Origin of the sequence: Klebsiella sp. 141161 (assembly GCF_050600815.1) — a bacterium.
GTDB lineage: Bacteria > Pseudomonadota > Gammaproteobacteria > Enterobacterales > Enterobacteriaceae > Klebsiella > Klebsiella aerogenes.
In genome coordinates, this window is record NZ_JAQIRN010000001.1 from 56124 (window position 1) to 110673 (window position 54550).

60 protein-coding genes and 2 pseudogenes (2 of these 62 only partly in view) are annotated in these 54550 nt (G+C 53.2%); 24 read left to right on the plus strand and 38 right to left on the minus strand.

The window, feature by feature from the left end; translation table 11 throughout:
* The 4 genes from PGR79_RS00290 to otnK form a co-directional block, all read right to left on the minus strand.
* On the minus strand, nt 1-989 hold the 5' portion of the coding sequence (locus tag PGR79_RS00290) for an MFS transporter (protein WP_113373429.1). The gene continues 328 nt to the left of window position 1, outside the view; the window shows 989 of its 1317 coding nt (coding positions 1-989); the start codon lies at nt 987-989; the stop codon falls past the left edge of the window.
* A gap of 63 nt (nt 990-1052) precedes the next feature.
* Nucleotides 1053-1832: a 2-oxo-tetronate isomerase gene (gene otnI / locus PGR79_RS00295; protein ID WP_113373428.1), complete on the minus strand. Its 780-nt coding sequence runs from the start codon at nt 1830-1832 to the stop codon at nt 1053-1055.
* Nucleotides 1832-2461 (minus strand): aldolase, encoded by a 630-nt coding sequence (locus PGR79_RS00300; protein WP_113373427.1) that lies wholly within the window; start codon nt 2459-2461, stop codon nt 1832-1834. The genes otnI and PGR79_RS00300 overlap by 1 nt, the downstream gene beginning before the upstream one ends.
* Nucleotides 2458-3726 carry a 3-oxo-tetronate kinase gene (gene otnK, locus PGR79_RS00305; RefSeq protein WP_113373426.1) on the minus strand — a complete coding sequence of 423 codons (1269 nt, stop codon included), beginning with the start codon at nt 3724-3726 and terminating at the stop codon, nt 2458-2460. Before otnK ends, PGR79_RS00300 begins: the two co-directional genes overlap by 4 nt.
* A 221-nt stretch (nt 3727-3947) precedes the next feature.
* On the opposite strand from otnK, the gene PGR79_RS00310 reads away from it, so the two are divergent.
* Complete coding sequence (locus PGR79_RS00310) at nt 3948-4721, plus strand: DeoR/GlpR family DNA-binding transcription regulator (RefSeq protein WP_015705335.1); 774 nt, start codon at nt 3948-3950, stop codon at nt 4719-4721.
* On the opposite strand, the gene tam is transcribed toward PGR79_RS00310, so the two are convergent.
* Entirely contained in the window at nt 4711-5475 is a 765-nt protein-coding gene (tam, locus tag PGR79_RS00315) for a trans-aconitate 2-methyltransferase (RefSeq protein WP_430917676.1), read from the minus strand. The genes PGR79_RS00310 and tam overlap by 11 nt on opposite strands.
* Before the next feature lie 177 nt (nt 5476-5652).
* On the opposite strand from tam, the gene PGR79_RS00320 reads away from it, so the two are divergent.
* Nucleotides 5653-6453 (plus strand): MBL fold metallo-hydrolase, encoded by an 801-nt coding sequence (locus PGR79_RS00320; protein ID WP_113373423.1) that lies wholly within the window; start codon nt 5653-5655, stop codon nt 6451-6453.
* Nucleotides 6454-6459: 6 nt separating this feature from the next.
* Here the strand turns inward: PGR79_RS00320 and PGR79_RS00325 are convergent, their stop codons facing one another.
* The 4 genes from PGR79_RS00325 to PGR79_RS00340 all read right to left on the minus strand — a co-directional run bounded on the left by PGR79_RS00325 (nt 6460) and on the right by PGR79_RS00340 (nt 11301).
* The gene (locus tag PGR79_RS00325) at nt 6460-6750 is read right to left on the minus strand and encodes a hypothetical protein (protein WP_015366702.1); all 291 of its coding nucleotides are present in this window, start codon (nt 6748-6750) and stop codon (nt 6460-6462) included.
* A gap of 247 nt (nt 6751-6997) precedes the next feature.
* A complete protein-coding gene (locus PGR79_RS00330; RefSeq protein ID WP_430920743.1) occupies nt 6998-9448 on the minus strand; it encodes a T6SS phospholipase effector Tle1-like catalytic domain-containing protein in 2451 nt (816 codons plus the stop codon).
* Nucleotides 9436-10008, minus strand: a complete 573-nt coding sequence (locus tag PGR79_RS00335; protein WP_430920745.1) for a DUF3304 domain-containing protein — start codon at nt 10006-10008, stop codon at nt 9436-9438. Before PGR79_RS00335 ends, PGR79_RS00330 begins: the two co-directional genes overlap by 13 nt.
* Before the next feature lie 123 nt (nt 10009-10131).
* Nucleotides 10132-11301, minus strand: coding sequence for an MFS transporter (locus PGR79_RS00340; protein WP_113373421.1), 1170 nt, complete (start codon nt 11299-11301; stop codon nt 10132-10134).
* A 190-nt stretch (nt 11302-11491) separates the two neighbouring features.
* Between PGR79_RS00340 and PGR79_RS00345 the strand changes: the two genes are divergently transcribed.
* On the plus strand, nt 11492-11725 hold the full coding sequence (locus PGR79_RS00345) for a hypothetical protein (RefSeq protein ID WP_162750131.1): 234 nt from the start codon (nt 11492-11494) through the stop codon (nt 11723-11725).
* 51 nt (nt 11726-11776) lie between these two features.
* Here PGR79_RS00345 and PGR79_RS00350 read toward each other — a convergent pair whose 3' ends face one another.
* Nucleotides 11777-12655, minus strand: a complete 879-nt coding sequence (locus tag PGR79_RS00350) for a DMT family transporter (RefSeq protein ID WP_113373420.1) — start codon at nt 12653-12655, stop codon at nt 11777-11779.
* A gap of 98 nt (nt 12656-12753) precedes the next feature.
* Between PGR79_RS00350 and PGR79_RS00355 the strand changes: the two genes are divergently transcribed.
* Together PGR79_RS00355 and PGR79_RS00360 are read left to right on the plus strand one after the other, a co-directional pair.
* Nucleotides 12754-14082 carry a PLP-dependent aminotransferase family protein gene (locus PGR79_RS00355; RefSeq protein ID WP_430921138.1) on the plus strand — a complete coding sequence of 443 codons (1329 nt, stop codon included), beginning with the start codon at nt 12754-12756 and terminating at the stop codon, nt 14080-14082.
* A gap of 174 nt (nt 14083-14256) precedes the next feature.
* Nucleotides 14257-15429, plus strand: coding sequence for a YbfB/YjiJ family MFS transporter (locus PGR79_RS00360; protein ID WP_430920748.1), 1173 nt, complete (start codon nt 14257-14259; stop codon nt 15427-15429).
* Here PGR79_RS00360 and PGR79_RS00365 read toward each other — a convergent pair.
* Entirely contained in the window at nt 15364-16248 is an 885-nt protein-coding gene (locus PGR79_RS00365; protein WP_271032491.1) for a LysR family transcriptional regulator, read from the minus strand. The genes PGR79_RS00360 and PGR79_RS00365 overlap by 66 nt on opposite strands.
* Nucleotides 16249-16339: 91 nt before the next feature.
* On the opposite strand from PGR79_RS00365, the gene PGR79_RS00370 reads away from it, so the two are divergent.
* A complete protein-coding gene (locus tag PGR79_RS00370; RefSeq protein WP_430920750.1) occupies nt 16340-17398 on the plus strand; it encodes an NAD(P)H-dependent flavin oxidoreductase in 1059 nt (352 codons plus the stop codon).
* Between the two features lie 18 nt (nt 17399-17416).
* On the opposite strand, the gene PGR79_RS00375 is transcribed toward PGR79_RS00370, so the two are convergent.
* The 4 genes from PGR79_RS00375 to PGR79_RS00390 are packed head-to-tail and all read right to left on the minus strand — an operon-like array spanning nt 17417 to nt 20714.
* Nucleotides 17417-18076 carry a methionine ABC transporter permease gene (locus PGR79_RS00375; RefSeq protein WP_161798788.1) on the minus strand — a complete coding sequence of 220 codons (660 nt, stop codon included), beginning with the start codon at nt 18074-18076 and terminating at the stop codon, nt 17417-17419.
* Nucleotides 18073-18864, minus strand: coding sequence for a methionine ABC transporter ATP-binding protein (locus PGR79_RS00380; RefSeq protein ID WP_020079911.1), 792 nt, complete (start codon nt 18862-18864; stop codon nt 18073-18075). The genes PGR79_RS00375 and PGR79_RS00380 overlap by 4 nt, the downstream gene beginning before the upstream one ends.
* Entirely contained in the window at nt 18861-19667 is an 807-nt protein-coding gene (locus PGR79_RS00385) for a MetQ/NlpA family ABC transporter substrate-binding protein (RefSeq protein WP_213794075.1), read from the minus strand. The genes PGR79_RS00380 and PGR79_RS00385 overlap by 4 nt, the downstream gene beginning before the upstream one ends.
* Before the next feature lie 18 nt (nt 19668-19685).
* Nucleotides 19686-20714, minus strand: a complete 1029-nt coding sequence (locus PGR79_RS00390; protein ID WP_430920753.1) for an isopenicillin N synthase family dioxygenase — start codon at nt 20712-20714, stop codon at nt 19686-19688.
* 296 nt (nt 20715-21010) lie between these two features.
* On the opposite strand from PGR79_RS00390, the gene PGR79_RS00395 reads away from it, so the two are divergent.
* Nucleotides 21011-21286, plus strand: a complete 276-nt coding sequence (locus tag PGR79_RS00395; RefSeq protein ID WP_047048980.1) for a VF530 family DNA-binding protein — start codon at nt 21011-21013, stop codon at nt 21284-21286.
* 6 nt (nt 21287-21292) lie between these two features.
* On the opposite strand, the gene PGR79_RS00400 is transcribed toward PGR79_RS00395, so the two are convergent.
* Nucleotides 21293-22252, minus strand: coding sequence for an AraC family transcriptional regulator (locus tag PGR79_RS00400; protein ID WP_411324880.1), 960 nt, complete (start codon nt 22250-22252; stop codon nt 21293-21295).
* A 104-nt stretch (nt 22253-22356) separates the two neighbouring features.
* Here PGR79_RS00400 and PGR79_RS00405 point away from each other — a divergent pair, with 104 nt between their 5' ends.
* The gene (locus PGR79_RS00405) at nt 22357-23556 is read left to right on the plus strand and encodes an MFS transporter (protein WP_430920756.1); all 1200 of its coding nucleotides are present in this window, start codon (nt 22357-22359) and stop codon (nt 23554-23556) included.
* A 193-nt stretch (nt 23557-23749) separates the two neighbouring features.
* Here PGR79_RS00405 and PGR79_RS00410 read toward each other — a convergent pair whose 3' ends face one another.
* Both PGR79_RS00410 and PGR79_RS00415 read right to left on the minus strand, forming a co-directional pair.
* Nucleotides 23750-23998, minus strand: a complete 249-nt coding sequence (locus tag PGR79_RS00410; RefSeq protein ID WP_015366686.1) for a hypothetical protein — start codon at nt 23996-23998, stop codon at nt 23750-23752.
* Nucleotides 23999-24273: 275 nt separating this feature from the next.
* Nucleotides 24274-25257: a zinc-binding dehydrogenase gene (locus tag PGR79_RS00415; RefSeq protein WP_052765797.1), complete on the minus strand. Its 984-nt coding sequence runs from the start codon at nt 25255-25257 to the stop codon at nt 24274-24276.
* 174 nt (nt 25258-25431) lie between these two features.
* Between PGR79_RS00415 and PGR79_RS00420 the strand changes: the two genes are divergently transcribed.
* A complete protein-coding gene (locus PGR79_RS00420; protein ID WP_430920758.1) occupies nt 25432-26346 on the plus strand; it encodes a TIGR03571 family LLM class oxidoreductase in 915 nt (304 codons plus the stop codon).
* Here the strand turns inward: PGR79_RS00420 and PGR79_RS00425 are convergent.
* Nucleotides 26343-27227 (minus strand): SDR family oxidoreductase, encoded by an 885-nt coding sequence (locus tag PGR79_RS00425; protein ID WP_015366683.1) that lies wholly within the window; start codon nt 27225-27227, stop codon nt 26343-26345. The genes PGR79_RS00420 and PGR79_RS00425 overlap by 4 nt on opposite strands.
* Before the next feature lie 458 nt (nt 27228-27685).
* On the opposite strand from PGR79_RS00425, the gene PGR79_RS00430 reads away from it, so the two are divergent.
* From PGR79_RS00430 to PGR79_RS00450, 5 genes and pseudogenes are all read left to right on the plus strand, one after another.
* Nucleotides 27686-27871 (plus strand): general stress protein, encoded by a 186-nt coding sequence (locus tag PGR79_RS00430; protein WP_004143718.1) that lies wholly within the window; start codon nt 27686-27688, stop codon nt 27869-27871.
* 89 nt (nt 27872-27960) lie between these two features.
* Nucleotides 27961-28461, plus strand: a complete 501-nt coding sequence (locus PGR79_RS00435; RefSeq protein WP_316423874.1) for a ferritin-like domain-containing protein — start codon at nt 27961-27963, stop codon at nt 28459-28461.
* A gap of 26 nt (nt 28462-28487) precedes the next feature.
* On the plus strand, nt 28488-28703 hold the full coding sequence (locus tag PGR79_RS00440) for a hypothetical protein (protein ID WP_430920761.1): 216 nt from the start codon (nt 28488-28490) through the stop codon (nt 28701-28703).
* 24 nt (nt 28704-28727) lie between these two features.
* Nucleotides 28728-29234 (plus strand): ferritin-like domain-containing protein, encoded by a 507-nt coding sequence (locus tag PGR79_RS00445; protein WP_015366679.1) that lies wholly within the window; start codon nt 28728-28730, stop codon nt 29232-29234.
* Nucleotides 29235-29340: 106 nt separating this feature from the next.
* A pseudogene (locus tag PGR79_RS00450) lies at nt 29341-29955 on the plus strand (alpha-amylase family protein); the annotation flags it as partial.
* Here the strand turns inward: PGR79_RS00450 and PGR79_RS00455 are convergent.
* Nucleotides 29952-30998, minus strand: coding sequence for an SDR family oxidoreductase (locus PGR79_RS00455; RefSeq protein WP_430920763.1), 1047 nt, complete (start codon nt 30996-30998; stop codon nt 29952-29954). The pseudogene PGR79_RS00450 and the gene PGR79_RS00455 overlap by 4 nt on opposite strands.
* A gap of 6 nt (nt 30999-31004) precedes the next feature.
* Between PGR79_RS00455 and PGR79_RS00460 the strand changes: the two genes are divergently transcribed.
* Nucleotides 31005-31244 (plus strand): hypothetical protein, encoded by a 240-nt coding sequence (locus PGR79_RS00460; protein WP_316423875.1) that lies wholly within the window; start codon nt 31005-31007, stop codon nt 31242-31244.
* Between the two features lie 5 nt (nt 31245-31249).
* Here the strand turns inward: PGR79_RS00460 and PGR79_RS00465 are convergent, their stop codons facing one another.
* Together PGR79_RS00465 and PGR79_RS00470 are read right to left on the minus strand one after the other, a co-directional pair.
* Nucleotides 31250-31696 (minus strand): DUF421 domain-containing protein, encoded by a 447-nt coding sequence (locus tag PGR79_RS00465; protein WP_411324885.1) that lies wholly within the window; start codon nt 31694-31696, stop codon nt 31250-31252.
* Nucleotides 31697-31707: 11 nt separating this feature from the next.
* Entirely contained in the window at nt 31708-32211 is a 504-nt protein-coding gene (locus PGR79_RS00470) for a hypothetical protein (protein ID WP_308957976.1), read from the minus strand.
* Nucleotides 32212-32354: 143 nt separating this feature from the next.
* Here PGR79_RS00470 and PGR79_RS00475 point away from each other — a divergent pair, with 143 nt between their 5' ends.
* Nucleotides 32355-32759, plus strand: a complete 405-nt coding sequence (locus tag PGR79_RS00475) for a YdeI family stress tolerance OB fold protein (RefSeq protein WP_087860740.1) — start codon at nt 32355-32357, stop codon at nt 32757-32759.
* Nucleotides 32760-32774: 15 nt separating this feature from the next.
* Nucleotides 32775-32939, plus strand: a complete 165-nt coding sequence (locus PGR79_RS00480; RefSeq protein WP_015705356.1) for a hypothetical protein — start codon at nt 32775-32777, stop codon at nt 32937-32939.
* 37 nt (nt 32940-32976) lie between these two features.
* Here PGR79_RS00480 and PGR79_RS00485 read toward each other — a convergent pair whose 3' ends face one another.
* Both PGR79_RS00485 and PGR79_RS00490 read right to left on the minus strand, forming a co-directional pair.
* Entirely contained in the window at nt 32977-34122 is a 1146-nt protein-coding gene (locus tag PGR79_RS00485) for a trans-sulfuration enzyme family protein (RefSeq protein WP_430920766.1), read from the minus strand.
* 9 nt (nt 34123-34131) lie between these two features.
* Entirely contained in the window at nt 34132-35508 is a 1377-nt protein-coding gene (locus PGR79_RS00490; RefSeq protein WP_430920768.1) for a pyridoxal-phosphate dependent enzyme, read from the minus strand.
* A 352-nt stretch (nt 35509-35860) separates the two neighbouring features.
* Here PGR79_RS00490 and PGR79_RS00495 point away from each other — a divergent pair, with 352 nt between their 5' ends.
* A complete protein-coding gene (locus PGR79_RS00495) occupies nt 35861-36346 on the plus strand; it encodes an E3 ubiquitin--protein ligase (RefSeq protein WP_213316046.1) in 486 nt (161 codons plus the stop codon).
* A gap of 50 nt (nt 36347-36396) precedes the next feature.
* On the opposite strand, the gene PGR79_RS00500 is transcribed toward PGR79_RS00495, so the two are convergent.
* Both PGR79_RS00500 and uxuA read right to left on the minus strand, forming a co-directional pair.
* Nucleotides 36397-37731, minus strand: a complete 1335-nt coding sequence (locus PGR79_RS00500; protein ID WP_045360827.1) for a gluconate:H+ symporter — start codon at nt 37729-37731, stop codon at nt 36397-36399.
* A gap of 69 nt (nt 37732-37800) precedes the next feature.
* Nucleotides 37801-38871, minus strand: coding sequence for a mannonate dehydratase (gene uxuA, locus PGR79_RS00505; RefSeq protein ID WP_430920770.1), 1071 nt, complete (start codon nt 38869-38871; stop codon nt 37801-37803).
* 262 nt (nt 38872-39133) lie between these two features.
* On the opposite strand from uxuA, the gene PGR79_RS00510 reads away from it, so the two are divergent.
* Complete coding sequence (locus tag PGR79_RS00510) at nt 39134-39292, plus strand: YqaE/Pmp3 family membrane protein (protein WP_002903230.1); 159 nt, start codon at nt 39134-39136, stop codon at nt 39290-39292.
* A gap of 54 nt (nt 39293-39346) precedes the next feature.
* Here the strand turns inward: PGR79_RS00510 and PGR79_RS00515 are convergent, their stop codons facing one another.
* The 4 genes from PGR79_RS00515 to PGR79_RS00530 all read right to left on the minus strand — a co-directional run bounded on the left by PGR79_RS00515 (nt 39347) and on the right by PGR79_RS00530 (nt 42990).
* Entirely contained in the window at nt 39347-40447 is a 1101-nt protein-coding gene (locus PGR79_RS00515) for an NADH:flavin oxidoreductase/NADH oxidase (protein ID WP_430920772.1), read from the minus strand.
* 118 nt (nt 40448-40565) lie between these two features.
* Entirely contained in the window at nt 40566-42179 is a 1614-nt protein-coding gene (locus PGR79_RS00520) for an FAD-NAD(P)-binding protein (protein WP_430920774.1), read from the minus strand.
* A gap of 71 nt (nt 42180-42250) precedes the next feature.
* Nucleotides 42251-42736, minus strand: coding sequence for a GNAT family N-acetyltransferase (locus tag PGR79_RS00525; protein WP_430920776.1), 486 nt, complete (start codon nt 42734-42736; stop codon nt 42251-42253).
* Nucleotides 42724-42990, minus strand: a complete 267-nt coding sequence (locus PGR79_RS00530) for a DUF1778 domain-containing protein (protein ID WP_015705366.1) — start codon at nt 42988-42990, stop codon at nt 42724-42726. Before PGR79_RS00530 ends, PGR79_RS00525 begins: the two co-directional genes overlap by 13 nt.
* A 272-nt stretch (nt 42991-43262) precedes the next feature.
* On the opposite strand from PGR79_RS00530, the gene PGR79_RS00535 reads away from it, so the two are divergent.
* Nucleotides 43263-44498 carry an MFS transporter gene (locus PGR79_RS00535; RefSeq protein WP_047067471.1) on the plus strand — a complete coding sequence of 412 codons (1236 nt, stop codon included), beginning with the start codon at nt 43263-43265 and terminating at the stop codon, nt 44496-44498.
* Between the two features lie 43 nt (nt 44499-44541).
* Here the strand turns inward: PGR79_RS00535 and PGR79_RS00540 are convergent, their stop codons facing one another.
* The 6 genes from PGR79_RS00540 to surE form a co-directional block, all read right to left on the minus strand.
* Nucleotides 44542-45039, minus strand: coding sequence for a GlcG/HbpS family heme-binding protein (locus tag PGR79_RS00540; RefSeq protein ID WP_087860748.1), 498 nt, complete (start codon nt 45037-45039; stop codon nt 44542-44544).
* A 95-nt stretch (nt 45040-45134) separates the two neighbouring features.
* Nucleotides 45135-45752 (minus strand): response regulator transcription factor, encoded by a 618-nt coding sequence (locus tag PGR79_RS00545; RefSeq protein ID WP_316423883.1) that lies wholly within the window; start codon nt 45750-45752, stop codon nt 45135-45137.
* Entirely contained in the window at nt 45752-47071 is a 1320-nt protein-coding gene (locus PGR79_RS00550; protein WP_430920779.1) for a sensor histidine kinase, read from the minus strand. Before PGR79_RS00550 ends, PGR79_RS00545 begins: the two co-directional genes overlap by 1 nt.
* Complete coding sequence (locus PGR79_RS00555) at nt 47068-47655, minus strand: hypothetical protein (protein ID WP_213316051.1); 588 nt, start codon at nt 47653-47655, stop codon at nt 47068-47070. Before PGR79_RS00555 ends, PGR79_RS00550 begins: the two co-directional genes overlap by 4 nt.
* Nucleotides 47656-47676: 21 nt before the next feature.
* Nucleotides 47677-48633, minus strand: a complete 957-nt coding sequence (locus PGR79_RS00560; protein ID WP_430920781.1) for a hypothetical protein — start codon at nt 48631-48633, stop codon at nt 47677-47679.
* 276 nt (nt 48634-48909) lie between these two features.
* A complete protein-coding gene (gene surE, locus PGR79_RS00565) occupies nt 48910-49779 on the minus strand; it encodes a 5'/3'-nucleotidase SurE (protein WP_430920783.1) in 870 nt (289 codons plus the stop codon).
* 360 nt (nt 49780-50139) lie between these two features.
* On the opposite strand from surE, the gene PGR79_RS00570 reads away from it, so the two are divergent.
* The 4 genes and pseudogenes from PGR79_RS00570 (at nt 50140) to PGR79_RS00585 (ending at nt 53340) form a co-directional block, all read left to right on the plus strand.
* Nucleotides 50140-50934 carry a histidine phosphatase family protein gene (locus tag PGR79_RS00570; RefSeq protein WP_430920785.1) on the plus strand — a complete coding sequence of 265 codons (795 nt, stop codon included), beginning with the start codon at nt 50140-50142 and terminating at the stop codon, nt 50932-50934.
* 61 nt (nt 50935-50995) lie between these two features.
* Nucleotides 50996-52303: an OprD family outer membrane porin gene (locus PGR79_RS00575; protein ID WP_430920787.1), complete on the plus strand. Its 1308-nt coding sequence runs from the start codon at nt 50996-50998 to the stop codon at nt 52301-52303.
* Between the two features lie 419 nt (nt 52304-52722).
* Nucleotides 52723-52839 (plus strand): annotated as a pseudogene (locus PGR79_RS00580) (hypothetical protein); the annotation flags it as partial.
* A 48-nt stretch (nt 52840-52887) separates the two neighbouring features.
* Nucleotides 52888-53340 (plus strand): nuclear transport factor 2 family protein, encoded by a 453-nt coding sequence (locus PGR79_RS00585; protein WP_113373393.1) that lies wholly within the window; start codon nt 52888-52890, stop codon nt 53338-53340.
* A gap of 119 nt (nt 53341-53459) precedes the next feature.
* Here PGR79_RS00585 and PGR79_RS00590 read toward each other — a convergent pair whose 3' ends face one another.
* Together PGR79_RS00590 and PGR79_RS00595 are read right to left on the minus strand one after the other, a co-directional pair.
* Nucleotides 53460-53936: a hypothetical protein gene (locus PGR79_RS00590; protein ID WP_113373392.1), complete on the minus strand. Its 477-nt coding sequence runs from the start codon at nt 53934-53936 to the stop codon at nt 53460-53462.
* On the minus strand, nt 53933-54550 hold the 3' portion of the coding sequence (locus PGR79_RS00595) for a winged helix-turn-helix domain-containing protein (RefSeq protein WP_411324897.1). Its footprint extends 138 nt past the window's final position; the window shows 618 of its 756 coding nt (coding positions 139-756); its start codon lies beyond the right edge, outside the window; its stop codon occupies nt 53933-53935. The genes PGR79_RS00590 and PGR79_RS00595 overlap by 4 nt, the downstream gene beginning before the upstream one ends.

Here is a 54550-nt window from a genome sequence, read left to right on the forward strand (position 1 = left end):
CTCATGACGGCGATGGCGGCGAGATGCCAGCGACGTTCTCTATGTTTATCGGCGCTGCGCGAAGCGGCAATCATGGTGACTATCGCTGCGGCATAAGGAATAGCGGTTAACAATCCGACTTTCAGCACATCGCCTTCACCGGCGTTATGAATCAGCGTTGGCATCCAGAAACTGACGGTATAGAACCCGGCAATCAGGCAGAAATAGATAAAAGTCAGTAACCACACCTTCGGATTCTTCAAAACAGCCAGCATTGAACCATGCTGTTCGGTCTTATGGCTGCCATCGCTGCGCAGTCGCACCTCGAGCAACGCTTTTTCGTCATCTGACAGCCATTTCGCCTGAGAAATGCGGTCGGTCAACAGAAATATCACCAGCACGCCAATGAGCAGAGATGGCGCGCCTTCGATAATGTACAGCCACTTCCAGCCAGCGAGCCCGCCGTACTCATGAAAATGGCCCATAATCCAGCCGGAGAGCGGAGCGCCGAGGATCCCGGAAAGCGGTACGGCGGTAGCAAAGAGGGCGAACATCCGCCCGCGGCGATAGCTGGGGAACCAGAACGAAAGATACAGAATTACCCCGGGATAAAAGCCAGATTCCGCTACGCCTAAAAAGAAGCGCACGGTATAAAACTCCAGCGGCGTACGCACGAATGCCGTCAGCGGCGCGATGAGCGCCCAGGAAATAAGTAAACCGCCAAGCAAACGTCTGGCGCCAAAGCGATGAAGGATCATATTGCTGGGAATTTCAAAAAAGAAAAAACCGATGAAAAATATACCCGCGCCGATACCGTAAACGGTGTCGGAAAATGCCAGATCGCTCGACATTTGTAATTTAGCGATACTGACGTTAACCCGGTCAAGATAGGCCAGAATATAGCAAATCATTAATAATGGCAGCGTGCGGCGGACAACTTTCTTCCACACTAACTCTTCATTTATGGCAGGCGCAGCGCCCTCCAGGCTCAACGCAGAGTGGTTTGACATAGTTCTATCTCCAAAAAATGAGCGCGCATCGGCGCTCACTGAGGCATTGATATTATGTAGGTTTTAGTTATTTAACCAGGCCTGCGCCCAGTGCAGTCCGGCTTGCGTTCCGGCGCGAGGACTATATTCCGCGGCGACGTAACCATCATATTTTTCCTGCTCGAGTACGGCGAAAATCCATTGATAATCTACTTCGCCGTCAATCGGCTCCTGGCGCGCCGGTACCGACGCAATCTGGATATGGCCGATATACTCTTTATAGTTTTTCAATAAATAAGTTAGATTGCCATCGACCTGCTGGGCGTGGAAAATATCAAGCTGCAGTCGAATATTGTCGCGGTCCGCCTGGCGAATATATTCCATCGCCTGGTATTGGCTGGAAAATAAATAACCCGGACGGGTGGCGGGCGATAAGCCTTCAAGCAAAATGGTGATGTTATGCGCTTTGGCTCGGTCCGCCGCGTAGCGTACGTTGTCAATAAACGTGTCCGCGCAGTGCTGCCGGTCGAATCCTTCGGTGACCCCCGCCATAACATGTATCGCCGGGCACTGCAAAGCCGCAGCATAATGAATGGCTAAATCAATGGCTTTGCGGGCTTCCTCTTCACGGCCAGGTAAAGCCGATAATCCCCATTCGCCGCGCGCGGTATCGCCTGCCGGAGTATTAATGCCGATAAGCTTGAGGTGATGTTTCTCTAATTCGCGGGCGACGGTCTCTACGGGATATTCGTAAGGGAACCACATCTCAACGGCATTAAAACCGGCCCTGGCCGCCAGGAAGAAGCGCTCCAGAGGCGGATTTTCGCCGAATAACATCGATAAATTGGCAGCTAGTTTCAACATTATTGCATTCCTCGAAGCACAGTCAGTTGTTGATGATCGAGATAGTTCACCGGGCTGTTTTTTAACGTGAAGAACAGGCGGGCGGACGCTTCCATCTCTTCCAGATTGTCGGCGGCATCGCGTAGCGATTTACCCACCACCACCGGACCATGATTAGCCAGCAAAAAAGCCTTATGCTGCGTGGCGCGTTCACCGAGCCATTGGCCAATCTGCGGATCGCCAGGGCGGAAATAGGGCACCAGCGGTATTTCACCGACCCGCATGACCACATACGGCGTACAGGCCGGAAGGGTATTCGCCGGATCCAGATCCTGTAGGCAGGATAAGGCCGTCAGGTAATGGCAATGCAGATGGACGACGGCGCGGCACTGCGGATTGTTGCGGTACAGCGCGAGATGAAAACTCACCTCTTTTGAGGGTTTTAACCCTGAGAGCAGTTCACCGTTCAGGTTCACGTGCGACAATTCTTCGGCGTTAAGCTCGCCAAGACAGGAGCCCGTCGGGGTAGCCAGAATCGTGCCGTCAGCAAGCTGGACGGAAAGATTGCCCGCCGAACCGGTTGCGTAGCCGCGCTGAAAGAAAGAGCGTGCGATAGCCACCATCTGTTGGCGTAGGGATGACTCGTTCATGCGCAAACCTCCGCGGACTGCGCGCGAGCAAAGAAATTGTCATCGCCAAAATTGCCGGATTTGAGCAGCAGGAAAAGCGGTCGGGAATCTGCCTTGATCCACGGAACGCCGGGTGAGACCGCGGCGCCAATAGCGAAATGGCGAATATCCAGCGCTTGCGTTACCGCGCCGGAGGTTTCTCCACCAGCGACGATGAACCGGCTCACGCCTTGCTGCGCGAGTTGTTTTGCCAACAGAGAAAACAGCGCCTCAACCATCAACCGACTTGGCTCGGCGCCATAGCGCTGCTGGATGTTGTGCAGATCGGCGACCGAAGTGGTGGCGTAAACCATTGGCGCCATGACCGCGTCAGACTGCTGGTACAGCCATTCAACGATCTGGCCGCAATACTCATCAAGCGTCCAACGTTTATCAAGCAAACCTGCAACATCCACGGACAGCGCTGGCGCCAGTTGGCGGTATTTTTCTACCTGCGCCTGCGTTCTGATAGAACAGGAGCCGGATAATACTACCGTGGTGGCTGCTGACGTGGTGACGTGAAAGGGAAGGGACGTCGCCGTGGCGTTGGCCCAGCTACGCGCGAGACCGGCAGCTAAACCGGAACCCCCGGTAACCAGCTTCATATCGTGCAGCGCTTGTCCCTGAATTTGCAGGTGTTTATCGTTTATTGCGTCCAGCGCGATATAACGATAACCCGAGGCGGATAAAGTTTGGATCTCGTCGCGCACGGCTGCCTCGCCGGACTCCAGAATCTGCACATTGATAAGAGCGCATGTGCCGCGAGACTGGCGTTCCATCAAACGGCGTAGATCGCTGTCATCCATGGGGTTGACCGGATGGTTGCGCATACCGGATTCCTGTAACAGGCGGTCTTCAACGAATAAATGCCCCTGATACACCGTACGACCGTTAATGGGCAACGCCGGGGAGATAACCGTGGTTGCGACGCCTAGCGCATCCATTAAGGCATCGGTTACCGGCCCGATATTGCCCTTGATCGTGCTATCGAAGGTGGAGCAGTACTTAAAATAAAAGCGATCGCACCCCTGTTGTTGCAACCAGTGCAATGCATTAAGTGACAGCGTCACAGATTCTTCGGCTGATACAGAACGTGATTTCAGACTCACAACTAATGCGCGAGCATCACCCTGGTAATCTTCCCCGGGGACGCCGCTAAACAGGCTGGTCGCTATTCCGTTGTTGGCCAGAAAACTGGCGATATCCGTCGCGCCGGTAAAATCATCGGCAATTATGCCTGCTCTCATATCCTGTCCTCTTCATACAGCGAGTGTTAATTTACGGTACTATCTGTTGTTAAATGTTAATATCAATGATTGATGTGATGAATACAGCGATCTGTATCACAATAAATAACATTTATTATCTATTTTTCACATCATGTGACGCTGTCAATCCGATGTACAGCCTAATGTGATGTGATAAAATGTGAAAATATGAGATAACGAGACACCATCAGGAGAAACCGATGCTGCCGTTGGAAAGACAAGAGAAGATACTGGAAATCATTAAAGATAAGGGGGTCGTCAGCGTCGTCGAACTGGTCGAGGCGCTGGGCGTGTCGCATATGACTATCCGGCGCGATATTCAGCGCCTGGAGCAGCTTAACGTGCTGGCCAGCGTATCAGGGGGCGTGGCCCTGCCGCAACGAACCCGCCTGCTGAACGAACCTTCGCATCGCGATAAAACGCTGATGTTCCCCCAGGAAAAGGAGGCTATTGGTCTGGCGGCGCTTAAGCACATTCCCGCCAACAGTACCGTCTATCTGGATGCCGGGACCACGACGCTCGCGCTGGCCGAAAACCTGGTTGAGCGTCAGGATTTGCTGATCATCACCAATGATTTTGCCATTGCCAATTTGATGATTGAACGCGGGCAATGTGAATTGATCCATACCGGCGGACGCTTATGCCGTGAGAATCAGTCGACCGTTGGCCACCTGACGGCGAAAATGCTGGAAAACCTGTTTATCGATGTCGCGTTTATTTCGGCGTCATCATGGAATTTGCGCGGACTGTCGACGCCCAACGAAAATAAAGCCATCGTGAAACAGACCGTGGCGAAGGTAAGTGAAAAATGTATCCTGCTAAGCGACTCATCAAAATATGGAAAAATGGCGAATTACCTGATCCTGCCGCTCAGCGAGCTTGATGTCATCATCAGCGATGACCGGCTGAGCGGCAGTGTGGTAAATCAGCTGAATGCGCTTAACGTTGACGTCGAACTGGCGACTACGCGTTAGCCAGGCGTCGCGCGACAATAAACAGTCGCGGGAACAATAACAGCACTTTTCCGTTACACTGTAACGGATAGTGTTGTTGCAACAGCGTCAGATAACGCTCTAAAAACACGTTCTTTTCTGCTTCATCAAGATGTTGCAAATACGGACGCAGACCGGTCGCCTGCAGCCAATCAACGATAGCCTGGTGTGACTCCAGAGGGTGATAATAGGTGGTGCGCCAGATATCCACCTCGCAGCCGCTGTTGCTCAGCATGTCGTAATACTGCTGGACGCTGGGGAGCGGCTGTCGGCCGCTATCTGGAAATCCCAGCTCTTCCGCTACCTGGCGCATCAGGGTATGAGAGGGCTCTTGCCAGTTATCCGGCATCTGCACGGCCAGCACCCCATTATTGGCTAACTGTCTGACCAGTCGCGGGAACAGCGTTTGATGTTCACCGAGCCATTGCAAAGAGGCGTTGGCATAGATCACGTCTGCGGGCTCAGATGGCTGCCAGTCTTCTATATTTGCGGTGATAAACTCACAATCGGGAAGCGCTTGCGCCGCCTGTGCCAGCATGGCGTCGGAATTATCAACGCCAATAATTCGCGCTTCAGGCCATGCTGCACGCAGTAAGGCCGTGCTATTGCCTGGACCGCAGCCCAGATCCACAGCCAGCTTGACCGGCTGTTGCGCAATACGCGCCGTTAACTCAGACGCCGGTCGGGTGCGCTCATCAGCAAATTTCAGATACAGCGAGGGATTCCAGTCTGCCATAGATAACCTCAAGTGAACTATCCGAGTCTATCAGCATAGAGGACACGCTGCGGTTGTGAAGCTGTTTTTTAGTGACGGCGTCACTTTTTCGAGGCGAAGGGTGCGGCGTTCATCACACCGATAGCAGGGTTTCTTCGTTACACTGGCTGCGCATATATAACAGGGATGAATGAAATAATGGCCTTAACCATCAGGGTATTACTGGAAAATCGCCTTGCGGCCCACGCCGATCCGGCGTTGACAGCCAAAGCCGGACTTAGCCTTCTCCTTGAAGATGAAACCAGCAAAGTGCTATTTGATACCGGGCCGGACGGTAGTTTTCTCAAGAATGCGCAGCGGATGGGGATCTCACTGGATGACCTGACGGCGACGGTATTATCACACGGCCATTACGATCATTGCGGCGGCGTCCCCTGGCTGCCGGAAGAGAGTCGAATTATCTGTCATCCACGGCTTGCCGAACCGCGCTATGCCGCTATCAGTGTTGGCAGGCATGTCCGCAAACTCAAAAAACTTTCGCTTGAGCTCGACTATTCCCGCTTTCGCATGGAATGCTACCGGCAGCCGTTTGCTCTCAGCGAACGGCTGTTGTGGTCGGGCGAGATCGTGGTAAACCGTCCGCAATCCTTTGGCGTTTTAGCCAGCTCGCCGCTAACGCCTGATTATATCGTCGATGAAGGCGTCCTGATTTATCTCTCCGACCACGGGCTGGTCATCATCTGCGGCTGCGGACATCGCGGCGTAGAGAATATCGTGCGGCATTGTCAGAATATTACCGGCATTGAGCGGGTCCACGCGTTGATCGGTGGGCTACACCTGCGCGCCGCATCCGTCGCCAGGATCTGGCAGGTCCGAAGTTATTTACAGCAGCTGCAGGTGGAGAAAATTTTGGCCTGCCACTGTACCGGCGCTTGGGGAAAACTGTGGCTCGCCGGCGCACAGGCGCCGGCTACAGGGGATATTTTGCAGCTAGCTTAATAAGGATCAGTCGGCATCTTTGAGCATTTCGGCGCGCCGGGCAGTGGCATAGACGAATTCCAGCATTGGTTCAAGGTCTGTATCATGACCGGCCTGGATAATTTTACCGCGTAGCCATTCGATTTCGCTGGTGATATCCGGGTGAAAGATGTTGTTGTCCTGCGCTTTACGCAACCATTTGAGAAGAAAGTTATTTTTTCCTCTTGCTCCACCCGATTTTTTCGTTTTTACGTGGATTTTCAGCGCGACCAGAATGCAGTAGTAAAAATGGACTCGCTGGTTGAAACTTTGATGCATGTCGGTATTTCCCGCCAGGGTAAGCCGCTCGCCGCGGCAGGCGACGAGTCGAATGGAGCCAGGTCACGGGGGGATCGTTTTGTTGACGACCTCTATCACTGCACCCGTACCGCCCGGCATCCAGGACTGGATGCTCGCGGAATGGTGGCACGGATATTAAAGCGTCGTCAATTATTGATTAAATTGTTACCAGTATCATGATTAATCGGCATACATCATACGTTCGACCTGGTCTGTTGTATTTTGATTAATTTATGGTTTCCTGCGCAAGCTCCAGCCAGATGGCGTTAATCGTGGCTTTATGCTGGGCGAGATACTGCTCTGCCATGGCGGCTTTTTGCTGTGCGACAGCCACACCCGGTTGCTGTGTGAAGGCTCTCAGCAGTTCGGAACCAGGGAGCATGGGGATCGGTTTCCCGGACAGAATATCAATCGCTTCCACTTCCAGACTGATGGCACCGAAGGCACCGGCGACGCCCAGTATTTTCCCCTGAACGCTTTTTTGCCTGATGGCGAGAGCTACACCACCCGCCAACGTGGCGGCGCCCACCACCCAGCCGGCCACGATAAGGGGGGAAAGTGATTTGTTGCAGTTGTTGCCGAAATAGACCATCCGGTAACGGAAGTAACCGCCCCAGGGTTCACGGGAGCCAAAGGCATTGTGCATGAACCAGGCCCGTGAATCATGGATCTGATCGTCAAACAATGCCCGGACAAGACTAGCAGGCCGGTCTGTATTGCCGGCTTCGCCGGTGTCAGGAAACAGCACTTTTAGCCTGGATTCGCCGGCAGTTTTCATGCGCATCCACTCTGCGTATTCATCGTCGGTGTTCAGCAGGTACAGGGTATTTTTAAGGGCGTAAAGGGGTTCGTAATACCATTCTTGAGTACTGTCCCGCTGTAGTTCCCGGTAATCCTCCCTGAATTCTTCAGCGCCCTGTCGCAGCTGGGTCTGACCGAGCATTGCATCGAAGTCTTTCGGTCCCTGAGGTAGAAGGATAAAACTGTTTTTTGGCGCCTTGATTAACTCGTTTTTGCGGTCATCTTCCACGGCCTTCTGTTTGTCTGTCCGCTCCTGTTCATGGGCTTTGCGGACTTCCGGGTCACTGTCGGCATCCAGGCCGCCGGCGGCGGCATCAAGGTAAAAGCGCTGTGTTTTATAGGTACCTGTGGCGTAACGACCGATGCGCCAGGTGGTAAGCCATGCTATCTGGGTTTCCATGGCTTTTTCCAGGGACATCGGTGCCTGCATGGGTGTTAACTGAGAGGCCTGCTCCGGGCTGGTATCCTCTTCTGATGAGGAGAGGTTCAGGGTCAGGGTGCGCCACGCGTTGAAACGACGGATTAGCTGAGGATGAATGATAAATTCATCCTGTACATCCGGCGGCAACGCCCGCCACTGGTCTTTTTTCAGCGCGTCAGGGATGGCTTCAAGGGGAATCTTGAATGGCGCACCGGCGGCGAAAGCGGCGGCATACATGTCATGTAGGGCAATCTGCGACAGCAGAAGGGCATCATCCGGCCTGTTCGCCTTGCCCTGGTCCCCCGGCGGATAGCCGCCGCCGAGATCGGAGTGCATGCCGGGATAGAGTACCTCGACGCAGCGGGCCGGATAGGAGCCATCAGTGCGGCGGATGGAATCCAGCGGAAAGCACAGACGCTGCTCGTGAGCAGAAACCAGATGCACACCGTGCTTTATCAGTCCGCCGTATCTTTTTTCCTCCGGCAGTGCCTGATTGCCGTCAGCCCAGCCCATATGCCCTTCGGCAACCGGGGCGATATGCGGTACTCCGACTGATGCGACGGTATCGAACAGACCGAGAAACTCAACGCTGAGAGGGATTTTAAGGTCGCCGGCCATCAGGCACTGCTCCGGTTTATCCTGGCCCTCCTTCGGGGCAGGAAGCAGTTCGCTGAGCCAGTTGACAAAGGCGCGAGCCGCCGCGGCTCCCCGCGAAAACCCGTAAATATACAGCTTGATACCTAGCAGTTTGATTTTTCCGGGTTCACCCGGATTAAGCGCCATCTTCAGCCTGCTGTGCAGCGGCGGAGATTTAAGAAGGCGCTGAAACTCATTATAGCGGTTACCGCCGCCGGTCAGCCCGAAGGACATCATGGTGGTGGACATAGCCTGAACCGATGCCCAGCATTCCCCGTCGTCCATTTTACCGAGTCCGGTGGTACGTCGCAGCGCATCAATGATGCGCAGTAGTCCCCAGTTAATCCTGTCTTCCCCGTGAGAGGCAAAGGCCAGCCCGCCCATGGTGAAATCGAGATCCATAATCTCCGGGAACGGGGTGCCGACACCGGGTATATAATACTTAAAATACTTGTTGCCGGCCGTGTCCGGGAGGTCCGTCAGAGCCGAATTCTTATTTCCGAGTCCGGCGGCATATCCCTGTCCCACGGTGGCGCGAAACAGGCGGGCGATATTGGTGGGATGTTTGGGGTCTGCGATATTGAGGTCATGATTGAGGTTGTTGCCGGTGCCGTCAAAGAATAGGCTGATATGCAGGGTTTTGCAGCAGGGCGGCGCGACCCGGCGGTTTGCGGCGAGACAGAGTTCTTTATGGTAAGCCCGCTCCCGGCTGTTCTGCTGGTGACAGTTTTTCCCGGTCAAAGAGGCAACAGAGGGAAGGCGGCCCTGCTCCGGGAAAGATGGTGGATACCAGACCGGCGCGCTATTCACTTCGGACATACGGCGGGCTCCTTCATCTGAATGGGGTCTTTAACCGGATAAGCCGGACTGCCGTAATCGGCGCAGCTCGTTGTGACTTTTACCTGGTCACAGGGCTGGAAATGCACGGTAATGCCGCAGGTTTTGTCTATGGAGGTATAGGGCGGGAGTGGCACGATGCGTGAATGCTTTTTTTTCATCCGCCTGATTTTTGCGAACCATTCGCTGGTTTTATCACCGTACTCATCCCAGGCACGATTTCTGTCTTTTTGAGACATCCCTGTGGTATTAGGAGGGATGGGTTTGGGTTCTGTCATATCAAGAGTGCTACCCAGACCTGTTTCCCAGTCTATCCTGACAGTCATGCCGGGTTTCCAGGACGGCGGCGCGCGGTAACAGCATCCGCCGCCTCCCCCTTGAAAGGGGCCTATGGCATCCAGACCGGACTGTCCGTTAACGCTGAAATGATTAATTGCCCATTTGGTATGGTTAATGGCTTCGATAGTGCCTGCAAATGCGACGGGAGAGCCGGTAAGCAGCAGAACGACACCGGTCAGCAAAGTCCTATAACAGGGATTCATCCATAATTCCTTTTATTCAGGGATGGGGTATGGCTTTAATGCCTACTATTTGTACGGATTTTCCTCCGTTTTTTTCTGAAAATCAAAAAACAGGCTTAACGTGAGTTGTAGTTACACTGAACTTCAGATCCCTCGACGAACCCGAAGCAGCAGGATAAACGCCATGGCGACGACCACCGCCGCCAGTAGATACAGCGTATCAAGCGCATAATAACCCGCCACCCAGCCGGCCACCGGGCCGGTCAAACCCAGCGCCAAATCGAGAAAGGCTGAATAGGTACCCAGCGCCGTGCCCTGGTTTTGTTCTTCTACCTGTTTCACCGCCTCGACGCCCAGCGCCGGAAAGACCAGCGAGAAACCAGAACCGGTGAGGAATGCGCCAATACCGGCGACCCACGCCGACGGCGCCTGCCAGATAATCAATAATCCAAGACATTCCACTACGAAGCAGACAAGCGACACCGGCACGCCGCCGTAGCGGGTAATGGTGTTGCCAAGGATCAGACGTATACAAATAAAACCGATACTGAAAAGAGAGAGGGTGAAGGCCGCGCCCTGCCAGTGGTGAGCCGAAAAATAGAGGGTGATAAAGGTGGCGATGACGCCAAAACCTACCGTACCCAGCGCCAGCCCCAGGCCATACGGCCAGATTCTGCGAACCACCACATGAAACGGCGCTCTCACTCCGGCAGTCACGCTGACATCCAGGCGGGTGCGGGCAAAGAGCAGGCCAATTAGCGCAACCAGCACTACCACTACGGCAAAACCGCTGATGCCAAAATAATTATTGAGCATCACCCCCAGCGGCGCGCCGACGGCCATTGCCACGTAGGTCGCGACGCCATTCCATGAAATCACCCGTGAGGTATGAATCGCGCCAACGGTTTTAATGCCCCATAACGTTGCCCCGGTGGCGGTGAAGCTCTCTCCCACGCCGAGGAAAACCCGGCCAATCAACAGGGCGCTGACGGCGAGAAGCGGTATAGTTTGCAACATCACCGCCGCGAGGGTGAAAAGCCCGCTTAGCATGCAGCAGATGATGCCAAGGCTAACGACCTTTTTTGGCCCCCAGATATCGGTATAGCGGCCAGCATGCGGGCGGCTTACTAGCGTTGAAATGTACTGCAGGCTGATAACGACTCCGGCGATTAGCGTACTGTACCCGAGCTGATAGTGTATGTAGCCGGGAAGCACCGCCAGCGGCAGGCCGATGGAGAGATAGCAGATACAGGTGAAGACAACGACGGAAATAATTCGCAGGTTAAGCTGAGTGGTGCTGACAGAAGTAGTCATAACGCTAAGTGTTTACAACGAAAGGGAGGATAAGCATAGCGCAAGCGCGGCGACTCCGGCGAGCGGACGAGCATTTTATGCCAACGCTCGGTTCATTTATTGGCAAACTGACCGATAATATAGCTATACAGGTGATAAATGACGCCCATATTATTTCTTAGAGTGATGCCTGAGTTTGAAAGGGAAATGGATGAGTGGCCAGTCTCAGCACGGAGCATGGCAATCTATTCGCTTCCCGGAGGTCATCTCGATGAAAAAATTACTTATATTGCTCATTGTTTTTGCAGCATCCGCCTGTTCCGGTGGTTCATCATCCTCTTCAGGGATGTCCCCCGGTCAGGGCTTTGATTCGCAGACCTGCATGAACGACACCATTGACGCTAACAGCGCCTGCGGTCATTCGGTCGCGCCACAATTTAAATGATATGAGACAGCCTGATGGAGGAACACGCCTCGCATCAGGCCGCCGACTATTTTAACGGGCAAAGCGCTTCGAACCGATAACGCAGAAAATGATGCCAAGCGTGACGACGACCATCAACGGGCTCACTGCTTCATGAAGGAGCAGTGCCGCCAGCGACAGACCAAAAAAGGGCTGCAATAGCTGGAGTTGACCGACCGCCGCAATACCGCCGATTGCCAGTCCTCGGTACCAGAAGATAAAACCGATCAGCATACTGAACAACGAGACATAGGCCAGCGCCGTCCATGCAGACGTACTGATACCCCTGAGACTGACGGGAAGCGTTAAGCCACAGGCTATCAACATCAGGGGTAGGGACAGGAGCAGCGCCCAACAAATGACCGCCAGCCCGCCAAGCGCTCGGGTGAGGCGCGCCCCCTCGGCATAACCCAATCCGCAGACCACTACCGCCGCCAGCATTAGCAGGTCGCCTGAAACGGACATCCCGGCACTACCGGCCAGCGCGAAACTGGCCACCAGTACGCTGCCCAGTAACGAGAATCCCCAAAAGGCAGGGCGCGGTCTCTCACCGCCGCGGATCACCGCGAAAACCGCCGTCGCCAGCGGCAATAAACCAATAAAAACAATTGAGTGTGCGGATGTCACCCGCTGCAGCGCCAGCGCCGTCAGCAGCGGAAAACCGATGACCACGCCGCCGGCAACCAGCGCCAGTGAACGCCATTGTCCCGCCTGCGGGCGCGGCAGGCGTAAAACCCAGATCAGGCCCAGCGCAAGCACCCCGGCAATCGCCCCACGACAGAAAGTCAGGAAAAACGGATCGAATTCCTGCACGGCGATGCGGGTGGCGGGTAGCGAGCCGCTAAAAATAGCGACGCCGATAAAGCCGTTTATCCAGCCGGATATGGAAGTGGAAGCGCGATGGTTGTGCACGTGTGACCTCTTTGTAGTAATCGTTAAGGTGGTTGACCGGGTCGATAGTAGGTCGCACAATCCATGACAATCAAATAATTGTCATGGATACAATGACGATGAAAAACCGCTATAAATCTCTGGTTGATCGCTATGCGGCAGCAATCCGCAGCGGTGCGCTGGCGGCTGGCAGCCAACTGCCGACCCATCGGCAATTGGTCGTTGAACACGGAATTTCTCTGGCTACCGCGACGCGGGTCTACAGTGAACTGGCGTTAATGGGGCTGGTCAGCGGCGAAACGGGACGCGGCACCTTTGTGCGTGAACTGAGCTTGCCGCCGGGATTGGGTGTCGATCAGCACGCCATTGCCCCGGATATGATCGATCTTAATTTCAACTCTCCGGCGTTGCCGGAACAAACCGTTCTCCTGCGCGAGGCATTAAAAAAGCTTTCTGGCGCGGGCGATCTGGAGGCGTTGTTACGCTATCAACCGCACGCCGGACGTATGAGCGAACGGGAAATAGTGGCCCAGCATCTTAACAGACAGGGTATGGCGGCCAGCGCCGGGCAGGTCGCTATCGTTAACGGCGCTCAGCATGGGCTGGCGGTCACGCTCGGCGGCCTGCTGCGTGCCGGCGACGTGGTTGCGGCAGATGCATTGACCTATCCGGGATTTCGCGCCCTCGCCAGGCTCTATCAACTCGAACTGGTTGCTATCCCGCACACAGCGCAAGGGCCGGATCTCGACTTGCTTCGTAACCTTTGTGAAAAACGGCGGGTAAAAGCGATTTACACCATGCCGACGCTGCATAACCCTCTCGGCTGGGTAATGAATCTGGCGCAGCGTAGCCAACTGGTTGATATTGCCCGCCAGTTCGATTTATTCATTATTGAGGATGCCGCCTATGCGTGGTTGATCGAGAACGCGCCGCCGCCGCTGATGTCTCTGGCGCCTGAGCGTACGGTCTATGTGTGCGGCTTTTCAAAAAACATCGCCACCGGTTTACGGGTTGGCATGGTGGTATGCCGAGAAGCGCTAATGCCGGCGATAGAGCGGACGATCCGCGCCACCAGCTGGAATACGCCGGCCTTAACGACGGCGCTGGTCTGCGGCTGGATCCAGGATGGGACGCTGGCCCGGCTCGAAACCATAATGCGCGCAGATGCGCGGCGGCGGCAGGCCATCGCCCGTCAGGCGCTGGCGGGTTTACCAATTATCGGCAATGAAAATGCCTGGTTCCTTTGGCTGCCGTTGGGCGAGGAGATCCGCGCCGATCGCGTCGTGAAACAGCTGCTAACCATGAATATCGCTATTTCCACCGCCGAACCGTACAGCGTCGGGCGCGATGTGCCGCACGCTTTGCGTCTGGCGCTGGCGTCTCCGAGCCTCGATAAACTGAGCGCCGCGCTGAAGATAATGCGGCCCGTTATCGAGTACGGCGTTTAACGACCGTGCGCTTCTGACAACCATCCTTCGTCGCTAACCGAAGTATCCTCTGGTTGGTGCTTTTACTCTTTGCTCAGGTGCGGCGGCTTGCTCGTCGTATCGTGCTAATACATAATAAAAAGAGAATTAAAACTAAATAACATTCTCTTTTTGAGATTAAATTATGCAAGGGGTATGGGGATGAGACAAATCAGGCCGGAGATAAACGCTTTCTTATTAGCGATGGCAGGGGCGACGGTATTAATGATTGGTATGGGTTATGGCCGCTTCGCTTTCACCGGGATCCTGCCGGTGATGTTAAGCGATCAGATCCTGACGCTGCGTCAGGGTAATCTGGCCGCCTCCGCTAATTATGCCGGATACCTGCTGGGGGCATTGTTGCTGGCGAAGGCAAAGCCGGAGCAGGCGAGCAGAATGAATATTGTCTCGGTCATTCTGACGTTAATTTGTCTGGCGCTACTGGCCTGGCTGCGTTCGTCGCTGGCTATCATTATCCTGCGCGGGTTGGCCGGGGTACTCAGCGCGGTAACGCTTATCTCCGCCTCCTTATGGCTATTGCAACATATGAAACATCATAACGGCGCGCCGGTGCTGTTTGCCGGGGTCGGGATGGGGATTTTTCTGTCGGCGGAGTTTATTGCCGCCGGTAAAGCGCTGGCGTTTAGCAGTCAGCAAATCTGGCTACTGTGCGCTATCACGGCGACGGTGCTGTTTTTATGCGCCTTGCGCGGATTATTAAGCCCGGCGGATTCGCTGCTGGCGTTACACAGCGGACCCGCAACAGCGATGCCGCGCAACGATGGGCGCACGAGCGATGCGGTAAAATTGCTGCTGATTTATGGCCTCGCGGGCTTCGGCTATATCATCACCGCGACCTATTTGCCGCTGTTTTTGCACGGCGCGTTATCGGGTATCGACCCGGTGCACCTGTGGGCGGTATTTGGTCTCGCGGCGGTACCTTCCTGTTTTATCTGGCACCAACTCGTACTGAAAATTGGCTATCAGCGGGCATTTTGTAGCAATCTCGTTATTCAGGCCTTCGGCGTGGCCTTACCGGCGTGGAGCCACTCATTCACCTTTTGTCTGTTGAGCGCGCTGCTGGTTGGGGCGACCTTCCTTGGGACGGTAACCATTGCCTTGTCAGAGGGCAAGCGGCTAAATCAGGCGGTAAAATTTAATATGATCGCCGCGCTCACGGCGACTTACGGCGTCGGGCAGATAATCGGGCCGCTGGTCGCCGATGCGTTATACAGCCTGACGGGATCGTTTAACCCTTCACTATTAACTGCCAGCGGCGTGTTGCTGGGAGCCGCCGGACTGGTTGCCTGCGGCCGGCGCCAGCAATAACTGGCGCAGGGCGTCGAGAATCGGCGACACATACCCGCGGCGCCAGATAAGCTGGGTGGCGGCCTGGGTGACGTATTGCGTCTGGCAGCCTGCGGGTAGCGTGAGCAGGGCCAGGACGCTTTCCGGGAGCAAACAGGCGTAGCGACCGGTGGCGACGTTGGCCATCATCGCGTGATAGGAGCTGACATCGACGATGTCCACGTGCGCTCCCGTCTGCTGTAGATACTCGATGCCGCGCTGGCGGTAGGAACATCCTGCCGGGAAGGCGGCAAAACGGTAATCGCGTCCATCGACAGGGGCGATCAGGACCAGCTGTTCGATGAAAAGCGGTAGATATTCAAGCGTCTGTGGGCATTGAAGGCTGCCGTCCGGACCGGCCGGCAGTGAAACCAGCGCGCAGTCCAACGTGGAGTTTTCGACCAGTTCAGTCAGCTGACGGGTGGGCATGGTACGCAATGTCAGGTCGGCATCCGGGCAGCGTTGCTGAAACAAAGGCAATATGGCCGGCAGGCGGCTGGCGGCACAGGCTTCCATCGCACCGAGTTTTAACGTTCCCGCGGGCCGTGCCGGGTGCAGCGCCAGTTTGGCTTCTTCGGCAAGGCTTAAAATTCGCCGCGCGTAGCTGAGGAAGTTTTGCCCGGCGGGAGAAAGCAGCATCTTCTTGTTTCCGCGCACGAAAAGCTCGGCCTCCAGCTCCTCTTCAAGTTGCTGGATCCGAGTGGTGATGTTGGACTGCGCGCGACCAAGTTGTTTCGCCGCCTGAGTGACGCTTTGCGTTTCGGCCACCAGCTTAAAGATCAGTAATGTGGTGTGGTTCATATTTTTCTTCTCAATATGACAATATGGTTGATCTTAACATCTTAAAAAGAGATGGTTAATGCCTCACATCGCAAATTGCACAGGATCGCCAATGAATCAGCATTTACCGCGATTACTTAATATTCGTTATCCGATTATTCAGGCGCCGATGGCTGGGGTGTCGACACCAGCCCTGGCTGCGGCGGTAAGCAACGCCGGGGGACTGGGTTCGCTTGGGCTCGGCGCGTCGACGGTTACGCAGGCGCAAGCGCTTATTGAACAAACCCGACGGCTCACCGATCGTCCCTTTAACGTCAACCTTTTCTGTCATACGCCGTCGAGCCGTGATGCCGTTCAGGAAGCGCAGTGGCTGGCGCGGTTGGCTCCGGCGTTTGCCCGCTATCACGGCACGCCGCCGAAACAGCTTAATGAGATTTATCAGACCTTCCATCAACATCAATCCATGCTCGATATGCTGCTTGAACAGAAGCCGGCGGTGGTGAGTTTTCATTTTGGCGTGCCGTCGTCAGAGGTTGTTCGCCGCTTCCAGCAACAGGGAACGGTAACGATGGCGTCCGCCACCTGCGTCGCGGAAGCGCGATTAATTGCGCAAGCGGGTATTGATGTCGTTATTGCGCAAGGGTATGAGGCCGGTGGCCATCGGGGGATTTTTGACCCACACGGCGACGATCGTCAAATGAGCACTTTCACTTTGCTTCAGGCTCTAAAGCAGGCTGTCGATTTACCCATTGTCACCGCCGGCGGCATTATGCATGGGGCGGCCATATCCAGCCTGATGCAGCTCGGCGCGTCGGGCGTTCAGCTGGGAACCGCATTTTTATTGTGTCCGGAAGCGGGTATAGATAGTGGATATCGACAGGCGCTCACGCAAAATAGTGACGTTGTCACCTTTTTGACGGCGGCTATTTCGGGTCGGCCAGCACGCTGCGTTAAAAATAGCTGGAGCGAAGTGGTGGCTTCATTCAGTGAACGTGACATTCCAGCCTATCCGCTCGCTTATGATGCCGGAAAAGCGCTGGCGACGGCGGCAAAAGCGCAGGGCGATCATGGTTTCGGCGCGCACTGGGCGGGACAAGGGGTGGCGATGATCCGCGAAATGCCGGCGGCAGAGCTGGTCAGGGTTCTGGTGGAGGAAGGCGGCCTGCAGTAGCCGCCTGCGAATAAGAGCTTAGCGGCGATGGGCAAGCTGTCGTACCAGCCTGTCGCCGATCATTTGTACGCCCTGGACCATCACCACCAGAATCAGCACCGTACCGACCATGACCTGATCGTTAAAACGCTGATAACCATAGCGAATCGCCAGGTCCCCAAGACCGCCGCCGCCAATGACGCCCGCCATCGATGAAAAGCCAATCAGCATCACGATAGTCAGGGTGATCCCGGCAAGCAGGGTCGGTAACGCCTCCGGCAGCAGCGATTTAAAGATAACGTGCCACAGATTACCGCCCATCGACAGAATGGCTTCAATGCGCCCGTAATCCACTTCGTCCAGCGCGTTTTCGGTCAGCCGCGCGAAAAACGGAAAAGCGCCGATAGTAATCGGCACGACGGCGGCGGTGCTGCCTAAGGTGGTGCCGATAATCAAACGCGTGAAGGGGATCAGCGCAATGAGCAGTACAATAAACGGCAGCGATCGGCCAAAATTGATAATCGCCCCCAGCAACGCATTCAGTTTCGGCATCGGCGCCAGGCCGTTGCGACGGGAGACAAACAGTAACACGCCGACCGGCAGGCCGATTAAAATGGTAAACAGCGCCGCCAACCCTACCATATAGAGGGTTTCCAGGCTGCCTTCCCACAATAAGGGCCATAAATCTTCCCAACTCATGCGACTACGCATAAAGGCCTCCCGTGAAAGCCGTGACGGGCAAGGAAATCTTGCTCCGCCTGCGGATTATGCAGTAACGACTGACGTAATCTGGACCAAGGCGCCACCAGCAGATCGGCGATTTTCCCGCTCTCGATGACTTCGCCATGCTCCAGCAGCGCCGCGTGATCGCACAGCGTTTTGACGACTTCCAGCTCATGGGTAATAAGCACAATGGTCAGATTGAGCCGCTGATTGATATCGGCCAGTAACGCCAGCACCGAGGCGGTGGTTTCCGGATCGAGGGCGCTGGTTGCTTCATCGCATAGCAGCACATCCGGGCCGGCCGCCAGCGCGCGGGCGATGCCGACGCGCTGCTTTTGACCGCCGGAAAGCTGGGATGGAAAGGCGGTTGCTTTATCCGCCAGTCCAACCAACTCCAGCAACTCGAGCACGCGTTCGCGGCGCGCACGTTTGTCGACACCGGCGATTTCCAGCGGTACCGCGACGTTGTCAGCCACGTTGCGGGCATGCAGCAGGTTGAAGTGCTGGAAGATCATTCCGGTGCGCAGACGGTGCTGACGTAAACCGGCTTTGTCTAACTGAGTGATATCCTGCCCGTTCACCACAATCCGGCCCGCAGAGGGCCGTTCGAGTAAATTGAGACAGCGGATCAGCGTGCTTTTGCCTGCGCCGCTGCGCCCGAGAATGCCATAAATCGCGCCTTTCGGGATCTGCAGCGACACGTCGTTTAACGCCGGTCGGCCTGTTCCGGCATAGGTTTTACTCAGCCCGACGACCTCAATCATGATTGTGGCGCTACCGGGATAACCGAGCCGTTATAGTTTTTGCGAATAAACTCGGCAACCTGCGGCGAGGTGAGATCTTTGGCCAGCGCTTTAATGCGTGGGTCATTAGCCAACTGCGGCGTCGTCACCAGGATATTGGCGTAAGGGTTGTTATTCGCGCTCTCCAGTCCTAACGCATCTTTCGCCGGTACCAGTCCTGCTTCCAGCGCGTAGTTGCCATTAATAACCGCTAAATCGACATCGTCTAAGGAACGCGGGATCTGCGGCGATTCAATTTCGAGGATTTTCAGATGTTTGGGGTTTTCCACGATATCTTTCGGGGTAGCCAGGGTGGTCGCCGGGTTGGTGAATTTAGCGCCGAGTTTGATTAATCCCTGGCTTTGTAGCAGGAACAAGGCGCGACTGAGATTGGTAGTGTTGTTCGGCACCGCGATGGTCCCGTTTTCCGGGACGGAATTAAAGTCTTTGTGCTTACGGGAATAAATACCCAGCGGTTCGATATGCACCGTAGCGGCGACGGCAAAGGTCTTACCCAGCGCTTTTTCCTGATCCTTCAAATAGGGAACGTGCTGGAAGTAGTTGGCATCAACATCGCCATTCGCCAGCAGCTCGTTGGCGTTAACGCCGCTGGTGAGTTCGACCACTTTGATATCGAGGCTGGGATCGATTTTTTTGATGTAATTGAGGATCTCAGCGTGCGGCACCGGGTCAGCGGCAACGCGCAGCGCGGCAGCCTGCGCGGATGTCCATGCCAGAGAAAGAGATAAAGCGACTCCTGCCAGTTTGAATGCGGCATATTTCATGTTGTTATCCTTATTAAATTAAACGATCAGTTGCTCAGTACGTTCGCGAAAAACATCCTGGTAATAACGTTCGGCGACGTCCGGGTGGGAACGCAGCCGCCCTTTGAGGTAATTCCAGCCAACATCCCGCAGCAGCGGATTTTGTGGATCGCTATCCGGGCCGAGCGCTTCCTGCGCCAGATGGGCGGGCAGGCGGTACACCGGCACTACGGCATCGAGCTGTGCGCCAAGAAAGAAGGCGATAGAGAGGCGTTCCTGTTCTGCCGGCGGCGAGACCACGCGATGAACGGTGGCGCGCAGGTAACCGTTAGTCGCCAGCTCAAGTAGCTCGCCGATATTCACCACAAAGCTGCCCGCCAGCGGCGTGGCATCGATCCAATGGTCCGGCGCGAATTCCACCTGCAGTCCTTTTTGCTCGTCCTGTAACAGGAAGCTTAAGAATCCAGAATCTTTATGCGCCCCAACGCCTTGGGCGCTTTTCGTTTCACGCTGGCCGGGGTAGCGAATCAATTTGATATGTTCATTCGGCTTATCGCCATACAGCGCGTCAAAGGCGTCGGCAGGCAACTGTAGCGCTTCGGCAAACGCGCGCAGCAAGGTCATTCCGACGCCGGTCATCGCCTGCTGCCAGCCCAGTAGAGTGGGTTTTAGCGACGGTAGCGCGGCGGGCCATAAATTCGGTCCCTGCAGGCGCTGCCAACGTGGCGCGTTTTCGGCGAGGGTTAAAGCCGGGCGTTCAGCGCCGATATCAAACTGTTCGCGCCAGTCCGGCTGGCCGCGAGTGAGCTCGGAAGCCGCGCGGTTATAGCCGCGAAAGTGCGGGGAGTGAATCATCGCCACCTGCTGCTTTTCGCTATCATCAAGGGCAAAAAAGCGTCGTGCCTGGCGTTGAACTTCAGTTTGCAATCCGGCGTCCACGCCGTGATTAATAAGATAAAAGAAACCAATATCGCGAGCGGCCTGGCGGAGGTCGGCAAGAAAACCGGCCTTTTCAGCAGGATTGGTATAGCGGGCCAGATCGAGAATCGGCAAAGTTGTGGCGTTCATTGTTTTCTCCGAAAACGGGGTACGGGTCATTGGCTTTAAAGTGATTCTGGGTTCGGCAACAACAACGGCGCATGATGATTTCCTCTGTCGGGTAGATGCGCTCAGCTTGCCTTAGCGCAATTTTTTCGACCAATAACGTTCTTTTCTAATTTATGTCCGCTGCGGGTTCAGTGCTTTTGCGAAAAACAGATAAGGAGTAGGGAAACTGCGTGGGTGTGATGTAAAAAAATGGCGGGATGTTGCATGATGCCGCCGCGGTCCGTATGGTGAGCGAAATTTTTCATGCAGGAAAGACAATGCACACGTCAAAAGATCCGCTTCACGGCGTGACGCTCGAAGCGTTACTCACTGACCTTGTGGCCAGATATGGCTGGGATGAACTGGCCAGACACATCAAAATCAACTGTTTCAAAAGCGATCCGAGCATAAAGTCGAGCCTGAAATTTCTGCGCCGCACGCCGTGGGCGCGTAAAGAAGTCGAAAACTTTTATCTCGATTCGCTGGAAGGGCTTATCGACAAATCTACCGCCTCTGCCGACGCTGGCCCGTGGGCCAACTGGCAGAAGAAGTAACGCTTATCAGGTTACCGCTTGTTCATTGACCCCATTGCGCAGCGCTCCCGGCGCTTTGCCGGTAATGCGTTTAAAGGCGCGGCTAAAGGCAGCGAGCGAGTTGTAGCCGAGGCGGAAGGCGACTTTTTCCAGCGCTTCGCCTTCATGGCTGATGTACTGCACCGCCAGGCGCATGCGTAATTCTGTCAGGTAGCGGGCCGGCGTGGTACCGGTGGCGGTGAGAAAACGTTCGGCGAACACCGAACGCGACAGGCCGGATTCGCGGGCTAAGTCTTCCACCTTCCAGTTGACGCCGGGCTGCTGATGCATAGCATATATCGCGCGCGATAGCTTCGGGTCGCGCAGTACCTGTACCCAGCCGGTAGCGTTACCGCAGCCGCATTCCACCCAGGCGCGGACGATCAGCGCCGCGACGACGTCGGCGAGACGTGCCAGAATACCGGCATAGCCCACCTGACGCGTCAGGGATTCACGCTCCATTGCCGCCAGCAGCGGCTGGATTTCCGGGCGGGCGCTTAACAGGCTACTCACTAACATTACCTCCGGCATGGCCCGAACCAGCGGCTGCATTCCGCCTAATTCAAAATCCATACAGGCGCTGAAGATAACCGCATTTTCTTCGGTATTAATGCAGCCCGCGTTTTTAACGCAGGAAACCGTCCCGCAGACCGGTTTGCTGTCGAGCTCCATCACGTTCACCCGCGCGGCTTTGCTATCTGAGAGCAGGGCGTGCGCGTCGCTATTGGGAATAAACACGGCATCACCGCTCTCAAGCGAGAACTGTTTGCCGTTGCTCATTTGTAGCAGCAGCGGGCCGCGGCTGATGAAATGAAACTGCGCTTTGCCAGGAACCGAATTAAACTCCACGCCAAAAGGACGAGAGGTTTCAATCCGTCGGTATTTCACACCCGACAGTCGCATGCCCTGTAACAGCTCGCTGGTCAGATCTAACGTTTGCTGGCTCATCGTTTTTCCGGACGAATAATCAATAATTGCAGAGTATGTATCATATATCGTCTTAACGGAAGCCACTAAGCTTGGCGAATGTTAATGATTCTGGAGAGATGTATATGAGTTCTTGCATTGTCGCTGAAGAGAGCGCAGTTAACGCCCGCCCGGCGTGGCGCGCCGTGTATGCGCTGGCGCTGGGGGTCTTTGGCCTGATCGTCGCTGAATTTCTACCGGCCAGTTTACTGACGCCGATGGCCAGCAGTCTTGGCGTCAGCGAAGGGATGGCCGGACAGGCGGTGACCGCCACGGCGTTAATCGCTCTGGTGACGGGGTTGTTGATTACCTCTGCAACCCGCAATATCGACCGGCGTTGGGTACTGATGTTCTTTTCCGTATTGCAAATCATCTCCAGTCTGATCGTGGCCTTTGCCGGTTCACTGGAGTTACTGCTGCTGGGACGCCTGCTGCTTGGCATCGCTATCGGCGGCTTCTGGGCGATGTCGACGGCAACGGCGATGCGGCTGGTACCGGCGGCGATGGTGCCGAAAGCGCTGGCGATTATCTTCTCGGCGGTGTCGATTGCCACCGTAGTGGCGGCGCCGCTGGGTAGCTACCTGGGCGCGCTCATTGGCTGGCGTAACGTCTTTATCATCTGCGCCGTACCGAGCCTGGTCGCGCTACTGTGGCAGCTATGGGTACTGCCGTCGATGCGTCCGGAGAGCGCAGGCAGTTTCAGTACGTTGTTTAAAGTGCTGCGCCGGCCAGGGATGGTTGGCGGCCTGCTGGCTTCGATTTTGATTTTTGGCGGCCACTTCGCTTTCTTTACCTATCTGCGGCCATTTCTCGAAACTGTGGCGCTGGCAAGCGTAGAAGGGGTATCGTTGATATTGCTGGGGTTCGGCGTGGCCAACTTTATTGGCACCTCGCTTGCCGGGCATCTGCTGGCGCGCAGTTTGCGGATGACGCTGGCGCTGGTTCCACTGGCGATGAGCGTGCTGGCGCTGATGATGGTGCTGTATGGTCATATTGCGCTACTGGATGGTCTGTTGGTCGCTCTGTGGGGATTTGCATTCGGTCTGGTACCGGTGGCCTGGTCAACCTGGCTTGCCACCACGGTACCGGATGAAGCGGAAAGCGCAGGGGGATTATTAGTCGCTGCAATCCAGCTGGCCATTAGCGCCGGGGCTGCCGGCGGTGGCGCAATATTTGATATCAGCGGCGCTAGCGGCGTATTTACCGGCAGCGGGCTGTTATTATTAAGCGCCATGCTGATTGTCTTTATTGGCGTCAGGGTGACGCCGCCGGTCAGTAACAATTAATTATTAAACGCGCCGACTGGCGCGTTTATTTTTCTTCAGGCGCAGCGAGTACTCATTTTATTTTTATAAAACGAGCGGGTAATTGATGAGTTGAAAACTATTTATGCTTTCCCGCATGAATGCGGTTGCTGGCCTCAGCGTTTTGTCAGGTGGCTTCCATCACAGATTGGGCGCTATGTTATTAATTATTCTGTTAAATAGCGTCTGTCAGTTGGTCAACGATAACTTTACCGCTGTTATCAAACTGGGTAATGCGGAAATTAACATTCCACGAGCGACGAGTATTAAATTTATCAAACAGGGAGACGCGGCCTTTTTTCTTACCCTCTTTATTGAGGATCACCCACTCAGTCACTTCGGTATACTGCTGGCTAGGTTGATGACCGCTTTGTTGTTCAACTAATTGGTCTTCAGAATCCAGTTTTAAATAATCGCGTAACATTTTGCACCTCTTTGTTAATGTTTTTTTAACGTTACTCCTTTTTTTGATTCTTTCAATCTGAATTTTTAATCGACAGTGGTAACTATTAGGTAGCAATCTAGCTGTTGTATTTTCGGTAATACTCTGCTGAATCCCAGGCTCTTGTAACCATTCAGCACCACACCGACCTACGGAAGCGAAGCGATGGATGCCTCATCCAGCGGAAAGAGGTCCGTTGGATGTGGCATTGATTACCCGGTTTTTGGGATTGAGGTTATTCATCGTGCTGATGAATATTACAGCACCGCTACGTACTTAATACCGTTATTGTTCTGTTTTAGCCTTTCCAGCGCCTGTGGGATCTCGTCGAAACTGACGCTTTCTATCGGCGGCATCATCAGTTCGCCGCGGCCAATTTGCTGCAGCATGTTTTCCCCGGCCTGACGTAATCGACTCCACTGCCTCTGGGTTCCGTAAGGATGGATTGCCGCAAGCGCGACTTCATGCAATGAGATACTGGTAGTAAACGCCGGTAGCGGCGCGTGCTCGAGCCGGTCCTGTATACAGACCAGATGGCCGTAGTAGCCGAGCAACCCGGCAAGCGAAAGGGCATTTTGCTGATTTACGGTATCGAAAGCGGCATACAGCGATTTACCCGCCAGCGCGCGTTTTAGCTCCTGCGGCCAGGAAGTATGGTGATAATCAAAGGCCTGAATCACCCCACGAGCCAGTAGTTTCGGGTGATGCGTGGCGCTGGCCGTGACGTAGACGTTAGCGCCGCTCTCAATCAGTAATTGGCTTAGCAGACTGCCGGCAGCGCCGCCGGCGCCGCTGACCAACACATTCTCGCCAGCCGGAAGGGGGATCTTTTGCGCTGCCTGCCACGCCGTCAGACCAGGGCATGGTAGCGCCGCAGCGGTGAGGTCGCTGATATGATCGGGAACTGCAATCACCGCCTGGGCGCTGACTAACGTATGGCGGGCAAAGCTACCGTCAAAACGCAGGTCGGTGTGATACATCACACGCGTGCCGGGACGAAGGTGGCGGGCGTTGCGGCCAACGGCGGTAATCACCCCCATACCGTCGACGCCGGGGATCTGATCCTCCTGCCAGGCGTCGGAGAGACCGGCCATCAACTTCCAGTCGACCGGATTAAGACCAATGGCGCGGTTCTCGATCAGCACCTGATCGTCAGCGGGCGTGACTAATGTTTTCTCATGGCGTTCAAGCAGAAGCGGGGAGGCGTGCTTTTTCCACAGCCAGGCGTCGGTTTTTATCATTGTTTCTTCCTCTGGTGTTGGTGAGCGGTCCATTAAAACAAAATCAGAACCAAAGATAATTCCATAAATAGCAATTATCTATTGCGATTAGTGCTGTTTATTGCAATAGCATTCCATGAAACACTTTACTCATATTTTCAACGTGATACCGCCCGGCGGTTGACGGAGTGACTCATGAGCATCGAAAAATTAACCCAGCAGCCGCTAACGATTGGCGTGGAACTGCCGCTGGACAATGACTGGTCGACCAGCGGACAGCTAAAACGGCAGCGCGACGGGCGACCGTTTGGCGTGCCGGATATGAGCGAGCACGCGGAGCGCATTAAACTGGCGGATACGCTCGGTTTTCGCGCCGCCTGGATCCGCGATGTTCCGCTGTACGATCCGCAGTTTGGCGATGCGGCTAACGTTTTTGAAGCTTTTACCTACCTCGGCTATTTATCGAGCCTGACGCAAAATATCTTGCTGGGTACGGCGGCAGTTGTGCTGCCGCTACGTCAGCCATGGCTGGTACGTAAAGCCGCCGCCACGGTGCAGGCGCTCAGCGGCGACCGGCTGCTATTGGGCATTGCCAGCGGCGACAGGCCAGTCGAATACCCGCTATTTGGTGAAGACTACGCCAGCCGCGGCGAGCGTTTCCGTCACGGCGTGAGCGTGCTGAAGGGCGAGACCGACCGTCAGCTGGAGCCTGGCCTGGAGTTGCTGCCAGCCAAACCGACCCCGCCGCTGCTGGTTGCTGGTTTGGCGCAACAAACGGCGCAATGGGTAGGCAGTAATATGGATGGCTGGCTTGCCTATCCAGGCCAGCCTGACGAGCACGTTAGCCGCGTCAAGCTGTGGCGCCGGGTAGCGGGCGAGAAACCCTATATCAGCTTTATCCATCTGGATCTGCAAGATGACGCCAATGCGCCGATTCAGCGCCATCGTTTCGGCATCAGCAGCGGCCGCCATGGTCTCATTCAGGAATTGAACGCGATGCGCGATGCCGGCGTGAACCATATCGGACTGCATTTTCGTCGCAACCAGCGTCCGCTGGCCGAGACGATGCAGGAGATTAGCGAACTGGTGCTGCCGGCATTCCATTATTAAAGTACGCCGTCACCGCCGTCTGAACACCAGACCTGGCCGGAGGCATACGAGCAGGCATCAGAGGCGAGAGTTACATACAGCGGGGCGATCTCAACGGGTTGCCCTGGCCGCCCCAGCGGCGTATCGCCGCCAAAGTTTTGCACTTTTTCCGCCGGCTGTCCGCCGCTTGACTGCAGCACCGTCCAGTACGGGCCGGGAGCGACTGCATTGACCCGGATCCCACGCGGCCCTAACTGCTTAGCCAGCGATTTAGTGAATGCCACCAGACAGGCTTTGGTCTGGGCATAATCCAGCAGGATTGGGCTCGGTTTAAAAGCCTGGACCGAAGAAGTGTTGATAATCACGCTTTGGGCTTTGAGGTGCGGCAGCGCGGCTTTGGTTATCCAGAACGGCGCATAGACGTTGGTTTTGAAGGTCGCATCAAAATCGGCAGTGGTGAGTTGCTCAATTTTTTCACAGTATTGCTGACGTCCTGCATTATTCACAACAATATCCAAACCGCCAAGACCGCTTACCGCTTTTTCCACCAGCGTTTCACAGAAGGATTCCACGCGAATATCGCCCGGTATCGCCACCGCTGTACGGCCTTCCGCTTTAATAAGCGCGATGACGGCGTCCGCATCGCTCTGTTCTTCCGGAAGATAGTTAATGGCAACATCCGCGCCTTCGCGGGCAAAGGCGATGGCCACGGCGCGACCAATACCGGAGTCTCCGCCGGTAATCAGCGCTTTCTTACCCTGTAGCCGTCCTGACCCGCTGTAGCTGACTTCACCATGATCCGGTGTGGGTTCCATTTCGGCGGCCAGGCCGGGAGGCGTTTGCGGTTGATCGGGGAAAGGGGGTTGTGGCCAATGGTTGGTACGCAGTTTGTCATTATCCATAGCAATCTCCTTCACAGAAAAGAGTAATGATAGAAGGTATGCGGTTGTTGCGATAAATGTAAATCTTTGCCCAATGGGTATATTCCAGATTTTCTTTAGCCAACATACTGATATAAGGCGATTTATATGTGATTATTCATTTTATTATTTTTCGGATTATTCAATGAAATATTTAAAAATAGAATATTTAATCTTATTTACAGTTCTTTTTGCTCATTCGTTAGGCACTAAAAATTCTGGCTTTGCCGTCGCGTTTATTTCATCTGATTAATATGATATTAGCGAGATATTGGTTATTTTTGTCGTTTCGTTATTTATTTTTGTATTAATTATGTAATGACTGTTAATATATTTTATTTGAGTTGCATATTTCACTTATTGCTCCAGACTTAACTCTCGACGGCGATGATTTAGATCGTTAAATCATCTTTTACTAACCAAGCTAAAAGGTAAACGTTATGGCAGAACACAGAGGTGGTTCAGGTAATTTTGCAGAAGACCGGGAAAAAGCATCTGAAGCCGGACGTAAAGGCGGACAGCACAGCGGCGGGAATTTTAAAAATGACCCGGAACGTGCATCCGAAGCCGGTAAAAAAGGCGGTAAAAACAGCCATGGCGGCGGCCGTAAATCCGGTGATAGCTAGCTTGTGAATATAAGTAATTTGATCTGGTAGCTGCTGTTAAAAATACCCTGCGGGTCATCCGGCCCGCAGTTTTTTAAAAGGTGTGACTTATGAAAATACAAACCATTGAAGATATTTTTATCCATTTATTATCGGATACCTACAGCGCGGAAAAACAGTTAACCCGCGCGCTGGCTAAGCTATCCCGCGCCAGCGCATGTGAAGAGCTACAAACGGCATTCAGCGCTCACCTCGAGGAAACGCAGGGTCATATAGAACGTATCGATAAACTTCTGCAACAGAATGATCAAATTCGCCTGAAACGGATGAAGTGTGTGGCGATGGAAGGGCTTATCGAAGAGGCCAACGAAGTGATCGAAGCGACGGAAAAGAACGAGATCCGCGATGCTGCGCTGATAGCCGCCGCGCAGAAAGTTGAACACTATGAAATTGCGGCCTACGGTACGCTGTGTACGCTGGCAGAGCAGCTCGGCTATAAAGCCGCGGTGAAACTGCTGGCGGAAACGCTGGAAGAAGAAAAAGACGCTGATATGAAATTAACGGACATCGCCGTTGGACACGTCAATCAGGATGCCCAACAGTCCGCTTAATCCTATCTAAGGCATCAGGCAAAAAAATGAGTCTTAGTCCGGTTGTAATAAAAAGGTGTCATCTCGTCGCGGCGATAATGTGGTTTGTACTGGCTATACCGTCGGTAATATGGTGGAAAGACAGTGTCCTGTGGGTCATCATTATTAGTATTTATGCAAATATTGTCGGCCACTTATCCGGGTATAGCGCAGCGCGAGCCGACCAGGCCGCAGAAGAAAATGAAGATAAGGCTGTAGAGTAATTATCTTGTTATAAAGAGGTTGTTATGACTGATATTGAAAATTATCACGATTGGTTGCGTGACGCGCACGCTATGGAAAAGCAGGCCGAATCGATGCTTGAATCGATGGTCAAACGCATCGACAGCTACCCGGAATTATGCACCCGCCTTGAGCAGCATCTTTTTGAAACCCGTCGGCAAATTACCGTGCTGGATGATATTATTGCGCGCAATAATATTTCCCGCTCGGTTCTTAAAGACTCAATGAGTAAAATCGCCGCAATGGGACAATCTATTGGAGGAATGTTTCCACAAGATGAAGTGGTGAAAGGGGTGATCAGCGGTTACGTTTTCGAGCAGTTTGAGGTCGCCTGTTATACCTCCTTATTAACCGCCGCGCAAAAGGTCAACGATCATGATTCGATTGCGGATTTAGAAAGTATTCTGGCGGAAGAGAGAGGCATGGCCGAATGGTTGCTGCAACATATTCCGGATATTACCGAGCAATATATTATTCGCTCCGAAACGCCGGGTTTTGATGCCAAGCGTTAGCGGTAAAAGGTCTGTAAATGATTCGTCTCCTTGCTATCTTGTCGCGTATTAACGATAGCGCGCCGCCGCTAACGGCAGCAGGGCGGCAAATTACGTTAGAGATAAAATTCGCCGCCGCCTGGCGCCGATGCTGGAGGGTAATATCCGTCGGCTGGCGCTTAGCCATGCGGTGTTACTGTCGCTGCCTGGCGTGCCTGTGATGCGCTATGGCGATGAAATCGGTATGGGAGAGGATTTGTCGTTGAAAGAGCGTTATGCCGTGAGGACGCCCATGCAGTGGTCAGCCGGGGTGAATGGGGGCTTTTCTACCGCCGCGGCGGAAAAATTACTCGTCAGGCCGGTTGCCAGCGGTCCCTGGCGATATCAGCAGGTCAACGTCGAACTGGCTCTGCGTCAACGCCACTCGTTGCTGCAGCGAGTGCGGCAGATGGTTCAACTGCGCGCCGAATACCATGAGCCGGGCACCACCCCCTTTGAGCTGGTATCCGGCTTGCCGCCATCGGTGTTAGCGCTGCGCTACCGCGGTCAATCTCGCGATCTGCTGATGCTGGCGAACTTCAGCGAATGCCCCGTAGAGGTACGATTGCCGCGTCAGGAGACAGGTTACTGGTCCTGCGTGCTGGAGGACCGCCGTTATCGCGATCGCCTTACCGGCGGCAAGGTCTGCCGGTTACAGCTTGCCGATTATGGTTATCGCTGGTTTAGCCGCCAGCACGATTAACGGCGCTTGCGCGGGCGGCGTAGTAGTCCTCGTAATATCATCAGTCCAAATGCGATCCCTACGCCAGATGCGATTTTACCAGGCAAATCGGCGCTGACGTTAAATGAACGCTGGCGAGCGCCGGCGCTAAATGTCCCGCGAGTGCTGTGCTCGCCCCGCACGGCAGAATAGAGATCGTCTGGCTTTTCGCTACGTTTCGCTTGCGCTGTCAGCTGACCTTCCCAGGCTTTGTTAACCATCAGGCGGTCAAGTAGTGAAGGGAAGAAAAACTGGCCAACGATGGATTGAATGGTGCTTTTACCTACCCACAATTCGCGAACGGGGCGCTGAACGACGCTGAAAATCGCCTCTGTCGCCACCTCCGGTTGATAAACCGGGGGAACGGGCTGCATCTCTTTATCCATTTTATTCCTTGCCCAACCAAACTGTGTCGTATTCATTCCGGGCAGTTGCACCATGGTTAATTGGATCCGGCTGCGTTGATGCATCAGTTCGGTTCGCACTGCATCGGTAAATCCGCGAATCGCCGCCTTCGCGCCGCAATACGCCGATTGCAAAGGGATGGAACGCCAGGCAAGCGCGGAGCCCACCTGGATTATTATCCCGCGGTTTCTGGGGCTCATGACTTCCAGCGCGGCGCGTGTGCCGTTGACATAACCCAGATAGGTCACCTCCGTCACGCGGCGAAATTCCTCATCACTCATCAGATGGAAGGGCGCTAACACCGTGGTCATGGCATTATTGATCCACACTTCAATGGCGCCAAGCTGGGTTTCGATTTCTGCCGCGGCTTGCCGCAGCGAGCGTGCATCAGCGACGTCAGCGCTGATAACCTGCGTCCGGACGCCATACTGGCGGCATGCGTGTTCGGCCTCCTGTAGCCCGCTTTCATCGCGCGCAATAATCGCCACGTCATAACCGGCTTTCGCAAAGCGTAGTGCCGTTGCTTTACCGGCGCCCGCGCTGCCACCGGTGATAACCATTACCGCCATAGTCGCCTCAATTGATCTGAACATGGCATTTCGCCATGGTGTATTGGTCATGAGTACTTGAGTATTATTGATTCATTGCTGGTTGATGGTCGGAAATATCCGAGAGTACTTATTATGGCTAACAAACGACATTATTTATTATGGCAATGGCCAAATTTCATGACAACGCTACAATTTATCATTCAATGCCGCAAAGTTGGAGGTGGTATGTATATTAATTATGTTACTGAAAAAGAAGAGGACGACCCGACACGGGCACCTGAGTCAGGCGATAAACAACCGGAACGCGATAAGTAACGTCTCTACGCTTCGGTCGGAATGATTGAAATCTGGCCGTTACGTTCGAGGATCGCAAATTTAATCTTCTCAAGTTGATATATACCATGGTGCTGTCGCGCGGCGAGCAATATGTCATCCACAGAGATATTGACCATTTTCATTTTATCATCAGCGACAACACCATTTTCTACGATGATCGTCGGCGAACCATCAAGATAATTCTCAGCCTGCGCAAAGCGCTTCTTAATATAGCCAAATAAAATATCCACGCTGACCAGCGTGACAATAGTCAGCATTGAACCGGTAACAGAATAGTCGGTGCTGAGCATGGCCTGCTGGGTGGCCTCACTGATAATCAACAGTAAAATCAGATCAAAACTGGTGAGTTGCATAAGCGTTCTTCTGCCAGCAACTTTAAAAATAATCAATAAGATAAGATAGATTGCGACGGCTCTGAGCACCATTTCCATCGTTGTGGCTCCTACGGAAAGACAAATTGGTTAAAGGTGACGGCGGGTTGCTGATTCGCCTGCAGTGTCGTGGAAAGGTTGCCAAATGTTTTTGGCGTGATAGATAACCACAGCGAAAGCGGCGCGCCACTGCTATTTTCATTGTAAACCAGGATCAGATGACCGTTAGCGCTGTACATATTATCGGGCTGCGGTCGAATATCGCCAATTTGGTAATGGCTTAATAACGTGGGTGAAAAATCCACTGAGGTATGAGTGAGGCCACTGTTTTTTACCTGAACATTGACTTCGGTTTCGCTCATTAGCCTGGCAAAACGGTCATAGTCTACCGTTAATGATGAAGCTGAATTCTCATGATGGGCGGAGCTCAGGAAGCCAGATGAAAATAAACCGCATAATGCAGCAATGATAATAATGGCGAGAAAAACCATCCCATAGCGCCGGAAGTTATACTCGAAGCGTAACGCCCGTAGATTCTCGTTTATCTCTGGCGGATCCTGTTGATTATTGTCCATCTTTCGGCTCCAGCATGATGTTTATATTTAACGCTACGATAGCGACGTTGTTATTTTAGCTGATATCAGAATTATTGACGTTGTTAAAATCGCTATCCGCGACCAGACTTTAATAACAGTCTGCTGACATGAAAGGTGAAATAATGAGGAAAAAGCTAATCGCAACACTCTGTTTGTTACTCACCGCTGGCGTCTGGGCTGAAGAAAAGGGCGGTTTTAAAAACGATGCCGCACCGCCGCCGCCGCACCAGCTGGATGACGGCTATCGCGGTATGGAGGATGGCCGGATCATGACCATTGAGCAGGCGAAAACCATGCACGACGGCGCGACTATCTCCCTGCGCGGCAATGTGATTAAGCATGAAGGCGACGACCGCTATCTGTTCCGTGATAAAACTGGCACCATTGCGGCCATAATTCCGGCAGCCGTTTTCGATGGCCAGGAAATCAAGCCGGACAAACTGGTGAGTATTAACGGAAGCCTGGATAGCAAAATGACGCCGCCGCTGGTGCGGGTTGATAAGCTGCGCAAACAAGCACCCAATTAACCGGAGAGCCTGAGTATGAGCAGAGCGCATCACCATGAACTCGACAAACGCGGTAAACACCCGGCGCGCGAAGAGCCGGGTAAACACGGCGAGATCCCGCGGAAACGGGATGATAGCGACGATCACCGAAGCGATCCCTATCATCCGACGGAAAACGCCAAAGCGGTATGTTTCTGCTGAGGGTAATGAAACCCCGCGCCGCGCGCGGGGTTAGCGTTTACTCACGTAGCGCGTTTCGCCAGTCAGCGATCAGGTCTTGCGGATCTTCAATACCTACCGAGAGTCGAATCAACTGCGGCGTTATGCCATTCGCCAGCCGCTGTTCCAGCGGAATGGAGGCGTGCGTCATGCTGAATGGCTGGCTCACCAGGCTTTCCACACCCCCCAGGCTTTCCGCCAGCGTAAATAACCGTAGTTTTTTGATGATGCGCCCGGCGTAGTCATTATCTCCCTTGACCACAATGGAAATCATTCCGCCTGGCAGAGCCATCTGTCGGCGGGCCAGAGTGTGATGAGGATGGCTGGCGAGCCAGGGGAACCAGACTTTCTTGACCTGCGGCTGTTGCTCCAGCCATTCCGCCAGCAGCAGAGCGTTGCTGCTATGACGTTCTACCCGCAAAGCCAGAGTGCGAATGCCGCGCAGGGTCAGGAAGCTGCTGAATGGGTCAAGTACGCCGCCGACGGCGTTTTGCAGATAGCCCAGCTTCTCGGCCAGCGCGGGGTTGTCGCCAACCACCGCCAACCCGGCGACGACATCCGAATGACCGTTGAGATATTTGGTCGCCGAATGCACCACGATATCAAAGCCCAGTTCGATAGGGCGATGGATGATCGGTGAGGCAAAGGTATTATCGGTGACGCTGATAATGTTATGTCGACGGGCAATCGCGGCAATGGCCGCAAGATCCGCCAGCTTGAGTAACGGATTGGTCGGCGTTTCCACCCAAATCATCCGCGTATCAGGGCGGATCGCGGCTTCGATGCCTGGCAGATCGTCAGGTTTGACCCAGGTCACCTGCAGACCGGCGCTACGACGGCGAACATTTTCAATCAGCCGGTATGTGCCGCCATAGACATCATCTACCGCCACCAGATGGCTATCCTTATCCAGCAGTTCCAGTACCGTGGAAATGGCCGCGAGGCCTGAAGCAAAAGCAAAACCCCGGCTACCGCTTTCCAGTTCCGCGATGGCCGTTTCCAGCGCGTGGCGGGTTGGATTACCACTACGTGAATATTCATAGCCGGTATGCTGACCCGGCGCGGGCTGGGCAAAGGTGGAGGTGGCGTAAATTGGTGGCATCACCGCGCCATGCTGGTCGTTAAAAATGCCGCTATGGACGCTGAGCGTCTGTAAGTTTTTCATGTTCGTTCCTTATTGTTCCAGTCGGTTACGCCAGGTGGTCAGGACGTCGCTACGGGTGATCAGGCCGATAAACCGATCGTTATCGGTGACAACCACGACATGTCCACGGTCGAAGATATTTTTAAGCGCGCTTTCCGGGGCGTGCTTATCCAGGGTTTCGACATGGCGGGTCATCGCCTCTCTGACCGGCAGCGCGAAACGCTGGCTGTCGCCCTGGACGTGGCTTATAAGATCCCATTCATCGACGATGCCAACCACGTGGCCGTTTTCAAGCACCGGCAGTTGTGAGAAATCGTACAGGCGCATACGCGCAAGGACGGCAGCCAGCGTATCGTCGGGCGCGGCGGTGACGGTTGCGCCTTCGTCATGACGCAGGGCGATAAAATCGCTAAGATCGCCGCGCGTCGGGCGGCTTAGCAGACCTTGCTGGCGCATCCAGTCGTCGTTGAACATTTTCGACAGGTATTTGTTGCCGCTATCGCAGGCGAAGGTCACCACCCGTTTAGCGGTGGACTGCGCCTGGCAGTAGCGCAGGGCTGCTGTCAGCAGGGTGCCCGTTGACGATCCGGCGAGGATGCCTTCCACTTGCAGCAGCTGCCGGGCGGTGGCGAACGCTTCACGATCGGTCACCCGCCACGCTTTGCGTACTTTCTCCAGATGGGCGAGCGGGGGAATAAAATCTTCGCCGATCCCCTCCACCAGCCAGGAGCCGGTTTCGCCGTATTGCCCGGTCTCTACCTGGTCCGCCAGAATCGAGCCCGCAGGATCGGCAAGAATAAATTCGGTTTTCGGCGAATGTTGCGCAAACCACGCCTGCAAACCGCCCAGGGTACCGCCTGAGCCGACACCGACCACCACGGCGTCAATATCGCCATCGAGCTGCTCAAACAGCTCCGGCGCGGTAGTGGTGGCATGAGCTAACGGGTTGGCTTCATTGTTGAACTGGTCAATATAAAACGCGCCCGGCGTTTCCTCCGCCAGACGGCGGGCGTAGTCCTGATAATAGGCGGGATGACCTTTGTTGACGTCCGAGCGGGTTAACTGCACGGTGGCGCCGAGCGCACGCAGATGGAAAATTTTCTCGCGGCTCATTTTGTCCGGCACCACCAGGATCAGTTTGTAGCCTTTCTGCGCGGCAATCAGCGCCAGCCCCAGCCCGGTATTACCGGCGGTGGCTTCAATGATGGTGCCGCCGGGGCGCAGTTTTCCCTGGCGCTCGGCTTCATTAATCATCGACAACGCCACGCGATCCTTTATCGAACCGCCGGGATTTTGGTTTTCCAGTTTCAGGAACAGGCTGCACGGGCCGGTATCCAGTTTATGCAGTTGTAACAGCGGGGTATGACCAATCAGGTCGCTTACAGAGTGAAAGAGTGACATAACCATTTACCCATTCGTATCGAGATAGCTGAATGGTAGAACTGTAAAAATGGCATTTTAAAGAACATAAATCTGCTATTTAGCGCAAAATGGAATATAAGATGCTTTTTAGCCATCCAGAAGGAAAGCAGGTTATCCGCCCGGGCGTATTGATTGCTGTAATAGTGGTTTTTTGTCTTGTTTTTAAGCAAATTAGCCGCCGTCGTTGGCTGGTATATGCATTTTCCGGCAAAGCATTACTGAAAATTATCGATAGCTTGACTCTCCAGGCATAGCGATTATAAATAAATTGACTGTGCCGATACGGCAAGGCTATGACCGTCACTGGATTACCACCTGGACCGATAAGGGAATACTGATGAAACTGTGGAATAAAACGCTGATTACCTCTGCATTGTGCCTGGCGTTGTTTGGCTGCGATGACTCATCGAAAGTCGACAATAAACTGGATCAGGCCAAAGATAACGCGGAACAAATTAAAGATGCGGCCGCCGATAAAGCGCGGGCCATTAAGCAAGAAGCGGATAAGCAGATCGACGACATCAAAACGCAGGCCAATAATGAAGCGGATAGCCTGAAAAACCAGGCCAGCAGTATTAAATCTGAAGCTGACAAGAAAGCTGACGCGATTGCCCAGGATGCGAAAAATAAAGCGGATGCGGTAAAACAGGATGCGCAGCAAAAAAGCGATGCGATCATGAAAGAGGCGGGAAAAATTAAAGATAACGCTATCGTTGAAGCCAACCAGCTTTCCGCGGATGCCGCCAATAAAACCAAAGAAATAAAAGAGAGTATCGCGCCGGAGCAAGCGCCAGCGCAGCAGGCGCCGGCCAGCCAGCAGTAATATACTGGACTGCTACCGCGGCGATACCATTCTCGCCGCGGTGTATTTTATCAGGAAATAAACAGACTCAGTAATAACACCATCAACAGACCCACCACCGAGTTGATTAGCTCCAGTAAGCCCCAGGTCTTAAAGGTATCGCGCATCGAGATGCCAAACGTTTCCTTAAAGAGTAAAAAGCCGCCGTCATACATCAAAGTAATGGTATTGCTACCGCAGGCCACCGCCAGGCACATCAGCGCTGGATTAAGATGAAATGCGGTAACCATCGGCGAAACAATCCCGGCTGAAGTAATTGCCGCCACGGCGCCCTGGCCGGTAAGAATACGAATAATAGCCGTAATCAGCCAGGCGATAATAAACGGCGACAGCGGGACGTGGCTCATCATCGTGACGATATGGTCGCCGACGCCGGAATCGATAATAACCTGTTTAAGAATGCCGCCGGCGCTGATGACGAACAGGACGTTGGCAATTCTGGCGACCGAATCCGTCACGCAGTGGTTAACCTGAACGGCGTTCATGCCGCGGCGGCAGCCAAGCAGCCAGATTGCGGCGCCGGTCGCCAGCAGCATGCTAATTTCCGCGCTACCGAGGAACTGGAAGAATTTTGCCGCAGAAGAGGCCGCGCCAAACAGCGATTGAATCAGCGAAGACGCAATCATTAATATCGCGGGGATCAGCGGAATGGCAATGCTGACCGCAAACGACGGCAGCGCGTCGGCAGGTTTCTCCTCCTGCGGTTTAATCATGGCATTCAGCTTCATCTCGCGGATACCCGGAAGCCAGGCGGGTAACAGGATCCCCGCACAGAACAGCGCCGGGACTATCACGATAATGCCGTACAGATAAACCTGAACAATATCCGCCTGGAAGGCGCTGACTAATGCAACCGGCCCCGGCTGTGGCGGAAATAAACTATGTCCCATGGTGGCGCCGACGACCGTCGGAATAACCAGTTTCATCCACGGGATATTGGCTTTGCTGGCGATGTTGAGAACCAGCGGCATGGCAATCAAAAACGCCACTTCATAAAACATGGCGATGCCGAAGATGACGCCGATAAACATCAAGCCGACCGCCAGATAACGGGTACCGCAACGCCTGATTACCGTATCGGCAATCTGCTGGCTGGCGCCGGATTCGGTCATAAATTTGCCGATGATAGCGCCGAATATAATGATCAGCGCCAGGTGTCCCATTATTCCGCCCAGTCCTTGCTGAACCATCGAGACGATTTTATCGAGGGGCACACCTTCCATAACGGCGACAAACAGGCCGGCAATTAATAAGGCGAAAATATTGTGTACTTTGTATTTCAGATTCATGATGACCAGTAGCGCAATACCGACCACCACCCATAGCAGTGCCAGGGCTGGAGACATGGCATCCTCCCAACAGAGATTTTATTATTTTCAGTGCCGGAGAGCTCCGGCACCAGGGTGACGAGCGGATCAGGCGTGCTGGTTTTCCAGCGCTTCCCATAATCCCAGTAGGTAAGTGGCGCCGAGCGCGCGATCGTATAAACCGTATCCCGGACGGCCGGTTTCTCCCCAGATAAAACGGCCATGATCGGGACGAATATAGCCGTCGAAGCCGTTGTCGTGCAGCGCCTGCATCACCCGGTACATATCGAGCGAGCCGTAGCGGGTAGGGTGCGCCGATTCGTAGAAATCTTTGTCTTTTATGATTTTAATATTTCTGACATGAGCGAAATGAATGCGCCCGCGCTGGCTGAATTCCGCGAGGATTTGATAAACGTTATTTTGCGGCTCCTCGGCAATAGAGCCGGTACATAAGGTAATACCGTTTGCCGGTGAATCCACCGCGCGACACAACCAGTCGAGATCGTCGCGGTTTTTAATAATGCGCGGCAGACCAAAAATAGAGTACGGCGGATCGTCAGGATGAATGGCCATTTTCACGCCGACCTCTTCGCAGACCGGGATAATTTTCTCCAGGAAATAGACTAGGTTTTCTCGCAGTTTGTTGTCATCGACCGCTTTATAGCTGTCGAATAGCGTCTGTACCTGCGCTAAACGTTCGGGCTCCCAGCCCGGCAGGGCATAGCCGTTGGCGTTGCTGAGCACTTCCGCGACGACCTGTTCCAGCGTTTTATCGATGCCGGCTTTTTCAAAAGCCATCGTCAGCGACCCGTCCGCCAGCCGGTAGTTCATGTCGGTTTTCATCCAGTCGAAAACCGGCATAAAGTTGTAGCAGATGACCTTAACGCCAAAGGCAGCGAGGTTACGGATAGTTTGCTGATAGTTGGCGATATAGCGATCGCGCTCCGGCAGCCCGATTTTAATCGCGTCGTGAATATTCACGCTTTCGATAACTTCCATCGTCAGGCCGTTAGCGTGGGCCTGCTCGACTAACGCCTTAATTTTCTCCCGTGGCCAGACTTCGCCAACCGGAACGTCGTACAGCGCGCCGACCACACCTTCCACCCCCGGAACCTGACGGATCTGCTCAAGAGTGACTTTATCTTCGTCTGGTCCAAACCAGCGCATCGTCATTTGCATGAAAACTTTTCCTTACCGCGTTGCTTATAGTCTACTACCATACAAGTTAGATTAAGGATAACGACAATGCGGTGAGGGGGACATGATCGAACTCACAAAACCATACATCGGCTGAATTGCACACTCACTGAAGGAGTACTCATTACAAGATGCGTAAAATCGGGTAAAAGGGGCGGCTAACGTGGCGGCATCAGGTAGAATTACTATGCTTAGAGACGAGGTCTCTTTTTTAAGTCGTTAATTTTGTTTGTATGGAGAGTGTATGGGTTTCTGGAGAATCGTATTTACTATCATCCTGCCGCCGCTGGGCGTACTGCTGGGTAAAGGTTTCGGCTGGGCATTCATTTTGAATATAATTCTGACCTTGCTGGGCTACATTCCTGGTCTCATCCACGCGTTCTGGGTGCAAACCCGCGATTAACCCTGCCGTAATCTAGCGGCGCTGATGCGCCGCTATCATTCATATCGTTAAGCTTCAGCGATTAGCTTTTAACGTACCTTTCAGACCATGCGGTTCTGAACGCAGATATTGCGGCGGCACGCTAACCTGGGCCCCCAGAGCCGCCGCAGCCTGCCACGGCCAGTGTGGGTTGTAGAGCGCTGCGCGGGCGATGGCAATCAGATCGGCGTCGCCGTTTTGCAGTGCATCTTCAGCCTGCTGCGGTTCGGTAATTAACCCTACGCCAATGACCGGAACGTTAACCTGCTGGCGGATTTCATGGGCGAACGGTAATTGATAGCCAGGACCGACCTGAATCGCCTGCTGCGGCGACAACCCGCCGCTGGAGACGTGAATATAGTCGCAACCCAGTGCTTCAAGCTGCTGACTAAAGACGATGGATTGCGCGGTATCCCAACCGCCGTCTACCCAGTCTGTCGCCGAAAGTCGCACGCCGACGGCGATATTTTCGCTGACCGCCTCCCGTATTGCCTGGAAAACCTCCAGCGGGAAACGTAAGCGGTTTTCCAGTGAACCGCCGTATTCATCTGTACGCTGGTTGCTCAACGGAGAGAGGAACTGATGCAGCAGGTAGCCGTGCGCGGCATGCAGCTCTATCAGTTCAATACCCAGGCGTTCGGCGCGTCGCGCGCTATCAACAAAGGCTTGCTTAAGCCGCGCCAGATCGTCATGGCTCAGCGCTTTCGGCGCCCGGTCGCCGTCATGGAATGCCAGCGCGGATGGGGCGACGGTTTGCCATCCGCCGTTATCCAGCGCTAACTGACCGCCGCCAAGCCAGGGTGCAGCGGCGGAAGCTTTGCGCCCGGCATGTCCCAGCTGGATACCGATGCGGGTTGTTGAATAGGCGCGAACATCTTCCAGTACCCGGTACAGGGCGGCTTCGGTTTCATCGTCCCACAAGCCGACGTCCGCCGGGGAGATGCGGCCCGCAGGCTCGACGGCGCTGGCTTCGATAATTAATAAACCGGCACCGGAAAAAGCCAGTTGTCCGAGATGAATGCGGTGCCAGGCGGTTGCTTTGCCATTATCCGCCGAGTACTGGCACATCGGGGCGATGACAATACGGTTTTCCAGCTCCAGTTTGCCAATTCGCGCAGGGCTAAATAGTTGACTCATAAGTACCTCGTAAGCGTTGTGCTGCCTGATAGCCTTTAGTTGTAGCATGCCTGAATGGCGGCCTCTTTTCCGTTGTTGCGCTTAAGACGCTGTTCGTCGTTATTCGCATGCTGATGGATCACCACTCATCGCTGAACCACAGTTTGCGTCGGCGACCGCTGGCCTGCTGTGAAACCGCCCTCGCCATCGCGGTGCCGATTTCCGCGCTGGCGACGAGGCCCTGAACGAAAGGGCGGTCATGCATCAACCACGGCAGCGCGCCGAAGGCAATGCGTCCGCGAGCGCACGCCGGCGCCTGCAGGGTGTAATCGTCACCAATATCCGGGATTTCATCACCACAGGCGAGAAGCTGCTGGCGCAGCGTCGGGAAAGGGATGTCTTTACTCTTCAGCGCCTTTTGGCCTCTGGCGTCTATAAAGACGTCAAATTCGCTGCGCTGATTGTGATGGTGGATGACAGTCCGTTGTGGTTGAGCTTCCAGTTGATAATCGGACCCCAGCGGCAGAATGCTTATAAGCCCGGCCTCCCGTAACGCCAGCAGGCGGCGAATCGATTCCGACGGAATGGCCGCGTAATTATCGATGAATACCCGGGCGAGCCCTGTTTTAAAGCGTTCACGATCGCGTTCGTTAAGATGCGGCGCAATCATCTCAATCACTTCATGCAATCGTAGAATGGTATACCGCCACGGCACGGTATGCTGTTGCTGTTTGTTGCGTTCCACTTCCTGCAAATTGGCTTGCGCCCAGGCGAAGGGATCGTGGCGTTTTCTGTCGACAAACCAGGCGTCGCTGAATGTATCCGCGGTAAGCTGGCGTAAACCTATCTGCTTGCACCAGTGCGGCGCGGCGAGTTCCAGCTCTTTGACGATAAGTTGGAATACACGATCCAGCAATCCCTCGCTCCCCTCGGCAATGGCCGCTTCCAGCGCCTGATGGGTGACTATCTCCAGCGGTTCATAGGGGATGGGGCAGTAGAAATCGGCCTCGGGCAGAATGCCGTTTCGCGACATCAGAGTAATGTGGAGTTTGTGGCTGGCGTCATTAAGCTGAAAATGGACGCTCTCATCATCGTCAGTCGTAAAGTGGCCATGCTGAATGACGACGGCGACGGCGGCATCAATGCCGCTGAGTGACGTCCCCATGATACCGACCCGGCACGGGGCTATCTGCGCCTGCATCAAGCCGCTCCAGGGACTGGGATAATATTCGCGGGGGGAATCATCATCCTGCGGCCAAAGATGTCCGGTGGCGATAACGGCAAAATCCGCGCGTTCCGCTGTGGGCGCATGGTTAACCCACAGTTTGACGCCATCCTGTTCTGCCTGGATATCGGTCACCTCGCAGGACTCGCGCACGCTAACTTTGAACCCCGCTAACCTTGCTTTCTCTAATAGCGCGAGAAACCGATCGCGATAATAGTCGCCGAGGATCACGCGCGGTAAAAATTGCCGCTCATGTAAGGCCTCACGCTCAATGCCATACCGGGTGAGCCAGTCTTCGCTCTGATTTTGTAGCCACGTCAGATAGGTAATATAGATGGGGGGAATTTCGATACTGGCGATATTCGCCAGCATTTGCGCTGAATTATGCTCATCGTTATAAGGCATGCCGACGCCAGCCTCTTCACCCTGCTCGTAGAGCACTATCTCCAGCGGCTCACCCCGTTCAACCAGGGAATGAAAGGTATATATCCCGGTCGGCCCGACGCCGACAATCGCCACTTTCTTCATCCTTATCCTTCCTTTGGTGCGTTTCCCGAACTGAAAGATAAGTGTGGTAGAGAAAATGACGAAAGGTGGAGTTATTTAGGCAAAGCGAGGAAAAGTGTGCGTTCCTGGGTGGTTGAGGCTTTGAATCCGTGGTGTAGATAGAATCGTTTCGCGCTATCGGTCAGGGCATGGACCATCAGGGCACGTACGCCAACATTTTCGGCAACGCGATAACTGCGTAACAGCGCATCATGGAGTAGATCAGCCCCCAGCCCCTGTCCGTGAAAAGCGCAGTCGATCGCCAGGCGGGCGAGAATGATGACCGGGATAGGATCGGGCATATTACGCCGCAGGCCGCCAGTGGCTTCCGTGTGATTAACGCTGCCGGTTGCCAACGAATAAAACCCCACCACCTGGTGGCTATCTTCCTTGCAGACCACGAAGGTTCTCGCGGCGCCCTGAGCCTGGTTTTTCATTCCTCGCTGTTTTAGCCATTGATCGAGAACCGTTTCTCCGCAACAAAATTCCGCAATCTGATGGTATGAGGATAGCGGTGCAGGCGCGCTTATTTTTCCCATTGCGGCTTTCTCGCCAGCAATTTATCGAGAGCGGGGTTAGCTTCAACCGGCGCATCCAGCATGTCGATAAATTCGGCGTATTGCTCATCGCTTAAGTTAAACACCCGACGGTCGAGAATAACGTTTTCTGCCGCCTGGCAGGCCATCTCAAGGATAAAGTCGGTCCGCGATTTGTGTAGAATTTCAGCGGCCGCATCAATCAGCGCCCGCTGGGACTCCTTCGCCCGGATGTTGAGTTGGATATCTGATTTCATCTTCTTTTCCTGTATAGCAATTGGTATACAGCTCATTGTAGAACAGCCGTATATCAAATGCTATACATTCTGCCAGCGCGGAATATCAGGGGACATATACTTAATTTGAAACAAATTAGCATGCTAATTAACTTGCAGCCATACGATTATTGGGTGTATTTAACATATGGGTAACTTAAGAAACTTTACATTTACATATGCAGTTGGCCCTGCATGTTCATTCGGGTAGCTGCTACATCTCCAGGCCGCTGTGCCAGGATAGGGATAACACGATGTTAGGCTGGACTTCACTACAGCGCAATGCCGCCATTGCCAGCTTCTTAAGCTGGACACTTGATGCCTTCGATTTTTTCCTCCTTGTATTCTTACTGAGTGACATTGCCCAGACGTTTCACGTTGGGCTGGAAAAGGTCACGCTGGCGATATTACTGACGCTTGCCGTACGGCCTATCGGCGCGCTCATTTTTGGACGGCTCGCCGAGAAATATGGCCGTAAGCCGATCCTGATGTTGAATATCATCTTCTTTTCGATATTCGAGCTGCTGTCTGCCGCGGCGCCCTCATTAACAATTTTTCTGGTTTTAAGAGTGCTATATGGCGTGGCGATGGGCGGTATTTGGGGCGTGGCGTCGTCGCTGTCAATGGAAACTATCCCGGACCGTTCCCGTGGGCTAATGTCGGGAATTTTCCAGGCCGGTTATCCGTTTGGCTATCTGATTGCCGCCGTCGCTTATGGGCTGCTATTTGATTTACTCGGCTGGCGCGGGATGTTTGTTATCGGCGCAGCGCCTATTTTGCTGCTGCCGTTTATCTGGTTTTGCGTGCAGGAGTCACCGGTATGGCTAGCGTCACGGGCGAAAAAGGAGAGCACGGCGCTACTGCCGGTACTGAAAACGCACTGGAAATTGTGCTGTTATCTGGTGGTACTGATGGCGGCGTTCAACTTCTTCTCCCACGGCACCCAGGATCTGTATCCGGTATTTTTGAAAGTGCAGCATGGCTTTGATCCGAAAACGATCAGTATTATTGCGGTCACTTACAATATTGCGTCGATCATCGGCGGGGTGCTGTTCGGTTCGCTTTCCGAGAAGATTGGCCGTAAAAAGGCCATTATTACCGCCTCGCTGCTGGCGCTACCGGTTATCCCGCTGTGGGCATTCGCTAGCGGTTCACTGATGCTGGGAATCGGCGCATTCCTGATGCAGTTTATGGTTCAGGGCGCCTGGGGCGTGGTCCCGACCTATCTAAATGAACTGGTTCCCGCGAATACCCGGGCGGTGCTGCCGGGCTTTGTGTATCAACTGGGTAATCTCATCGCTTCGGTTAATGCGACTTTACAGGCGACGATTGCGGAACACCATGGACAGAACTATGGGCTGGCGATGGCAATCGTTGCCGGTACGGTGGCGATCATTATCGCGATACTGACCTTCTTTGGTCAAGAAAGTCGGGCGAAGAAGATAAGCGGGGCGGTTGAGCAAAACGCCATGCAGCATGTGAGTCGGTAACACGCTATGGCAAAGCGGGTAGCAATAGTCTACCCGCTTTGGATTAGCCCTGGTTAAGTTCGCCTTCGATAGATTTCAACCCGGCCATCGCGCAAGCTTCGTCGAAATTTCCCCCCGGCGCGCCGCCGACGCCAACCGCGCCAATGACCTGATCTCCCATCTTAACCGGCACTCCTCCAGCTAACAGCAGGAAGTCTGGTATATCACGCAGGTTCGCGGCCCCAGCGTTAGACTGAGAACCTTTCATGACATTGCTGGTGGCATTTTTAGTGGTTAGCGCGGTGAACGCTTTCATACGGCTGGCTTCGACGGTGTGCGGGCCGGCATTATCCATTCTCTTCATTAATAGCGGCGTACCGGCACGGTCGACCACAGTAACGGCGACGTTGTAGCTGTCTTTGGCGCAGGACTGTAGCGTGCTTTGCGCGATTTTATCCGCGAGCTCCACTGACAAATTTTTCTGGCTGAGAACGCCCGTGGCGGCGCTTGCGGTAGTGACCAGGCTGCCGAGCAGGATGGCGCTTAGAAGGATACGTTTCATAGTGATGCTCCGTCGTGTTGAGTGGCGATAGGGCAATACTAGGGGGCAGGGAGCATGGCGACTATTGCCGCGAATACGGAACGTACCAGGTATTTTTACTTAGACGCGCTGGCGACATCAGCGTAAATCTTCAACAGTTTGGGCAGCGAGTTAACTTCAAGCTTGCTAAAAATATTGGCGCGATGCGCTTCGACGGTACGCGGCGAGAGGGAACATATACGGGCGATTTCTTTACTGGAGTAGCCCTGGAGCAGCTGCTGGAGCATTTCATGCTCGCGTGCGGTTAGGGTGGCGAGTTTTCCCTGCAGCGGCAGTAATTTCTGTTGTTGTTCGAGGTGCGCGCTTTGCTGCGCCATCGCTTCGCCAACCACTTCGAATAACAGGTCGGCATCAATGGGTTTGGTTAAAAATTCAAATGCGCCATTTTTGAAGGCGCGACGGCATAAATCAATATTACCGTGCCCGGTCATAATAATAACCGGTAAGGTTAGACCTAACTGGCGCCACTCATCGAGCAGCGTCAGCCCGGTTTTCCCCGGCATGCGAATATCCAGCAGCATACAACCGGTTAATTCGGCGAGATTCCCTGCCTGATGTTGAAAAGCGTGTGCGCTATCAAACGCCTGCGTCTGCCAGCCAACGGTTGAGAGCAGCAGACTTAATGAATCGCGTATTGCCGCATCGTCATCAATTAACCAGATATACTGCTCCATCACTTCTCCTCATTGCGCAGCGGAAACCATAACCGGAAGCAGGCGCCTTGTCCGGTGATATTGCTCGCTTCTATCGTGCCATTAAGACGCTGGACGAGAGTATCGGTGAGGGCCATGCCCAACCCAACGCCGTCGCTACGGGTGGTATAAAACGGCATAAATACCTGCTCCAGCGCTTCAGTCGATAACCCTGGTCCGCCATCAGTAATCGTTAAGGTAATACCGTCATTCACTCGCTCAGCTTGTAAATGAATCCATGCGCTACCGGGAGCATTTGCGCCTTGCGCCTGAATGGCATTGCTGGCGATATTATGCAGTATTTGCTCTACCCATAGCGGCGGCGCAGGAAGCGCGGGGAGGTCCGACGGAAAATGGCTAGAGATACGAACTTTACCGGCGCGGATCTCGTTATCCAGTAATTCGCAAACGCGTAGCCACAGCGACGGAAGGTCCACCGGCTGATATTCGGCGCGCTTACTAGTGAGCTTGAGACGAAACTGGCTGAGCAGGGCGTCAATGCGTTTTATCTGCAACACTGAGGCCTCAAGTAGTTCGGGGATCCGCACGGGATCATTTTTTTTAATCAGGCGCACTGCCGCCTGGTTATAGCTCATGATGGCGGTCAACGGTTGATTAAGCTCATGTACGATGCCGGCGGCCAGTTCGCCCATGGTATTAAGACGAGTAAGTTCGCCATAGCGAGAGCGTAAATCGGCGATATCCCGTCGGCGTTTATTGGTTCGATACTGATTAACGAGATAGATAATCACCGCCCAGAACAGTGCCGGTGAAAGTATCAGCCACCACGGCAGTTGATGCCACTGCGGGTTATCGCCTGCGCTAATCTGCAGCGGCTGTGTTGGGCTGGCGACAGTTTTCTCCCAGCGCCACCAGGTGTTGGCAGAGGCGGTACCGTCCTCAAACAACGTGGTACCGTCCCAACGAATGGCAAGATGTTTGAATGTCTTTTTTTCATTGAGACTGTTAAGTAGGGTGTTCAAATCAATCAACAGGGAGATGCCCGGAAGATTCAGCCAGTAGCGTGCAGGGCTTTGCGCGACGATGGGGCGTCGCGGTTCAAGGGAATCGTAGCGGCGCCATTGCACGATCTGCGGCAGGATCTGCTGGACTTCGGCGGCATTTTGACCGGCCGGAAGCAGGGGGATGATGGCATCGTGCTGCGACACCTTTACCGTGATTTCGCGATACAGGATGCGGAAGTCGGCGGAGCGCGCGTCATATTGCTGTTGAAGAAACCAGGCGCCAAGCCCCGTCGAGCTTAACAACGTCAGCATGAGCCAGCAGAGGTTTTTTATCATATCGCATTTTGTGCATGATGTTTTAATTGCCAGCGCCAAACTCGATTATGTAAATAAAATGCTGAGGTTTTTACAAACATAGCGCTGTTAATGAGTTTGATGCTCCCAGCGCTAAACAATACACCAACCAAAGCGCTTATAAGCAAACCGGCATGCCCACCAAATATGAATACCGAAATGAATGCGTAAATGAGATTTCCCGCGGCGAGCGCGGCGGTCAGGAAAATCAGACCTAGATAGAACTTAAGCGCCGCCAGAAAACCTCGAGAGAACAGCGTCATCGACGGGAAGATCAGCAGACAGTAGAGTAAACCTGTGGGGATGATACCAGCAAAAACAGCATGCGCGGGCCAGGAAAACCACTGAAAGATGGCTCCCCAAAGCGTTAGCTGCGGCATAGCAAAACTTATTACGCTTAACAGCGCGCTTAAAATAAAAGGCACGCCAGCCGTATGCAACCCGACAGGCGTTTCCATACGCTCCATCAAGTACATTTTCGCGGACTCTAACTGCTTAGGATCCTGCTCCTTTATCCTTTGCTCAACGATGGTGCCCAGTTTGAGACTGTCATTAATATATTTCATTATGCCGAGTGCTTTAACTATCTAAAATGAGAACGACTGTATAACGCCGATGACGTACTTACCGGATTGCGACACATTTTGCGGATGGCGTATTGTTCCGGTGAGCGTGCTCCCCGCGAAGGCTGAGGTATTAATAACCGCATTCGTTAATTCGCGCTGCAAAGAACGCTGTATTGCCTCAGACGGGAAACGCTTAGGGTAAAGCTGCGCCTGCATGGCCGCCTTAATTCCACCGTTAGAAATTCCTGGATTTTGGGCGCGGATGATTTCTTCTGTAATACGCTTACGTTCGGCCCGGCTCAGACTTTTGAGCCAGTTTATCGCCCCGGAGGAGGAACTGGCTTTCATTAATTTATATGTTGCAATGGTACTTTTTAAACCCGCCCCAGCGCCAGCTAAAGAAACGATATCCAAGGCTGTCGAGGTTGCGGTATACCAGTCCTGGCTGTCAAGCCAGGCAATAATATCCTCCTCATGGCCGATACCGATAGCTAACAGACGTCCGCTACCGATAAAACACTGTAAACCTGTCGCCACACCACCTGCAGTGATCATTGCTGCCACCACGCCTGAGGCTCCGGCGGTGAGGGGGATGGCCGCGCCAGCTCCAAGCGCTAAAAAGACAGTGACCACGGCAGCACCGCAGGCTATAGCCGTGGAGGTAATTTCATTAGCCAGTGACGGTGCTTGTAGCGTTTTGATCGTGGCTTTTGCGGCATTGTGCGGCGTCGAGGATGCAATTTTTGTCACGATAACATGGCTAACGCTACTTTGGTTTGGTGTGGCGATTCTACGTGAAGGGCGCACAAGCCAGCGATTCATTCCGTCGGAATAGATTATCCCGGCTTGAGAGAAATCACGGGAGCAGTCCAGTTGTGCGGCCAGCGCGGTAAAATCAAAATCACTACCAGAGGCTAGTCCCAGGCTACGAGCAAACCCATAGTCGGGCAGATTTGAAGAATGTGCAGGGAAGGTCATGAGCTGCTCGCTACGTGAATTGTGGAATTATAGAAAAATGAGGTTAGATGTTAAAAAAACCATAAACAACCAGGAATAGTCCGAAACAGACTAACTTTTGAACTCAATCAAGTATTTACCTGATATTGGAACGGTACGCGTCGTACAGTACGGATGAGGGCTTAAGCAATATAATTAGGCGGTGATGAAAAATTGAAAACATCGCCTGCCAGCGATTTAGTGTGTCGCCGGCAGGAACGAAGTGGATGGTACAAAGTTGTGAAATAAACTGGTGAATTATTTATTCAGCAGTTCTTCATATTGCGCCTGAAATTGCGGCGCGTTCGTTGCCCCATCAAAGAGGGTGTAGGTGATATAACCTTTATTAAGCCAGCCGGAATCGGTATCGTTCTCAACGTTCTTTAACGATGCCGGGTTGATGATTTGTTTGGCGCGTCCATCAGGCAAAATATCATAACCAATCTGTGGGGTAGGGAACATCTCATTTTCGATATAGTGTACACCTTTAATTTTTGATTTTGGCAGCGGCGGATAGTTAATGCTTAAGCCCGATCCTTTAGGCACTAAAGGTGAACCAGGAACATGATTACGATTCAGCGTCTCAACAACCTCAACCACATAATCCACCGCATCAGGCCAATATTCATGTGTACTTGGCCATTTATTCTTCATTTCATCTTCGGTAAAGATATACCCAATGCTGGCCGCAATCGCCGGGAAACCATAACGTACAGCCCTGGCTGCCGCACTTACCGTCCCTGAATTGACCTGAGCCATCCCGGTATTCGGGCCATCGTTGACGCCAGAGATAACCAGGTCCGGCTGATTATTAATGAGTAGTCCCCGTAAGCCGAAATCAACCGCATCGGCGGGCGTTCCCGGGAAGCAGTAGCGTTTATCAGCAGCTTTCTTTACATCAAAGATTTTACCCGTTTTGAAGGTAATGGCCGAACCGATGCCGCTCTGATTGGTGGCAGGAGCGACCATCCATACCTCAAAACCTTTTTGCGTGAGTTTTTCCTGAAGCGAAATACTGCCCGGAGATTCGCAACCATCGTCGTTTACAATCAAAATTTTAAGCGGGGCGGCGCTTACGGTGAAAGTGAATGCAGAGATCAGCGCTGCGGCAATACATGACTTGTTCATCGAAACTCCTGTTAATCCTAGGGTAGATACAATGCAAAAAAAAACCTAAGGCCGCTCCTGCAACGAGTACAGAAACGGCCTTAGGTTTTGCCTGAAAGAGTAACAATCCCAAGTGAATTTAAAATACGTACTGCAGATATTTACGTCCAGACGGAAATACGGTTGATATGAGGAGGATCACATTTACATAAATCATCGTTATAGATTAAGTGCAATTCAAAAGCATTAGTGATAGGGTCCGTAATAGCTGGATTGTTACTGTATCAACAGGCAAAACCTACGTTTTCTTCTCCACCTGCATGCCAGGGCGCTGAAGAGTACGTAGGTTTTTTTTTGGCTATAGAAAAGGATTCTTATAAAATGAAAAAATTATTTCTGGGGGCCTTAATGGCTGTTACCGCCGTTACCAGTCCACTGCTGATGGCGAAAAGTAACGATAAAAATGACCAGGAGGTCATCAATATTTATTTTGCGCGTCATGGGAAAACGCTGCTTAATTCGTTTGACCGCGTGCAAGGTTGGATTGATTCCCCGTTGACGAAGGATGGGGTGCAGGTTGCTCAATATTTAGGTGAGGGACTCAAAGGGATAAAATTTGATCGTTTTTATTCCAGTGATGCGGGACGGCAGCGCGAAACCATGGCAGTGATTCTTAAACAGGCTGGCGTAACGGATTATCATTTAACCGAAATGACAGGCCTGCGAGAGGCGTTTTTTGGCGGTTTTGAAGGCGGTTATAATGTCGATATGGCCAATGCAGGCGCACACGCGCTAGGAATGTCGGACAGTAAAGCGCTTTTTAAGGCGATGAAAGCTGGCACACTTTCGGTAAGCGAAAGCCAGAACGCGCTGGCCAAGTCCGATCCAAAACAGCTAGCGGAAGACTATGAGCAAGTAAAAGTGCGGACACAAGCTGCGCTGGCAACTATGGTAGAAAATGCCCAAAAAGAGGGTGATAAAAATATTCTGGCCATTTCTTCAGGTACCGCGATTCAGATAATGATTTCCGATCTGACGGACGACCCGGCCAAAAATCTGCCATTGTCGAATGCTGCGGTGGTGAAAATCACTTATCACGATGGTAAATACAGTGTGCCAGAAATTGGCACCATGAAATACGTTGAAGCAGGCAAGGTTTCACTAAACCATAAATAATCTAACAGTTTAGTTTTCCGCCATAAATATGCTATGGCGGATCTTTTCTCAGGAAATAAAAATGTTTAAAAATATAACTGCCGCGTTAATAGTGTGCGGGCTGGTTACGCCTGTATGGGCCGCTACAGACGCTATTTTTGATGATCCTTTTTTTACTGACTCACAGCTCACTGTCTCTGCAAAGAATTACTGGAAGTATCTTAAAGAGGAAAATGCCAATCCTAAACATGTACACAACGCCTGGGGGCAGGGATTTTCAGCAGAATACCAGTCTGGTTATTTAGCCGATATTATCGGCTTCGATGTATCATATTATAGCGCGATAAAGTTGGGTGCTAGCGACTATTTCAACTCCCGCGGCGTGCTTTATAATAATGGTACAGGTAACAAAAAAAGCAACGCCGAAGGGTATTCAAAGTTTGGTCAACGTAATGTGAAGCTTAACTACACGCTTTCTGGGGCTCAGTTAAACGCGCGCTGGGGATGGCAGATGCTGAAAAATTATGGCGTTATTTCAACGTCCAACCGGCTTTCTCCAACAACGTATTCCGGCGTAAGCAGTGCTGTAAGCTACGGCCCATTTACCATAAGAGGGGCCTGGCTTGAAAATTCCATGGACAGAAACTCACCAGATAAAAAGCGATTTCAGACCAATACCGGTGAATATATTAGCCACCTGGCAAGCGGAGAAATTCTCTGGCGGGGGAAAAATTTTGATGCACAGTATGCTTATGGTGAGAGTAAAAACTACCTGCAACGGCAACTGCTGTTTACTCAGTTTCGGGCGGATTCGCAGCTAACGATTGGAACGCAAGTCTACGGCACCCACGCGTTGGAAAGTTACCGCGCAATGCCTGCGAGCAAACGGGATTTTGACAATAATGCGTGGCATTTTGCGCTGGATGCGACCTGGAAAGGTGAACGCTGGAATAGCAAAATGGGTGTAGGCTACACCAATGCTAAAAAAGCAGGTGAAGTCGGGTTTTATCCACGCCACATGAGTAAAAATTCCCGGGGAACATTTATTTCCATGGCCTACGCTGGCGACGATTACATGCGTGATGGGGAACTGGTGCTGGCGAACATCACCGAATATCGGTTAACGCCTGAATTAGCCGTGGGCCTGGCGGGAAACATCGGGCAATTTAACTATAAAGGGAATCACGTGCGCACCGGGGAGATCAATGCCTTTAGCCGTTGGGTTCCAACGCAGTCTATGTTTAAAAACTTCACTTTTTGGGCGATGTTCGGGCCAGGATGGTCATACAAGACGCAGGGAAAAACGCCAGTCCTTACGGATGGCCATTATACACGTACAAACACGCTGTCGTCGGAAGTGATCATGGAATATCGATTCAAGGTGTTCTGATCGAGATGACATGGCGAGGACGAAGCCGTCCGGGAGCGATGGCGAACGATGAGCCGTGAAAACGCCATGTTGAGAATGATATTGTAGACGCGGACAACGACATAATGATGTTGTTGTCCGCGATGTAATCTGACAGCCGGAGATGATTGTTGGAGAAAGAAAGCGACATGTCTGATTGCGGATATCATGAAGGCTGAAAGGCACTCGTCGCAGACGGAGCAACGATAGATGACCAGTTTGATTGGATAGCTACTAGAACGGAACAAGCACAGGCCAGCAATAATGCACAACGTTAAACACCGTTATCCGCCACACGTCATGTAAGTGCGCATAATGTATATTATGTTAAATTCATTTAATCACACGTACCGATGTCCTCATCAGCCTATGACCTAACGATTTGAACCACCCCTTCTTAATTGAACAAGCAACTTGATCTAAACGAGTCGATGCCGCAAATTCAAGATGCCATTTTGTTCAGAAAGAATTACCTCAATCAACTACCAACCCAACTGGCTGTTAAGTTCGTTGGGAGTCACCTGTCAGGCCTGGCACCTGACATCAAAACCATCGCAGGAGGATCAATGCTGAAAAAACCTATCGTTGCCCTTTCATTGTTTTTCGCTCTGACGCCCGCCGTTTTTGCGGGCAATAGTGAAAGTGAACTGTTGAATAAAAAGAATGTCATTGATTTTTATAATAAAGCTTTGAACGATAAAGACTTCTCCGCCGCCAGGCCATATCTCGGGGATCGTTATGTACAGCATAACCCGATGGCAAAAGATGGAGTGGAAGGCTTCGAGCAGTTTATCGCTTTTCTGAAGAGTAAATATCCCGACTCGCACAGCGAAATTAAGCAGGCGTTTGTCGACGGAGATAACGTGATCTTGCACGTTGAAGTGACCGGTCGTGAACCTGGCGTTACGCGGGCTATCGTGGATATCTTCCGCCTTAACGAACAGCACAAAATCGTTGAGCATTGGGATGTTACCCAAAACGTCCCGCCAAAAACCGCCAGCGGCAACGGCATGTTCTAAAATCCGGGCTGAATCCTTCTGCTAACGCTCTCGCTTTCCCTTATTCTCGCCCTTCCCTTGTCGGCAGATTCTCTAACCGTAAAAGGAGAATACCACCGGTATTCTCCTTCGTTTATGTGTTAATCACCCCGGCATATATAAGTGGGATAATGTCGGTCCTGGATCAGCCACACCGATGGCGAAACCTCGGAGATGGTCAGATAGTAACGGGCGGTTGGATTGGCGAAGCTTCCCCATTGCGCATCCGGCGTGTTGTCATTGTGCCTGCGCCAGGTTTTGGTATAGCTCAGTACCACCACTTTATCATCCTCCCGCCGCGACCAGACAAAATCGACGTCTCTGTCGACGATCATGCTCTGGCCATTTGCCCAGGCGGCCCCTTTATAGGCTGTCAGGCCAGTGCCGTCGCGGTGAAAATAGAACTGAGCAACGGTATTAACCCGCACTTCACTGGCCTTACCTTCGTTGCGCGTAAAATTAAACACTGTACTGCAGGCCAGTACATCCCGCTTACCAACACCGGTGGAACAATAATAAAGCGCCAGTGCGCCACCTAACAGAAAAATGCTGAGGCCGCCGATGAGTTTAATTTTCATTTCTCAGCCCCGCTTTTATAACGAATGGTTTTACACAAACTGTCTTTATTGACCGGGCATGCGCCGATAAACACTTCATCCGCCGCGACAAGGGAAAAACGAACGCTGAAATAATAGACGCTGTACTCTTCTCGCTGGCACGCCACGTTGTTTTTATCCAGCAACGCGGCTAATTTAGATAGCACCAGCGGTCGCCCATGATCGTTAATAAGCCAGATGCTACATTTTGCAATTTTTTGCTCAACGGGCTTTAGCTTTAGCGGAGTCGTTATATTCTGCTGCTGGCGAATAATTATACCAATGCCGAATACCGACGCTAATAATGCCGTAAATACCAGCCACCATTTCAGACGTGGTCGCTGCTGCCACTTTTCAGTTTTTTGTGTCTTCGGTTGAGGTTCGCTGACGTAATTGTTTTGCGCAGGTTGAAAAATAACATCCGCATCAAACCGGAAACCATATCGCGGTATGGTCACAATCAATTCATGATGTTCTCCCAACGCCTGGAAACTTTTGCGTAACTCACTTATCGCTTTGTTGAGATTATTTCCCGAGGGCGTAAAACCAAACTCTTGCCATACGCGGGTAATCAACTCCTCACGGCTGAGTTCGCT

What these genes read in the sequence shown, in the direction of transcription:
- otnI (WP_113373428.1), bottom strand. Translation starts at nt 1,832, where the DNA reads ATGTTGAAACTAGCTGCCAATTTATCGATGTTATTCGGCGAAAATCCG.
- PGR79_RS00300 (WP_113373427.1), bottom strand. Translation starts at nt 2,461, where the DNA reads ATGAACGAGTCATCCCTACGCCAACAGATGGTGGCTATCGCACGCTCT.
- otnK (WP_113373426.1), bottom strand. Translation starts at nt 3,726, where the DNA reads ATGAGAGCAGGCATAATTGCCGATGATTTTACCGGCGCGACGGATATC.
- PGR79_RS00310 (WP_015705335.1), top strand. Translation starts at nt 3,948, where the DNA reads ATGCTGCCGTTGGAAAGACAAGAGAAGATACTGGAAATCATTAAAGAT.
- tam (WP_430917676.1), bottom strand. Translation starts at nt 5,475, where the DNA reads ATGGCAGACTGGAATCCCTCGCTGTATCTGAAATTTGCTGATGAGCGC.
- PGR79_RS00320 (WP_113373423.1), top strand. Translation starts at nt 5,653, where the DNA reads ATGGCCTTAACCATCAGGGTATTACTGGAAAATCGCCTTGCGGCCCAC.
- PGR79_RS00325 (WP_015366702.1), bottom strand. Translation starts at nt 6,750, where the DNA reads ATGCATCAAAGTTTCAACCAGCGAGTCCATTTTTACTACTGCATTCTG.
- PGR79_RS00330 (WP_430920743.1), bottom strand. Translation starts at nt 9,448, where the DNA reads ATGTCCGAAGTGAATAGCGCGCCGGTCTGGTATCCACCATCTTTCCCG.
- PGR79_RS00335 (WP_430920745.1), bottom strand. Translation starts at nt 10,008, where the DNA reads ATGAATCCCTGTTATAGGACTTTGCTGACCGGTGTCGTTCTGCTGCTT.
- PGR79_RS00340 (WP_113373421.1), bottom strand. Translation starts at nt 11,301, where the DNA reads ATGACTACTTCTGTCAGCACCACTCAGCTTAACCTGCGAATTATTTCC.
- PGR79_RS00345 (WP_162750131.1), top strand. Translation starts at nt 11,492, where the DNA reads ATGAGTGGCCAGTCTCAGCACGGAGCATGGCAATCTATTCGCTTCCCG.
- PGR79_RS00355 (WP_430921138.1), top strand. Translation starts at nt 12,754, where the DNA reads ATGAAAAACCGCTATAAATCTCTGGTTGATCGCTATGCGGCAGCAATC.
- PGR79_RS00360 (WP_430920748.1), top strand. Translation starts at nt 14,257, where the DNA reads ATGGGGATGAGACAAATCAGGCCGGAGATAAACGCTTTCTTATTAGCG.
- PGR79_RS00365 (WP_271032491.1), bottom strand. Translation starts at nt 16,248, where the DNA reads ATGAACCACACCACATTACTGATCTTTAAGCTGGTGGCCGAAACGCAA.
- PGR79_RS00370 (WP_430920750.1), top strand. Translation starts at nt 16,340, where the DNA reads ATGAATCAGCATTTACCGCGATTACTTAATATTCGTTATCCGATTATT.
- PGR79_RS00375 (WP_161798788.1), bottom strand. Translation starts at nt 18,076, where the DNA reads ATGAGTTGGGAAGATTTATGGCCCTTATTGTGGGAAGGCAGCCTGGAA.
- PGR79_RS00380 (WP_020079911.1), bottom strand. Translation starts at nt 18,864, where the DNA reads ATGATTGAGGTCGTCGGGCTGAGTAAAACCTATGCCGGAACAGGCCGA.
- PGR79_RS00385 (WP_213794075.1), bottom strand. Translation starts at nt 19,667, where the DNA reads ATGAAATATGCCGCATTCAAACTGGCAGGAGTCGCTTTATCTCTTTCT.
- PGR79_RS00390 (WP_430920753.1), bottom strand. Translation starts at nt 20,714, where the DNA reads ATGAACGCCACAACTTTGCCGATTCTCGATCTGGCCCGCTATACCAAT.
- PGR79_RS00395 (WP_047048980.1), top strand. Translation starts at nt 21,011, where the DNA reads ATGCACACGTCAAAAGATCCGCTTCACGGCGTGACGCTCGAAGCGTTA.
- PGR79_RS00400 (WP_411324880.1), bottom strand. Translation starts at nt 22,252, where the DNA reads ATGAGCCAGCAAACGTTAGATCTGACCAGCGAGCTGTTACAGGGCATG.
- PGR79_RS00405 (WP_430920756.1), top strand. Translation starts at nt 22,357, where the DNA reads ATGAGTTCTTGCATTGTCGCTGAAGAGAGCGCAGTTAACGCCCGCCCG.
- PGR79_RS00410 (WP_015366686.1), bottom strand. Translation starts at nt 23,998, where the DNA reads ATGTTACGCGATTATTTAAAACTGGATTCTGAAGACCAATTAGTTGAA.
- PGR79_RS00415 (WP_052765797.1), bottom strand. Translation starts at nt 25,257, where the DNA reads ATGATAAAAACCGACGCCTGGCTGTGGAAAAAGCACGCCTCCCCGCTT.
- PGR79_RS00420 (WP_430920758.1), top strand. Translation starts at nt 25,432, where the DNA reads ATGAGCATCGAAAAATTAACCCAGCAGCCGCTAACGATTGGCGTGGAA.
- PGR79_RS00425 (WP_015366683.1), bottom strand. Translation starts at nt 27,227, where the DNA reads ATGGATAATGACAAACTGCGTACCAACCATTGGCCACAACCCCCTTTC.
- PGR79_RS00430 (WP_004143718.1), top strand. Translation starts at nt 27,686, where the DNA reads ATGGCAGAACACAGAGGTGGTTCAGGTAATTTTGCAGAAGACCGGGAA.
- PGR79_RS00435 (WP_316423874.1), top strand. Translation starts at nt 27,961, where the DNA reads ATGAAAATACAAACCATTGAAGATATTTTTATCCATTTATTATCGGAT.
- PGR79_RS00440 (WP_430920761.1), top strand. Translation starts at nt 28,488, where the DNA reads ATGAGTCTTAGTCCGGTTGTAATAAAAAGGTGTCATCTCGTCGCGGCG.
- PGR79_RS00445 (WP_015366679.1), top strand. Translation starts at nt 28,728, where the DNA reads ATGACTGATATTGAAAATTATCACGATTGGTTGCGTGACGCGCACGCT.
- PGR79_RS00455 (WP_430920763.1), bottom strand. Translation starts at nt 30,998, where the DNA reads ATGACCAATACACCATGGCGAAATGCCATGTTCAGATCAATTGAGGCG.
- PGR79_RS00465 (WP_411324885.1), bottom strand. Translation starts at nt 31,696, where the DNA reads ATGGAAATGGTGCTCAGAGCCGTCGCAATCTATCTTATCTTATTGATT.
- PGR79_RS00470 (WP_308957976.1), bottom strand. Translation starts at nt 32,211, where the DNA reads ATGGACAATAATCAACAGGATCCGCCAGAGATAAACGAGAATCTACGG.
- PGR79_RS00475 (WP_087860740.1), top strand. Translation starts at nt 32,355, where the DNA reads ATGAGGAAAAAGCTAATCGCAACACTCTGTTTGTTACTCACCGCTGGC.
- PGR79_RS00480 (WP_015705356.1), top strand. Translation starts at nt 32,775, where the DNA reads ATGAGCAGAGCGCATCACCATGAACTCGACAAACGCGGTAAACACCCG.
- PGR79_RS00485 (WP_430920766.1), bottom strand. Translation starts at nt 34,122, where the DNA reads ATGAAAAACTTACAGACGCTCAGCGTCCATAGCGGCATTTTTAACGAC.
- PGR79_RS00490 (WP_430920768.1), bottom strand. Translation starts at nt 35,508, where the DNA reads ATGGTTATGTCACTCTTTCACTCTGTAAGCGACCTGATTGGTCATACC.
- PGR79_RS00495 (WP_213316046.1), top strand. Translation starts at nt 35,861, where the DNA reads ATGAAACTGTGGAATAAAACGCTGATTACCTCTGCATTGTGCCTGGCG.
- PGR79_RS00500 (WP_045360827.1), bottom strand. Translation starts at nt 37,731, where the DNA reads ATGTCTCCAGCCCTGGCACTGCTATGGGTGGTGGTCGGTATTGCGCTA.
- uxuA (WP_430920770.1), bottom strand. Translation starts at nt 38,871, where the DNA reads ATGCAAATGACGATGCGCTGGTTTGGACCAGACGAAGATAAAGTCACT.
- PGR79_RS00510 (WP_002903230.1), top strand. Translation starts at nt 39,134, where the DNA reads ATGGGTTTCTGGAGAATCGTATTTACTATCATCCTGCCGCCGCTGGGC.
- PGR79_RS00515 (WP_430920772.1), bottom strand. Translation starts at nt 40,447, where the DNA reads ATGAGTCAACTATTTAGCCCTGCGCGAATTGGCAAACTGGAGCTGGAA.
- PGR79_RS00520 (WP_430920774.1), bottom strand. Translation starts at nt 42,179, where the DNA reads ATGAAGAAAGTGGCGATTGTCGGCGTCGGGCCGACCGGGATATATACC.
- PGR79_RS00525 (WP_430920776.1), bottom strand. Translation starts at nt 42,736, where the DNA reads ATGGGAAAAATAAGCGCGCCTGCACCGCTATCCTCATACCATCAGATT.
- PGR79_RS00530 (WP_015705366.1), bottom strand. Translation starts at nt 42,990, where the DNA reads ATGAAATCAGATATCCAACTCAACATCCGGGCGAAGGAGTCCCAGCGG.
- PGR79_RS00535 (WP_047067471.1), top strand. Translation starts at nt 43,263, where the DNA reads ATGTTAGGCTGGACTTCACTACAGCGCAATGCCGCCATTGCCAGCTTC.
- PGR79_RS00540 (WP_087860748.1), bottom strand. Translation starts at nt 45,039, where the DNA reads ATGAAACGTATCCTTCTAAGCGCCATCCTGCTCGGCAGCCTGGTCACT.
- PGR79_RS00545 (WP_316423883.1), bottom strand. Translation starts at nt 45,752, where the DNA reads ATGGAGCAGTATATCTGGTTAATTGATGACGATGCGGCAATACGCGAT.
- PGR79_RS00550 (WP_430920779.1), bottom strand. Translation starts at nt 47,071, where the DNA reads ATGATAAAAAACCTCTGCTGGCTCATGCTGACGTTGTTAAGCTCGACG.
- PGR79_RS00555 (WP_213316051.1), bottom strand. Translation starts at nt 47,655, where the DNA reads ATGAAATATATTAATGACAGTCTCAAACTGGGCACCATCGTTGAGCAA.
- PGR79_RS00560 (WP_430920781.1), bottom strand. Translation starts at nt 48,633, where the DNA reads ATGACCTTCCCTGCACATTCTTCAAATCTGCCCGACTATGGGTTTGCT.
- surE (WP_430920783.1), bottom strand. Translation starts at nt 49,779, where the DNA reads ATGAACAAGTCATGTATTGCCGCAGCGCTGATCTCTGCATTCACTTTC.
- PGR79_RS00570 (WP_430920785.1), top strand. Translation starts at nt 50,140, where the DNA reads ATGAAAAAATTATTTCTGGGGGCCTTAATGGCTGTTACCGCCGTTACC.
- PGR79_RS00575 (WP_430920787.1), top strand. Translation starts at nt 50,996, where the DNA reads ATGTTTAAAAATATAACTGCCGCGTTAATAGTGTGCGGGCTGGTTACG.
- PGR79_RS00585 (WP_113373393.1), top strand. Translation starts at nt 52,888, where the DNA reads ATGCTGAAAAAACCTATCGTTGCCCTTTCATTGTTTTTCGCTCTGACG.
- PGR79_RS00590 (WP_113373392.1), bottom strand. Translation starts at nt 53,936, where the DNA reads ATGAAAATTAAACTCATCGGCGGCCTCAGCATTTTTCTGTTAGGTGGC.